The organism is uncultured Kushneria sp. (assembly GCF_947497025.1).
Taxonomy (GTDB): Bacteria; Pseudomonadota; Gammaproteobacteria; order Pseudomonadales; family Halomonadaceae; genus Kushneria.
In genome coordinates, this window is the sequence record NZ_CANMFC010000005.1 from 54,044 (window position 1) to 111,714 (window position 57,671).

The 57,671-nt window shown below is 61.3% G+C and carries 50 protein-coding genes and 1 pseudogene (2 of these 51 running past the window's edge); 28 read left to right on the top strand and 23 right to left on the bottom strand.

Features of this window, described 5'->3' with window-relative positions; genetic code table 11:
* A protein-coding gene (locus Q0931_RS10625; protein WP_299260068.1) for a peptide MFS transporter crosses the window boundary here: on the bottom strand, positions 1 to 1,092 show its 5' portion. It extends 447 nt beyond the left edge of the window; the window shows 1,092 of its 1,539 coding nt (coding positions 1-1,092); its start codon is at positions 1,090 to 1,092; the stop codon falls past the left edge of the window.
* A gap of 225 nt (positions 1,093 to 1,317) precedes the next feature.
* Here Q0931_RS10625 and Q0931_RS10630 point away from each other — a divergent pair, with 225 nt between their 5' ends.
* Positions 1,318 to 1,683 (top strand): hypothetical protein, encoded by a 366-nt coding sequence (locus Q0931_RS10630; RefSeq protein WP_299260070.1) that lies wholly within the window; start codon positions 1,318 to 1,320, stop codon positions 1,681 to 1,683.
* Between the two features lie 82 nt (positions 1,684 to 1,765).
* Positions 1,766 to 2,278 (top strand): metallophosphoesterase family protein, encoded by a 513-nt coding sequence (locus tag Q0931_RS10635; protein WP_299260072.1) that lies wholly within the window; start codon positions 1,766 to 1,768, stop codon positions 2,276 to 2,278.
* 48 nt (positions 2,279 to 2,326) lie between these two features.
* On the opposite strand, the gene Q0931_RS10640 is transcribed toward Q0931_RS10635, so the two are convergent.
* The 4 genes from Q0931_RS10640 to Q0931_RS10655 form a co-directional block, all read right to left on the bottom strand.
* Positions 2,327 to 3,154, bottom strand: a complete 828-nt coding sequence (locus tag Q0931_RS10640; RefSeq protein WP_299260074.1) for a hypothetical protein — start codon at positions 3,152 to 3,154, stop codon at positions 2,327 to 2,329.
* 136 nt (positions 3,155 to 3,290) lie between these two features.
* Positions 3,291 to 4,073: a molybdopterin-binding protein gene (locus Q0931_RS10645; protein ID WP_299260076.1), complete on the bottom strand. Its 783-nt coding sequence runs from the start codon at positions 4,071 to 4,073 to the stop codon at positions 3,291 to 3,293.
* Positions 4,070 to 4,897, bottom strand: a complete 828-nt coding sequence (locus Q0931_RS10650) for a cytochrome b/b6 domain-containing protein (RefSeq protein ID WP_299260077.1) — start codon at positions 4,895 to 4,897, stop codon at positions 4,070 to 4,072. Before Q0931_RS10650 ends, Q0931_RS10645 begins: the two co-directional genes overlap by 4 nt.
* 157 nt (positions 4,898 to 5,054) lie before the next feature.
* A complete protein-coding gene (locus tag Q0931_RS10655) occupies positions 5,055 to 5,339 on the bottom strand; it encodes a hypothetical protein (RefSeq protein ID WP_299260079.1) in 285 nt (94 codons plus the stop codon).
* Positions 5,340 to 5,580: 241 nt separating this feature from the next.
* Here Q0931_RS10655 and Q0931_RS10660 point away from each other — a divergent pair, with 241 nt between their 5' ends.
* From Q0931_RS10660 to Q0931_RS10670, 3 genes are all read left to right on the top strand, one after another.
* The gene (locus Q0931_RS10660; protein WP_299260081.1) at positions 5,581 to 5,811 is read left to right on the top strand and encodes a DUF3072 domain-containing protein; all 231 of its coding nucleotides are present in this window, start codon (positions 5,581 to 5,583) and stop codon (positions 5,809 to 5,811) included.
* A gap of 185 nt (positions 5,812 to 5,996) precedes the next feature.
* On the top strand, positions 5,997 to 7,010 hold the full coding sequence (locus Q0931_RS10665; RefSeq protein WP_299260083.1) for a bile acid:sodium symporter family protein: 1,014 nt from the start codon (positions 5,997 to 5,999) through the stop codon (positions 7,008 to 7,010).
* Between the two features lie 57 nt (positions 7,011 to 7,067).
* The gene (locus Q0931_RS10670; RefSeq protein WP_299260085.1) at positions 7,068 to 7,829 is read left to right on the top strand and encodes an SDR family NAD(P)-dependent oxidoreductase; all 762 of its coding nucleotides are present in this window, start codon (positions 7,068 to 7,070) and stop codon (positions 7,827 to 7,829) included.
* 127 nt (positions 7,830 to 7,956) lie between these two features.
* On the opposite strand, the gene nhaC is transcribed toward Q0931_RS10670, so the two are convergent.
* The 11 genes from nhaC to Q0931_RS10725 all read right to left on the bottom strand — a co-directional run bounded on the left by nhaC (position 7,957) and on the right by Q0931_RS10725 (position 22,397).
* Positions 7,957 to 9,519: a Na+/H+ antiporter NhaC gene (nhaC, locus tag Q0931_RS10675; RefSeq protein WP_299260087.1), complete on the bottom strand. Its 1,563-nt coding sequence runs from the start codon at positions 9,517 to 9,519 to the stop codon at positions 7,957 to 7,959.
* A gap of 167 nt (positions 9,520 to 9,686) precedes the next feature.
* Positions 9,687 to 11,129: an NAD(P)(+) transhydrogenase (Re/Si-specific) subunit beta gene (locus Q0931_RS10680; protein WP_299260090.1), complete on the bottom strand. Its 1,443-nt coding sequence runs from the start codon at positions 11,127 to 11,129 to the stop codon at positions 9,687 to 9,689.
* A 16-nt stretch (positions 11,130 to 11,145) separates the two neighbouring features.
* Complete coding sequence (locus Q0931_RS10685; protein ID WP_299260092.1) at positions 11,146 to 12,717, bottom strand: Re/Si-specific NAD(P)(+) transhydrogenase subunit alpha; 1,572 nt, start codon at positions 12,715 to 12,717, stop codon at positions 11,146 to 11,148.
* A 412-nt stretch (positions 12,718 to 13,129) separates the two neighbouring features.
* A complete protein-coding gene (speA, locus tag Q0931_RS10690) occupies positions 13,130 to 15,067 on the bottom strand; it encodes a biosynthetic arginine decarboxylase (RefSeq protein WP_299260094.1) in 1,938 nt (645 codons plus the stop codon).
* A gap of 140 nt (positions 15,068 to 15,207) precedes the next feature.
* Positions 15,208 to 16,209 carry an NAD-dependent epimerase/dehydratase family protein gene (locus Q0931_RS10695; protein WP_086901735.1) on the bottom strand — a complete coding sequence of 334 codons (1,002 nt, stop codon included), beginning with the start codon at positions 16,207 to 16,209 and terminating at the stop codon, positions 15,208 to 15,210.
* Positions 16,210 to 16,211: 2 nt separating this feature from the next.
* Positions 16,212 to 17,837 (bottom strand): glycosyltransferase family 39 protein, encoded by a 1,626-nt coding sequence (locus tag Q0931_RS10700; RefSeq protein WP_299260101.1) that lies wholly within the window; start codon positions 17,835 to 17,837, stop codon positions 16,212 to 16,214.
* A complete protein-coding gene (locus Q0931_RS10705) occupies positions 17,834 to 19,606 on the bottom strand; it encodes a glycosyltransferase family 39 protein (protein ID WP_086899925.1) in 1,773 nt (590 codons plus the stop codon). Before Q0931_RS10705 ends, Q0931_RS10700 begins: the two co-directional genes overlap by 4 nt.
* Positions 19,603 to 19,920 (bottom strand): lipid-A-disaccharide synthase N-terminal domain-containing protein, encoded by a 318-nt coding sequence (locus Q0931_RS10710; protein WP_299260107.1) that lies wholly within the window; start codon positions 19,918 to 19,920, stop codon positions 19,603 to 19,605. The genes Q0931_RS10705 and Q0931_RS10710 overlap by 4 nt, the downstream gene beginning before the upstream one ends.
* Positions 19,921 to 19,924: 4 nt before the next feature.
* Positions 19,925 to 20,692 carry a glycosyltransferase family 2 protein gene (locus tag Q0931_RS10715; protein WP_299260109.1) on the bottom strand — a complete coding sequence of 256 codons (768 nt, stop codon included), beginning with the start codon at positions 20,690 to 20,692 and terminating at the stop codon, positions 19,925 to 19,927.
* A gap of 271 nt (positions 20,693 to 20,963) precedes the next feature.
* Positions 20,964 to 21,908, bottom strand: coding sequence for a homoserine kinase (locus Q0931_RS10720; protein WP_299260111.1), 945 nt, complete (start codon positions 21,906 to 21,908; stop codon positions 20,964 to 20,966).
* Between the two features lie 201 nt (positions 21,909 to 22,109).
* Positions 22,110 to 22,397 (bottom strand): DUF2782 domain-containing protein, encoded by a 288-nt coding sequence (locus Q0931_RS10725; RefSeq protein WP_299260113.1) that lies wholly within the window; start codon positions 22,395 to 22,397, stop codon positions 22,110 to 22,112.
* A gap of 200 nt (positions 22,398 to 22,597) precedes the next feature.
* Between Q0931_RS10725 and polA the strand changes: the two genes are divergently transcribed.
* On the top strand, positions 22,598 to 25,378 hold the full coding sequence (gene polA / locus Q0931_RS10730; RefSeq protein WP_299260115.1) for a DNA polymerase I: 2,781 nt from the start codon (positions 22,598 to 22,600) through the stop codon (positions 25,376 to 25,378).
* A gap of 113 nt (positions 25,379 to 25,491) precedes the next feature.
* Here polA and Q0931_RS10735 read toward each other — a convergent pair whose 3' ends face one another.
* Positions 25,492 to 27,474, bottom strand: a complete 1,983-nt coding sequence (locus Q0931_RS10735; RefSeq protein WP_299260117.1) for a methyl-accepting chemotaxis protein — start codon at positions 27,472 to 27,474, stop codon at positions 25,492 to 25,494.
* Between the two features lie 99 nt (positions 27,475 to 27,573).
* On the opposite strand from Q0931_RS10735, the gene Q0931_RS10740 reads away from it, so the two are divergent.
* Positions 27,574 to 27,957, top strand: coding sequence for an META domain-containing protein (locus Q0931_RS10740; RefSeq protein ID WP_299260119.1), 384 nt, complete (start codon positions 27,574 to 27,576; stop codon positions 27,955 to 27,957).
* 18 nt (positions 27,958 to 27,975) lie between these two features.
* Here Q0931_RS10740 and Q0931_RS10745 read toward each other — a convergent pair whose 3' ends face one another.
* Positions 27,976 to 28,737 (bottom strand): Crp/Fnr family transcriptional regulator, encoded by a 762-nt coding sequence (locus Q0931_RS10745; RefSeq protein ID WP_299260121.1) that lies wholly within the window; start codon positions 28,735 to 28,737, stop codon positions 27,976 to 27,978.
* A 402-nt stretch (positions 28,738 to 29,139) separates the two neighbouring features.
* Here Q0931_RS10745 and gndA point away from each other — a divergent pair, with 402 nt between their 5' ends.
* A complete protein-coding gene (gene gndA / locus Q0931_RS10750; protein ID WP_299260123.1) occupies positions 29,140 to 30,552 on the top strand; it encodes an NADP-dependent phosphogluconate dehydrogenase in 1,413 nt (470 codons plus the stop codon).
* A 161-nt stretch (positions 30,553 to 30,713) separates the two neighbouring features.
* Positions 30,714 to 31,913: pseudogene (gene oxlT, locus Q0931_RS10755) on the top strand (oxalate/formate MFS antiporter); the annotation flags it as partial.
* 34 nt (positions 31,914 to 31,947) lie between these two features.
* Here oxlT and Q0931_RS10760 read toward each other — a convergent pair.
* Positions 31,948 to 32,877, bottom strand: coding sequence for a LysR substrate-binding domain-containing protein (locus Q0931_RS10760; RefSeq protein ID WP_299260125.1), 930 nt, complete (start codon positions 32,875 to 32,877; stop codon positions 31,948 to 31,950).
* Positions 32,878 to 33,061: 184 nt separating this feature from the next.
* Between Q0931_RS10760 and Q0931_RS10765 the strand changes: the two genes are divergently transcribed.
* The 14 genes from Q0931_RS10765 to Q0931_RS10830 all read left to right on the top strand — a co-directional run bounded on the left by Q0931_RS10765 (position 33,062) and on the right by Q0931_RS10830 (position 48,820).
* The gene (locus Q0931_RS10765) at positions 33,062 to 34,276 is read left to right on the top strand and encodes a CaiB/BaiF CoA-transferase family protein (RefSeq protein WP_299260127.1); all 1,215 of its coding nucleotides are present in this window, start codon (positions 33,062 to 33,064) and stop codon (positions 34,274 to 34,276) included.
* The gene (locus tag Q0931_RS10770) at positions 34,277 to 35,119 is read left to right on the top strand and encodes a CoA ester lyase (protein WP_299260128.1); all 843 of its coding nucleotides are present in this window, start codon (positions 34,277 to 34,279) and stop codon (positions 35,117 to 35,119) included.
* A 64-nt stretch (positions 35,120 to 35,183) separates the two neighbouring features.
* On the top strand, positions 35,184 to 36,308 hold the full coding sequence (locus Q0931_RS10775) for a hypothetical protein (protein ID WP_299260130.1): 1,125 nt from the start codon (positions 35,184 to 35,186) through the stop codon (positions 36,306 to 36,308).
* Positions 36,309 to 36,453: 145 nt separating this feature from the next.
* Positions 36,454 to 37,416, top strand: a complete 963-nt coding sequence (locus tag Q0931_RS10780; RefSeq protein WP_366941609.1) for a TRAP transporter substrate-binding protein — start codon at positions 36,454 to 36,456, stop codon at positions 37,414 to 37,416.
* A 27-nt stretch (positions 37,417 to 37,443) separates the two neighbouring features.
* Positions 37,444 to 38,094 carry a TRAP transporter small permease gene (locus Q0931_RS10785; RefSeq protein ID WP_299260132.1) on the top strand — a complete coding sequence of 217 codons (651 nt, stop codon included), beginning with the start codon at positions 37,444 to 37,446 and terminating at the stop codon, positions 38,092 to 38,094.
* Complete coding sequence (locus tag Q0931_RS10790; protein WP_299260134.1) at positions 38,091 to 39,371, top strand: TRAP transporter large permease; 1,281 nt, start codon at positions 38,091 to 38,093, stop codon at positions 39,369 to 39,371. The genes Q0931_RS10785 and Q0931_RS10790 overlap by 4 nt, the downstream gene beginning before the upstream one ends.
* A gap of 167 nt (positions 39,372 to 39,538) precedes the next feature.
* The gene (locus Q0931_RS10795; RefSeq protein ID WP_299260136.1) at positions 39,539 to 41,041 is read left to right on the top strand and encodes a fumarate hydratase; all 1,503 of its coding nucleotides are present in this window, start codon (positions 39,539 to 39,541) and stop codon (positions 41,039 to 41,041) included.
* Between the two features lie 23 nt (positions 41,042 to 41,064).
* Complete coding sequence (locus Q0931_RS10800; protein ID WP_299260138.1) at positions 41,065 to 41,634, top strand: hypothetical protein; 570 nt, start codon at positions 41,065 to 41,067, stop codon at positions 41,632 to 41,634.
* Positions 41,635 to 41,795: 161 nt separating this feature from the next.
* On the top strand, positions 41,796 to 43,154 hold the full coding sequence (locus Q0931_RS10805; RefSeq protein WP_299260140.1) for a GntP family permease: 1,359 nt from the start codon (positions 41,796 to 41,798) through the stop codon (positions 43,152 to 43,154).
* 11 nt (positions 43,155 to 43,165) lie between these two features.
* Entirely contained in the window at positions 43,166 to 43,936 is a 771-nt protein-coding gene (locus tag Q0931_RS10810; protein ID WP_299260142.1) for a glucose 1-dehydrogenase, read from the top strand.
* Positions 43,937 to 44,012: 76 nt separating this feature from the next.
* Positions 44,013 to 45,029, top strand: a complete 1,017-nt coding sequence (locus Q0931_RS10815) for an L-idonate 5-dehydrogenase (protein WP_299260144.1) — start codon at positions 44,013 to 44,015, stop codon at positions 45,027 to 45,029.
* 36 nt (positions 45,030 to 45,065) lie between these two features.
* Positions 45,066 to 46,034 (top strand): C-terminal binding protein, encoded by a 969-nt coding sequence (locus Q0931_RS10820; protein WP_299260146.1) that lies wholly within the window; start codon positions 45,066 to 45,068, stop codon positions 46,032 to 46,034.
* A gap of 190 nt (positions 46,035 to 46,224) precedes the next feature.
* Entirely contained in the window at positions 46,225 to 47,211 is a 987-nt protein-coding gene (locus Q0931_RS10825; protein ID WP_299260149.1) for an aldo/keto reductase, read from the top strand.
* 226 nt (positions 47,212 to 47,437) lie between these two features.
* Positions 47,438 to 48,820, top strand: a complete 1,383-nt coding sequence (locus tag Q0931_RS10830; RefSeq protein ID WP_299260151.1) for a GntP family permease — start codon at positions 47,438 to 47,440, stop codon at positions 48,818 to 48,820.
* A gap of 101 nt (positions 48,821 to 48,921) precedes the next feature.
* Here Q0931_RS10830 and Q0931_RS10835 read toward each other — a convergent pair whose 3' ends face one another.
* The 4 genes from Q0931_RS10835 to Q0931_RS10850 all read right to left on the bottom strand — a co-directional run bounded on the left by Q0931_RS10835 (position 48,922) and on the right by Q0931_RS10850 (position 51,977).
* Positions 48,922 to 49,989: a DUF3618 domain-containing protein gene (locus Q0931_RS10835; protein ID WP_299260153.1), complete on the bottom strand. Its 1,068-nt coding sequence runs from the start codon at positions 49,987 to 49,989 to the stop codon at positions 48,922 to 48,924.
* Positions 49,986 to 50,459 (bottom strand): phage holin family protein, encoded by a 474-nt coding sequence (locus tag Q0931_RS10840; RefSeq protein WP_299260155.1) that lies wholly within the window; start codon positions 50,457 to 50,459, stop codon positions 49,986 to 49,988. Before Q0931_RS10840 ends, Q0931_RS10835 begins: the two co-directional genes overlap by 4 nt.
* A gap of 70 nt (positions 50,460 to 50,529) precedes the next feature.
* Positions 50,530 to 50,982, bottom strand: a complete 453-nt coding sequence (locus Q0931_RS10845; protein WP_299260157.1) for a hypothetical protein — start codon at positions 50,980 to 50,982, stop codon at positions 50,530 to 50,532.
* 347 nt (positions 50,983 to 51,329) lie between these two features.
* Positions 51,330 to 51,977: a TetR family transcriptional regulator gene (locus Q0931_RS10850; protein ID WP_299260159.1), complete on the bottom strand. Its 648-nt coding sequence runs from the start codon at positions 51,975 to 51,977 to the stop codon at positions 51,330 to 51,332.
* A gap of 436 nt (positions 51,978 to 52,413) precedes the next feature.
* On the opposite strand from Q0931_RS10850, the gene Q0931_RS10855 reads away from it, so the two are divergent.
* The 5 genes from Q0931_RS10855 to Q0931_RS10875 form a co-directional block, all read left to right on the top strand.
* Positions 52,414 to 53,007: a (2Fe-2S)-binding protein gene (locus Q0931_RS10855; protein ID WP_299260161.1), complete on the top strand. Its 594-nt coding sequence runs from the start codon at positions 52,414 to 52,416 to the stop codon at positions 53,005 to 53,007.
* Between the two features lies 1 nt (position 53,008).
* Complete coding sequence (locus Q0931_RS10860) at positions 53,009 to 53,998, top strand: xanthine dehydrogenase family protein subunit M (protein ID WP_299260163.1); 990 nt, start codon at positions 53,009 to 53,011, stop codon at positions 53,996 to 53,998.
* Positions 53,999 to 54,013: 15 nt separating this feature from the next.
* On the top strand, positions 54,014 to 56,260 hold the full coding sequence (locus Q0931_RS10865) for a xanthine dehydrogenase family protein molybdopterin-binding subunit (protein ID WP_299260165.1): 2,247 nt from the start codon (positions 54,014 to 54,016) through the stop codon (positions 56,258 to 56,260).
* A gap of 320 nt (positions 56,261 to 56,580) precedes the next feature.
* Entirely contained in the window at positions 56,581 to 57,258 is a 678-nt protein-coding gene (locus Q0931_RS10870; protein WP_299260167.1) for a (2Fe-2S)-binding protein, read from the top strand.
* Positions 57,258 to 57,671, top strand: the 5' end (the start) of a protein-coding gene (locus Q0931_RS10875) for a xanthine dehydrogenase family protein subunit M (protein WP_299260169.1). The gene runs 591 nt beyond the window's last position; only the first 414 of its 1,005 coding nucleotides appear in the window; the start codon lies at positions 57,258 to 57,260; the stop codon falls past the right edge of the window. Before Q0931_RS10870 ends, Q0931_RS10875 begins: the two co-directional genes overlap by 1 nt.

The following is a 57,671-nucleotide window of genomic DNA, read 5'->3' on the forward strand; positions in this document are numbered from 1 at the left end:
TTCGAAGCCACGGCGTGCCAGTGCCGGCCACAGCCAGCCGAAAACAGGCGCGATCATGATGATAAACAGCGGGTTGAGCGACTGGAACCAGATCACCGGAATGTCAAAACCCAGCACCTGGCGGTTGGTGTAATCGGCCGCAAACAGGTTGTAGGAGGTGGGCTGCTGCTCGAACGAGGCCCAGAACAGGGCGGCGGCCACAAACAGCACCAGACAGACAATAACGCGGGCGCGGCCCATGCGGTCCAGCCCGCTGAAAAACATCAGATAAAGAAACCAGCCCAGTACGCACAGCCCCACCACATAGCTCATGGTGGTGGCAATCAGGACCGGATTGAAGGTGATCACGCCGGCCAGTCCGAGCGCGGTGATCAGTGCCAGCAGCAGCAGACACGCCGTGACGCCAGCGCCGACATGGCGGCGCCGGTTGACCGGTGCGTCCCAGCTCGAGGCGCGGTCCTGGTCCCGGTCAAAGCGTTTCATGGCCGGGATGGCGGTCAGTCTGAAAATGGTCAGCGCCACCAGCATGCCGATCCCGCCGGCGCCAAATCCCCAGTGCCAGCCGCCGCTGTCCATGGCAAGGCCGGTGATGAGCGGTGCAATGACGGCGCCCAGATTGATACCCATGTAGAAGATCGAGAAACCACCGTCGCGACGACTGTCGCCTTCCGGATAAAGCGTGCCGACCATGACCGAGATACAGGTCTTGAAGATTCCCGAGCCCAGCACGAGCAGAATCAGACCGATATAGAACATGGACGCGCCCCACAGCGCCGATAGCGCGATGGACAGGTGGCCCAGGGCAATCAGAATCGAGCCATACCAGACGGCGCGGCGCTGTCCCAGCCAGTTATCGGCCAGCCAGCCGCCGGGCAGGGCGCTTAAATAGATCATGCCGCCAAAGATGCCGACAATGGCGGCGGCCGTGTCGCGTGGAATGCCCAGCCCGCCCTCGGCAAGCGTTGCTGCCATGTAGAGCACCAGCAGCGGGCGAATGCCATAAAACGAGAAGCGCTCCCACATTTCGGTGAAAAAGAGCGGGCCCAGCGGGCGAGGGTGGCCAAAAAAGCCGCGTTCAGAGGAAGTTGCCATGACAGTATCCAGCAGGTAAGGCCCAGAATCGTAGCGGCCGGTGAGGGCCTTTGATAAACGCCATGCACCATACGAGCCGGCACGGCAGGGTGCAAACCATCCATTGGTGTCATTGCCCGAAAGGATCGAACCAGGTGCCGTGTTCAAAAGCGGTGAAATAATTGTCGGGTAAGTTGCCCCGAGTGTTCCTACACTCAACAGGAAGCCAAACTTCAGGGATGAATCATGAATGTACACAAGGGTATGTGGTGTGCCGGTGCTCTGGCGCTTGCGATGACCGGCGTCAGTCAGATGGCGCAGGCCTCGGTCGAGGAGTCTGCCGACGTGCCCCAGGCCGAGCGTGAGCTGGTCAATCAGTGCCATGATGCCGCCATGGCCAGCAAGGATGGTGACACCTTCGAAAGCTCGCAGCTGTTGATGGAGCAGCAAAACGCCGGGGACTACGAAAAGGGCGAAGAGCTGCTGCTGCACATCAACATGCTGGGCCACGGCACCACCATCTACAACGTCAGCTGCAACGTGGATGAGCAGGGCAACGTGACCTACGAGGAGTTTGAAAAGGCCGGGACGCCGGCAGGCTCCACGCGCTGATCAACGTCCAGGATATCCATGAGAAAGGCCCCATCCGGGGCCTTTCTGCTGTCAGGAGACAGTTTCATCAGGAGACAGCTTCATGGCGCTTTCGCTGTGTAATCGCACATCCTTTTCCATTGATACCCCCGTGGGCGTGATCAGCGACACGCACGGACTGCTGCGCAATGAGGCCTTGAAAGCGCTCGAAGGCTGCGCGCTGATCCTGCATCTGGGCGATGTCGGCGACCCGTCCATCCTGGATCGGCTTGCCGAAATGGCACCGCTGATTGTGGTGCGGGGCAATATTGATCGGGAAGACTGGTGCGAGATGTTGCCCATGCATCGCGACATCACGGTCAACGGCTGGCGGCTGCATCTGGTGCATGACATGGCCGATTTTGACAGCGCGACAGTTTGCGACGCCGTGTTGTTCGGGCACTCTCATAAACCGCGTCAGCAGTGGGTCGAGGAAAGCTCGGGGAAGAGGCGGCTTTACTTCAATCCGGGCAGCGCCGGCAGGCGCCGTTTCAGGCTGCCGATCACGGCCGGCAGGCTTGATGCCCGCAAGGACAGGCTGTGCAGTGGCGTGATGCATTTTGTACTGGAGGGCTGATGCCCGGCGGCGCCGGGCATCAGGGGGTGGTTGTATGAACGGATCGCGTTACATCGGAGGAACGGTGCCCTCCAGCCCGACAATCACGACCTTCGCCTGTACGGGCGAGGCGGACAGGTCGCCGGCCACAAAGACCGCTTCACCCTTTTTAATGTCGTCCATGGTGGCTTTCTGAACGGCCACGACCGGCACATCACGCGGTACCATGATCTGCTTTTGGCCATCACCGTAATCCACGGTCAGGGTCATCATGTTCTGATCACCGCTTTCCGACTGGCTGACGGTGCCATTGGTCATTGTCGAGCCACCGCCGGCGCCGCCCATCCTGCTGCTGTCGGCCTGGCTGACGGTGCCGTTGGTCATGGTCGAGCCACCGCCGGCGCCGCCCATCTTGCCGCTGTCGGCCTGGCTGACGGTGCCGTTGGTCATGCTTGAGCCACCGCCAGAGCCGCCCATCTTGCTGCCTGACGAACCGCTCTGGTCATGTCCGCGCGGGGTATCCCACGGGTAGTCGCCTTCACCGGTACCCTTCATCTCCTCAGGAAAGACGACCACTTCCAGTGCCTTTGAAGGCTGGCCATTCTCACCTGGCGCATTGGCGGTGCCGATAAAGGTGCCTTCCCTGATCTCGTCAAGGCTCGACGGCGTGACGCCTGCCACGCGTGTCTGGTCATTGATGGTCACCTCATGTGTGTCGCCACCGCTGGTGGACTCCACGGTAAAACCGTGATCGCTGACCGCACTGATGGTGCCGCGCAGGTGCTCGGGTGTCTTGCCTGATGCATCAGCCGCCAGGGCAGTACCGGCCGAGAAGGCGCAGGCCAGTGCGATGGCCGAGGCCAGCAGGGTGGGGCGAGCAGTGTTATAAAACGTCATCAAAACCTCCTGAATCTTTCGGAGAGCGGGGCCATGGCATGACGCCATCCTCCCGGGATGTCTTTCAGTTCAGCCTGGCATAAGCTTTTGTCAAATCGACATCGGTGATACACGACCAAAGCACCACAAATAGTTGCTAGATACCGGCATACCAGGTATAGCCGCGGTCTTCCCAGTAGCCGCCCCTGCCGCCCTGAATATCATCGAAGTGTTCGACCAGCGTAATGCCCTTGAGATACTTGGCCATCTTGTAGCCGAGCTGTCGTTCCACGCGCAGGCGCAGCGGCGCGCCATTGCCCACGGGCAGCGGTTCGCCGTTGAGCGAATGGGCCAGCAGGGTCTGGGGGTGGAAGGCCTCGACCATGTCGATGCTTTCGTAATAATCGTGCTCACCATCAAGCTGATCCATGCAATGAAAGACCACGTAGCGCGCCGAGGCGTGTACGCCGGCCTGCTCCAGAATGTCGCCCAGCACCGGTCCTGACCACTGCCCGATGGCGCTCCAGCCTTCCACACAATCGTGGCGAGTAATCTGGGTGCGCGAGGGCATTCCGCGAAGCGTTTCAAGCGAGAGTTCCAGCGGCGTCTGCACCAGGCCGTCTACCGTGAGGCGCCAGTCGGTGAAATCGTAGGCGGCCAGCTGTCGATACAGTGCGGTCTGTGGGTCCACCGTGCCGTTGGGCCGAAAGACCGGCGATATCATCGAGGCCGGATACTCCACGGCCAGCGACTCGCGCCCGGCCAGCAAACGCTGCGCCTTGAGATTGAGCGTCTCGGCACTGCCGATAAGCTGGATAATGGCATCGTTTTCCGACAGCCGATCGCAGCCGACCAGTCCCAGGGCTGCCGCTCCCAGAAGGGTACGCTGCAACAGGGCGCGGCGAGTCAAAGAGGGTTCTGATGGTGGGCGCCGGCTCATGACGGTGACTCCGGATCAGAAGACGAAGACTCGCGTGGCATGTGGCCGGTGATCATGCCGCGCAGCTGGCGCAGGGGGTTGGAGAGCAGCACCATCACCATGTGAACCACGGCAAACAGCACCAGTGAAAAGGCCGTGATGAAATGAAGCGAGCGGGCGCTCTGGCGCCCGCCGAACAGGTCCAGCAGCCAGGGGGCGGCGGCATTGATGGTCGGCGACATGCAAAGACCGGTCACGATCATCAGCGGCAGCGCCAGAAATACCACACTCAGATAGCTGAGCTTCTGCAGGCCGTTGTACTTATCCGCATGATCATGAAAACGCAGCTTGAGATGATGGATGACGTCCTGCCCCAGAGCGCGCCAGTCGCGACCATCAAGCCAGAAATTGCGGCGAAAGTGGCCACTCAATAGCGCATAAAGGGCAAAGAGTGCGCCGCTGATGGCAAACAGCCAGGCAAAGAAGAAGTGCCACAGCCGGCCCATGCTCAGAAACTGATAGCTCGGTAGCGTCGCCCAGGCAGGGAAGCCGCCAACGCTCTCGCCCGAGTATCCCAGTACGCCGGTGGTCGTGAACTGCCAGGGCCCCAGCGCGGTCATGCCGTTGATACTGCCATCGGCGGCCCGCATGGCGTACATCTCAAGCCAGGGGGCATCAAAGCTGGAGGCACTGCCCCAGTAAAGCGCAGGGTGGGCGTTGAAAATCTGCAGGCCGCTGAGCAGCAGCACGATCAGACACCAGAGATTGACCCAGTGCCAGACGCGCACCGGCAGGCGATGTCGCAGGCGGCGCGTGATGCTTTTATCTGAAGAGCGTCCGGGCATGCCAATGTCCCGCAGAACAGGGTGAGTTCTGGAGTATGGGCCGGAATTGCCGCCTTCTGCCAGTCATCCTGCTCCACGGCAACTTCAATAACAGGGAAGGAAAAGTGGCGCTGGTCAGAAAAATTAACGCCCGCCAGGGCGGGCGCGATATGAAACATTACTGGCCGGGATTACCGGACTGGCTGGGATTACCGGCGCGCCAGGCCATGGAGGAAATAAAGGAAGACGAGCCGCTGATCAGGGCCTCGGTGACCCCGCTTTCGGTACACCACGTCTGGCTGTCGGCCATGCCCAGGCGGGCGCTGGTCGTGCGAATGGACTGGCTGTCATTGTCGATGTAGATACACTCAAGCGGTGTATCCCGCGGCGGTGCCTGCTCTGAAGTCAGGGTGTAGCCGCCCTTGCGTACGACGTCGCGATAGTTGCTGACAATACCTTCCATGGTACTACTCCTTGAAACATGACTCGGGTTTTGCTGACCGGATCGCCTTCATTGGCAATAACGGTTATCCCCTATCCAAGCATCCAGCGCGAGCGCGCGCCATAACATAAGTTTATATTGATACAACCCTTCATTAGTCAAATCTCTTTACTGACTTATGTAGTGAGACAAACGTGCATCAAACGCATCATCGTCTATATTTTTATCCAGTATCCACATGGCCGTTCACGGAGAGAACCCTATGACCAATCGCACGGAAGATCCCAGCCATAACGAGCAGGCCAGCAATCTCGAGAAGGACCCCAACGACTGGGCCACGGGTGATGAAAGCATGACCGGTGCTCAGGCTTCCTACCTGCGCACGCTGTGCGAAGAAGCCGGTGTCGACTTCGACGATTCGCTCAACAAGGCCGACGCGTCCAAAATGATTGATGAGCTCCAGCACAAGACCGGCCGGGGCGAGAATCACTGATCCTGTTGCCACAGAAACGTCAGCAGTTGAAACGTCAAAGCGCCTGCGGGCGCTTTTTTCATGTCTGTTTGAGCATCCGGTGCCCGGCCGTGCCAAATTCGGAGGGCTGGCGTATGATCGATGAGCGGCCGGGGCGAAGGCCCGGCTGATCCAACCCTCCAGAATGCTTGAGCTTCGAGTCTGCCGTGTTCCTACCTGCCCGTCTCAATATCGACAAGTTTCTCCTTTATCTTGTCTGCACTGTCGTGCTGGCCTCGCTGCTGCCCGTTTCAGGCCGCTACGCCGAGTGGTTTTCGATCGCCACCACCATTGCCATTGGCATGCTGTTTTTTTTGCATGGCGCCCGGCTCTCGCCCAGAACCGTTGTCAAGGGCATGACCCACTGGCGCCTGCATCTGGTGATCTTTCTGACCACCTTTGGGCTATTTCCGGTACTGGGGCTGATCATCGGGCTGCTGTCACCGGCGTTGCTGTCACCGGCGCTGTATACCGGCATCCTGTTTTTGTGCGTGCTGCCCTCGACCGTGCAGTCCTCGATCGCCTTTACCTCGATCGGCGGTGGCAATGTGGCCGCGGCGATCTGCTCGGCCACGGCGTCCAATATTCTGGGCATGTTCATTACACCAGTCCTTCTGGGGCTGGTGCTCAGCGTCAATGCTGACGCCGGTGCCGGCCCATCGCCGGGAGCCATCGGCAATATCCTCATGCAGCTGCTGGCGCCCTTTCTGCTGGGACAGCTCCTGCAGCCCTGGATCGGGCAGTGGGTTCGCGAACACAAGGCACCACTCACGATCGTGGATCGCGGCTCGATTCTGATGGTGGTCTATCTGGCCTTCAGTGAGGCCATCGTGGGCGGGCTCTGGCAGCACGTCGATGGGGTCAGCATCGCGACCATGATCGTGGTGGACTGCGTATTGCTGGCGCTGGTTCTGCTGATCACCCGCACCGTCAGCCGTCTGATGGGCTTTTCGCGCGAGGATGAGGTCGCCATTGTCTTTTGCGGTTCCAAAAAGACGCTGGCCTCGGGCGTACCGATGGCCAATGTCCTGTTCCCGGCCGCTCAGGTCGGCAGTGCACTGCTACCCTTGATGCTGTTTCACCAGATTCAGCTGTTTGTGTGTGCCATGCTGGCGCGCCGCTATGCTACTCGTCGCGCGGTGGCAACCGCGCAGGCACAGACCGCTTCATCAAGTGCCTGATCGGGCGTTGGTATTTGATGATATTTAATGACTGACCATCGAGCAGGGAGAAATCACGTGAATAAAAGCGTTTTCGTTACCGGTGCGACATCAGGATTTGGCCGTGCGGCGGCGCGCCGTTTTGCCGAGGCCGGCTACTCACTGGTGCTGACCGGCCGACGCCGCGAACGCCTGGAAGCGCTTGAACAGGAGCTTTCAGGGAAGGTGGCCGTACATGTCGTCGAGCTGGATGTGCGCGATGAAACGGCCGTGAAAAAGGCCGTCGATGAGCTGCCCCAGGCGTTCGCCTCGATCCATGTGCTGCTCAATAACGCAGGCCTGGCGCTGGCGCCGGAGCCGGCTCAGGAGGTAGCACTCGAGGACTGGCACACCATGATCGATACCAACGTGAAGGGGCTGGTCAACGTCACTCACGCGCTGCTGCCCACCCTGATCAAGGTCGGTGCCGGCGCCAGCATCATCAATATCGGCTCCACCGCCGGCAAATGGCCCTACAAGGGCAGCCACGTATATGGCGCCACCAAGGCGTTCGTCGAGCAGTTCAGCTACAACCTGCGCTGTGACCTGCTGGGCACTGGCGTGCGCGTGACCGACATCGCCCCCGGCATGGCCGAAACCGAGTTCACCCTGGTGCGCACCAAAGGCGACCAGGCGGCTTCCGACCAGCTTTATGGCAACACCACGCCGATGTCGGCTGAAGACATCGCCGAGCAGATGTTTTATGTCGCCACACTGCCGGCGCATCTCAACATCAACTTCCTTGAAATCCAACCGGTGCGTCAGGTCTGGGCCGGCATGGCCGTTGATCGCGACGAGTAATTTGATCGTGTCATGATCCTGTTTTATGAGGATCGAAAAACGCCGGCCCATGGGCCGGCGTTGTCATTTGAAAAGGGTCATTTGAAAAGGGTCGTTTCAAAAAGACCCTGATTGGGGCTGCAAGGGGTCAGGCGCGTCCGGTACTGGCCTCATACTGATCATCGATGATCTGTCCGTCCGACAGGGTCGGCAGCTCGGCGTCATGATCGGGCTGCTCGTCATCGCTCATGCGCGTTACGCGAAAGCCGATCAGGGCATAGAGCACAGCAATGCCTAAATTGATCAGATTGAAAAAGGCGAAGGGCGCATAGCTCAGGGTGGCCACGCCCAGCGTCGCGGCCATGTAGGCCCCACAGCTGTTCCACGGGATCAGCGGCGAGGTGATCGTGCCGGAATCCTCCAGCGCCCGCGACAGGTTGACCGGCTTGAGCCGCCGGCGCTGGAACTCGGCCTTGTAGATGCGCCCGGGCAGGACCACGGAAAGATACTGATCGCCGGTTACGATGTTGGTGGCCAGTCCCGTCGCCAGCGTCGAGATGATCAGGGAGGAGGTACTGCGTGCTACGCGCAAAAGACCGCTGACGGCGCGCTCCAGCAGTCCCAGACGCTCGATGACGCCGCCAAAGGTCATGGCCGAGAGAATCAGCCAGACCGTGGTCAGCATGCTGGCCATGCCGCCGTTGGTGAGCAGTGCATCGATCGCGTCATTGCCGGTATGGGCGCTGTAGCCGTCATACAGGGCGATCCAGCTGCCCTTCAAAAGGGCCATGGCATGACCCAGCGAGGGCGTGTCGGCCAGACCGATCACCGCCTCGCGCTGAAAGATCAGCGCAAACACCACTCCCAGCAGGGCGCCGATGAAGATGGTCGGAAAGGCCGGCATCTGCTTCCACGCCATGATCAAAAGCGCCAGCAGCGGCAGCAACAGCCAGGCGCTGATGGTGAAGTGATCACTCAAGGTCTGCTGGATGTCGGTAATGCGCTCGGGTGTGGCCACCTGATCAGGGCCGCCCAGCCCCAGTACCAGAAAGGCGATCAGCGCCAGAATGAGACTCGGTGTGGTGGTCCAGAGCATGTGACGGATATGGGCAAAGAGCTCGGCCTCGGCCGAGGCAGGGGCCAGATTGGTGGTATCGGACAGCGGCGACATCTTGTCGCCGAAATAGCCGCCGGAAATGATCGCGCCTGCCGTAATCGCACTTGAAAGCCCCAGCCCGTTGGCAATGCCGATCAGCCCGATGCCGATGGTGCCGGCCACCGTCCAGGAGCTGCCGACCGACACCGAGACCAGCGCACACAGCAGGCAGGCGGTGGCGTAGAAGTAGTGGGGCGACAGGATTTCGAGCCCGTAGTAGATCATCGTGGGCACCACGCCGCCCATCGTCCAGGTGCCGATCATCGCACCCACCGACAGCAGGATCAGAATCGCGCCCAGTGACAGGTGAATGCCGCGATTGATGCCCTCTTCGATGGCCTGCCACTGGTGGCCGTTTTTCAGGCCCACCACGGCGGCCAGCATGGCGCCCATGATCAGGGCAATCTGGGTCGGGCCGCTGGACGAGTCGGCGCCGAACAGCGTCACACTGAGGGCCAGCATGACGATCACGGCCACAATGGGGAAAAGCGCATCCAGCATGCCGGGGGCACGGGGCGAAGAGGTGTCGGCCTCGTGACGGGAAAGGAAAGCCATTGTTTCTCTCGTTGCTGCAGCCAGAAAGGACAGCACCCCATCGATGGCTCGACGGGGTGCTGTTGTCGTAATGGGCGCGGATTATTCCAGAATCGCGAGCATTTGTCCGCGATCACGCCCCATCGGCTGGCAGCACTGTTCCGACCGAGGGTCGGGGCAGCGTTACGCTAGTCCACCATCGGCAGCAGCGCATTGAGGCTTTCACGGGCATCGCCATAGAACATTCGGCTGTTCTCCTTGTAAAACAGCGGGTTTTCGATGCCGGAGTAGCCGGTGCCCTGACCACGCTTGCTGATGAACACCTGTTTGGCTTCCCAGACCTTCAGTACCGGCATGCCGGCGATCGGGCTGTTGGGGTCTTCCTGGGCGGCCGGATTCACGATGTCGTTGGAGCCGATGACGATGACCACGTCGGTGGAAGCAAAGTCGTCATTGATCTCGTCCATTTCCAGCACGATATCGTAGGGCACGCGGGCTTCGGCCAGCAGCACGTTCATGTGGCCCGGCAGACGACCGGCCACCGGATGAATGGCAAAGCGCACTTGCTTGCCGGCCGCGCGCAGCTTGCGCACCAGATCGCTCACCGCGCTCTGGGCCTGGGCCACCGCCATGCCGTAGCCCGGGACGATGATGACGCTGTCGGCATCGTTGAGCGCACTGGCCACGCCACTGGCGTCGATCGCCACCTGCTCGCCCTCGATCTCCGCGGCCGGGCCGGTGCTGCCACCAAAGCCCCCCAGGATCACGTTGACGAAGTTGCGGTTCATCGCCTTGCACATGATGTAGGAGAGAATCGCCCCGGAGGAGCCTACCAGCGCGCCGGTCACGATCAGAAGATCGTTGGAGAGCGTAAAGCCGATGGCCGCGGCGGCCCAGCCGGAGTAGCTGTTGAGCATCGAGACCACCACCGGCATATCGGCACCGCCAATGCCCATGATCAGGTGGTAGCCGATGAAAAACGCCAGTCCTGCCAGCAGCAGCAGCGTCCAGAAGCCGGCGCCGTTGAGATACAGGATGGCCAGCAGCAGTGAAAGCACGGCAGCGCCGGCATTGAGCAGATGACCGCCGGGGAGCTGGCGCGGTTTGCCGTCGATCCTGCCGGCCAGCTTGCCAAAGGCCACCACCGAGCCGGTAAAGGTGACCGCCCCGATGAAGATGCCCAGCACCACTTCAACCTGCAAGAACATCAGCTCATCCGGCGCCTTGTGCGCCAGAAGCGCGGCAAAGGCGGAGAAGTCATGCATGGCCCCATCAACGGCACGGGCTGCCAGCACCCGGCGACGTTCCAGATCGGCACTCCAGGCCACGAACACGGCCGCCAGGCCGACAAAGCTGTGCAGCGCCGCCACCAGCTGGGGCATTTCGGTCATCTCGACCCGACGTGCCAGTCGGGTACCAATGATGGCGCCGATGATGATCATCGGAATCATCAGCCAGTAGCCGCCGATACCGGGGCCGAAGGCGGTGAAAAACACCGCCACGGCCATGCCGATGATGCCGTACCAGACAGCCCGCTTGGCCTTCTCCTGATTGCTCAGGCCACCCAGCGACAGAATAAACAGAACACTGGCCGCGATCGCCGCGGCAGATACGAACCCTTGACCCAGCATGTCGTTTCTCCGCCGCTCAGGATTTTTGGAACATGGCGAGCATTCGGCGTGTCACCAGAAAGCCCCCCACGATATTGATGGTCGCAATCAGCACTGAAATCGCCGCCAGAATGCCCACGATCACGCTGCCCGAGCCAATCTGTAGCACCGCCCCCAGAATGATGATCCCCGAGATGGCATTGGTGACCGCCATCAGCGGCGTATGCAGCGAGTGGCTGACCTTCCAGATCACCTGAAAGCCGATAAAACAGGCCAGTACAAAGACAATAAAGTGCTGCATGAACGAGACAGGTGCGACCTGACCCAGCAACAGCATCAGTGCGCCGCCCATGCCCAGCAAAATCGCCTGACGTCTGGTCTGCGACTTGAACTCGGCGGACTCAAGAGCACGCTTTTCCTCGGCGGTAGGTGCTTTCTCCTTAGCCCTGGGTCTGGCGGCGCCAATCGCTTTGGTCTTTGGCGGCGGTGGTGGGAACGTGACCTCGCCCTGATGGGTGACCGTGGCGCCACGGATCACGTCGTCTTCCATGTTGTGCTGGATGACGCCGTCCTTGTCGGGCGTCAGGTCGGTGAGCATGTGGCGGATATTGGTGGCGTACAGAAGCGAGGACTGGGTCGCCATGCGCGAGGGGTAGTCGGTATAGCCGACCACCACGACGCCGTTGTCCGAGACCACGCGCTCATCGGCCCGGGTCAGATCGCAGTTGCCGCCCTTTTCGGCGGCAAGGTCAATGACCACCGAGCCGGGCTTCATGGCCGCCACCATGTCCTCCAGCCACAGTCTGGGTGCCGGCCGGCCGGGGATCAGCGCGGTGGTGATGACGATGTCCACTTCCGGTGCCTGAGCGCGGAAACACTCGAGCTGCTTTTCGCGGAACTCGGGGCTCGAGGGCGAGGCGTAGCCACCGCTTTCCGAACCGTCCTGGGCGTTGTCGAAATCGAGAAACAGGAATTCGGCGCCCATGGACTCGATCTGCTCGGAGACTTCCGGGCGCACGTCAAAGGCGCGCACCACGGCGCCGAGGCTTGTGGCGGTGCCGATGGCGGCAAGCCCGGCCACACCGGCACCAATCACCAGCACCTTCGCCGGTGGTACCTTGCCGGCGGCGGTCACCTGACCGGTAAAGAAGCGGCCAAAGTTGTTGCCGGCCTCGATCACCGCGCGATAGCCGGCAATGTTGGCCATGGATGACAGCGCATCCATTTTCTGTGCCCGTGAAATGCGCGGCACCATGTCCATGGCGATGACGCTGGCGCCCCGGGCGCGGCACTTCTCCAGCATGGCCTCGTTCTGGGCCGGCCAGAAAAACGCGATCAGCGTCTGGCCCTCGCGCAGACGCTCGGCCTCCTGCTCGGAAGGCTCGCGAACCTTGATCACGATGTCGGCGTCATCGAACAGCGCCTGAGCGCTGTCGACGATGGTGACGCCTGCCTCGCGGTAGGCCTGGTCGTCAAAACCTGCAGCCACACCGGCGCCGGTTTCGATCAGGCACGCATGGCCGAGCTTCCGGATCTGTGTCGCGCTCTCCGGGGTCAGCGCGACACGCGCCTCTCCTCGAACACTCTCTTTTGGTGCGCCTATCTTCACTCGTGTTCCCCCTGGGTGTGGAAAGCGGGCCATTCGTCTCGATTGTTGGCTCTTGTGGAACGAGCAGCCCTTCGGACAGGGCGTGCCATGGCAGCCGCATCATTGCTCAAATTGAGCTAGGCTCGCACGGCCCCTGTCAAAAAGCCGTTCGACCTTTGATTAACAAACGAAGGGGGCGTCGTGGATCGAACGATGAAGGTCGTTCCCGCCTGAACACACCATGCACAGGCTGACTGATTCACCTGCCAGGGTAAGGGAGACTTTCTTTTCAGTGATCAGGAAAGCTTTCTTTCAAAAGGGGGAGGAGCAAGGGAGGAATCAAAGAAGAGAAGAAACGTCTCGCCCGGGACACAGGCCCGGGCGAGACGATGCGAAGTGAGACAGGAAGCCGAGTGTGGCTATTGCAGAATCACTACTCCAGGTAGGTATAGCCCTCAAGCCCGGCTTCGAGCTCTTCAAGAAACATCTCGCGTTCCTGTCCGGAAACGTCGCTGCGCAGCAGCTGGCGCTGGAAGCGGCCCTTGAGACGATCCGGATCGAAGTTTACGTAGCGCAGTACGTTGGCCACGCTATCGCCGACGATCGGGGCGCCCAGCTTCCAGTCGCCATGCTCATCAAGACTGACATCGATGGAGTCGGTGTCACCGAAGAGATTGTGCAGATCGCCCAGAATCTCCTGATAGGCGCCGACCAGGAAGAGCCCCAGCAGCTTGTCGTCACCGGATTTCCACTCCGGCAGTGGCAGCGTGCTCTCCACGCCCTGACCATCGACGTAGCGCTCGATACGCCCGTCACTGTCGCAGGTGATGTCCTGAATCACACCGCGGCGCGTCGACGGCTTGTCGAGGTTGGACAGCGGCAGCACCGGGAAGATCTGATCGATCCCCCAGACGTCCGGCAGGGACTGAAACAGCGAGAAGTTGACGAACAGCTTGTCGGCGAGCTTCTCGTCCAGCTCATCGAGGATTTCACGATGGGCGCGGTTGCGTCGATCGAGCTTGGCGCGCAGCCGCTTGCAGGCGGCGGTGTAGAGCGCCTCGCCTTCGGCACGCACGCCCAGCGTGGCGCTGCCCAGCACGAAGCGGTCCTGAATATCGATCATGGCCTGATAAAGGTCGTGATAGTACTCGACCAGCAGGCGCGGCTCGGCAGGTTCCGCCAGCCAGTCATAGGTCTGCCACAGCACGTCCAGATGCGTGTCGCCCTCATGCTGGCCACGTTCGGGTAGAGCCACCTCATGGCGCTCCTCGTCGATCACGTTGGTGATCAGTACCGCATGATGGGCCGTCAGCGCCCGGCCGGATTCCGAAATGATGTCCGGATGGGGAATATCCATGCTCTGGCACAGCTGGGAAAACGCGCCGACCACGTTATTGGCATACTCGGCCATCGAGTAGTTGGTCGAGCAGTAGCTGCGTGAGCGGGTGCCCTCATAATCCACGCCCAGGCCGCCACCGACGTCCACCACGGCGACGGGGGCGCCGACATCGCGCAGGCTCTTGTAGAACTGGGTGCATTCGCGCAGGCCACGCTGGATATCGCGGATGTTGGCGATCTGCGAGCCCAGGTGAAAGTGCACCAGTTGCAGGGACTCGAGCCGATCATGGGCGCGCAGGTGATCGACCACGTGCTGAATCTGACGCGCGGTCAGGCCAAATTTGGACTTGTCACCGCCGGTGCTTTCCCAGTTGCCCTTGCCCACCGAGGAGAGTCGCGCGCGCACGCCAATACGCGGCATGACGCCCAGGTTATCGGCCTCTTCCAGAATCAGCTCGAGCTCGGCCTGTTTTTCGACCACCAGAAAGACGCGGTGACCCAGCTTTTCGCCCATCAGCGCCAGGCGAACGTATTCGCGGTCCTTGTAGCCGTTGCAGACGATGGTCGAGGTGGTTTCCGAGGAAAGTGCCAGCACGGCCAGAAGCTCCGGTTTGCTGCCGGCTTCGAGCCCGACGCGCCCGCGGCCGCGCTCGGGGGTGGCCAGAAGTTCCTCGACCACGCGACGCTGCTGATTGACCTTGATGGGATAGACGGCCGTGTACCGGCCCCGGTACTCGAGCTCATCGATGGCACGGTCAAAGGCCTGGCACAGCTGCTCGACGCGGTCATGCAGGATATCGGTAAAGCGCACCAGCATGGGCAGGCGCAGCCCGGCGTTCTGCAGCTTTTCGACCAGCCCCTTCAGCGGCAGGGCCGGGCCGTTCTGGCCGTCGGCGTCGCCAAACGGGCGCACCACGGCCAGCCCCTGATCGTTGACATCAAAGTAGCCACTTCCCCACTGATCGATGTTGTAGGTGCGGCGGGCCTCCGACTGGGCATGGGCCTGGTCAGGTACGGATGAATCATTGGACATGGGCGGGCTCCGGACAGAATTGGCCGCAAACGACATTGTGAAGGTAAGGTAGCGACATAAGGGAAGGGCAGCAAACGGCTGCCCATGAAGTCATTTTAGCGCTTTTGCGTCATGGGGGGCAGTCAGGCCCGCAAGGGCATTCAAGCGGTTTTCGTAATGGGAACGACCTGACGGGTAGGCAGCCATTGCTGATGATCCAGACACCATTGCGCCAGATGCTGCACCCCGGTGGCCAGCGGCATGGTCGGTCGATAATCGATGACGGCCTCCAGTCGGGATGTGTCTGCCCAGGTACGGGTGACATCGCCATCCTGCATGGGCAGCCACTCGCGCGGCGCCTGCTGCCCCAGCGCGTCTTCCAGCCATGTAATAAAGTCCATCAGTGCCGTGGGCTCGCCCCGCCCGATGTTAAAGACCTGATGGCGACCGGTTTCGCCGCCGGCGCGGTGAGTATTGATCAAACGCACCACGGACTCAATGATGTCGCCGACCCAGGTGAAATCACGCGCCATCTGACCGTGGTTGAAAATCTGAAGCGGTTGATGGTTCATGATGCTGCCGGCAAACAGCATGGGCGCCATGTCCGGCCGGCCCCAGGGACCATAGACCGTGAAAAAGCGCAGGCCGGTCAGGGACATGCCATAGAGGCTGGCATAGCTGTCGGCCATGAGCTCGTTGGCTCGCTTGGTGGCGGCATATAGGGAGGCGGGGTGGTCGACCGGATCCTTTTCGCTGAAGACCTCACGACTTGAGTGCCCGTACACCGAGCTTGAGGAGGCGTAGTAGAGGTGTTGAACGCCATGCTGGCGGCAGGCTTCGAGCACGTTGAGAAAGCCGGTCAGGTTGCTCTGGCCATACACATGTGGATGCGTGACGCTATAGCGTACCCCGGCCTGAGCGGCCAGATGGATCACATGCGTGAACCCTTCGCGCCTGAAAAGGGCTTCCACCGCGTCACGGTCGCTGACGTCCAGCAATCGACAATTCCTGATGCCCAGCGCTTCAAGGCGCGCTCGCTTGTAGTCCACGCTGTAATAATCCGAAAAACTGTCAACACCGACCGTCGCCACGCCATCTTCCGTGAGTCGCTTTGTCAGCCAGGCGCCAATGAAGCCGGCGGCGCCTGTTACCAATACTTTCATGTTCATAGGGGCTCCGGACAGAGAAAGAAGGGCGTTGCGATCTGCAGTGCCGATACCGGCATGACCCTCAGCATGCGGGAACGCCACGGAAAGTCCTGTGCCAGCGCCGGTACATAAAGCGAGGGCAGTTGCCGACTGTCGCCTATTACCCAGCCATCGGGATGATCCTGTCGCCAGTGACACAGATCCGCTGGCCGGGAGTCGATGGTCTGCAGCGGCGTGGTCAACCGGCCGGCAAACTGAAAGCTGGCCTGATAGTTCCTGCCGTACCAGGCCACCGGATGGCCCTGGTGCTCGAGCTGAGACAGCAGGGCGCCCGGACGCTGAGTATCCACGCGCGGCCACAGGGGGGCCATCATGATCGTGAGGATCAGTGTCAGGCTCGCTGTGCCAATCATGGCCAGTAACGTTGCAGCCGCTGTCGTTTGAAGGCGTATCACAGCGGCGGCAGCCGCGAGTACCCATAAAAGCCAGACGCCATGGAGCGAAAGCATCGCGGCCAGTTCGGCGTTGCCGACCATTTTCACGATCAAAGCGAGGGCACCGGTGGCGAACAGGGCAATTGCCGGCACTCTCAGCGTGCGGCGCTGCGCCGGAACAGAGTGTGTCAGAACCTCGGCGATGAGCAGGGCCAGCGGTGGCAGGATGGGCATCAGATAGTGCGCCTGTTTGCCGCTGACCAGGGAAAACAGCACCAGCGGCGCCAGTGCCCAGACCCAGAGCAGCCGGCGGGCTTTGCGCGGCGTGGCAGGGCTGTTCCGACGCCAGAGCTTCAGCGCCGGCAGCCACAGTGACCAGGGCAGCAACAGTACCGGCAGCATGGGGAGATACCACCAGAAGGGGCGGGCATGATCGGCCACCTGCTCCAGCCGATCAACGCTCTGATGCCACAGGAGATTGCTGGCATAGGCATCGCCACCGATCCACGCCGAGCTCAGGGCCCAGCCAAGCAGTATCAGCAGGGCCGCGACAGTGGCCAGCCAGAACATGAGCGGACGACGCTCATCTGCCGGGCGCTCGCTCCACAATGGCAGGGTCACAAGAATCGGCAGCCAGCTCAGCATCACCGCCGGTCCCTTGGCGAGCAGCGCCAGCCCCAGCCACAGGGTGACGCCAATAACCCGCCGACGCAGCACGCCAGTGCCGGTCAGGGCGGCCACGGCGCCCAGCAAACAGGTGGTCAGAAGAATATCGAACATCAGGGTGGCGCTATAGAGCCACCACATCAGCATCGACATCAATACCAGCAGGGCCATCCGCGCCGTACGGGCTTCATAACCAAGGTTCAGAGCGATTCGTCGCAGCTGAAAAAGCCCCAGCAGAGACGCCAATGGCATGATCAGGCGTGGCCACCAGTCGTTGACGCCAAACACGCCCCAGCCAAGATTGATCAGCCAGAACAGCAGCGGTGGCTTGTCGGCGTAGGGGGCGCCGTTCATGTGCGCCACCCACCACTGACCGCTTTGCCACATCTCCCAGGCCACCGAGATATAGCGCGTCTCATCGATGGGCATGATCGGGCGCAGCTGGAAGCTCAGTACGCCGGCCAGCCAGACCAGCAGGAGTGCCCCCCACGGCAGGCCTGGATGATCGATCAGCCGATCAGGTCGCTGGCCTCTCCCGCTCATGGCGTCGTGGCTTCTCCGGGCGAGGCACTGTCCTGATGCCAGGTGGTCGGGGCCTGATAGAGCGGTGCGGCATGCTCATCACCGGGGCACTGCGCCACGCTGTCAGCGCGCAGAAGCTGCCACTCCGCGTCGCCGCGCTCCTCCACAGGCGTCAGGGTGCTGCGGTCAACGCAGGCCTTGTTCTTGAGCTCATCGTTTTGCACCAGCGCCCAGCGCGTCTCGGGAGCTTCTTCAAGCCAGGCGGTCATGCGTACAAACTGATCATCCGCCGGTGTGCCATCGCCGAACTGCACGATGGGCTGCTGCGCCTGCAGTACGTTTTCTTCATCAAAATCGATCAGTGCCAGAGGCTGGTGGTGGGTGGTCATGGCGACCTCGGCCATCAGTGCACTTCGCGAGCGATGGTCATCCATGACCCCATAACCCCAGCTGGCCCAGAGGATCCAGAACATCGCAAGCCACAGCCCGAGTCCTGCCAGGCCGCGCCGGGGCGGAAGCCGCCAGGCGATCAGGGCGGTCAGTACTCCAACGCTCAGCCACCATCCCCATGGGTTGATGATGAAGTCATCGCCAAGGGTCGTGCTGTCGAGCAGGCCGACGGCCAGGAGCAGGCCGACAATACCGATCACGCCACCCAGCGCTACGGCCAGTCCCCAGGCGAGCCGATTGATGCCGGGGCGTCGAATCAGACCCGGAAGCGCCGGCGCCAGCGCCAGCACGAACATCGACATGCCCGGCGTCATGTAGACGCCACGCTTGCCGGGGCTCATGGAGAAAAACAGTACCATCAATATGACCCAGGACAGCGGCAGCCAGAGGCGGGCATCGCCGCGCCGCAAACGGCGCCACCAGTGAGGCGCGACCCAGGGCAGGGCCAGCACGCCGGGCAGCCAGGCCCAGGGCAGCACCTCGAGCAGGTAATAATAAAAGGGCTTTAGATGGTGCCAGGCATCGGCGTAGCGCTCACCGGTCTGACGAAAGAGAATATTATCGCGATAGGCCGCCAGCGCCGGATCACCGCTGAAACTGGTGTAGAGCACCATGGGGATAACCCAGCAGGCGATGGCGGCCAGCACAAGCCCAATGCCGATCAGCAGTTGACGCAGGGTCAGCGGGACAATGCGGTGAACGCTGCCGGTATGGCGGCGCTGATACCAGAACAGTCCGAACCATGCGGGCAGCAGCAGCAGGGGCAGAAAGCCGACGCCCTTGGTAATCACCCCAAGTCCCATGGACACGCAGCCCAGGTACCACCAGCGCGGCGCTGGACCCAGCAGGGCATGGCGCAGTGCACCGTAAAGCCCCAGCGTGATGAAGCCCGTGACCAGCATGTCGATCTGGGCCGTGCGGGCCTGCAGGGTGAACTGCGCGGTCAGCATGAGCGTGAGGCCGGCCAGCCACGCAATGCGGGGGCCATAGAGACGGCGGGTCAGATCAGTGGTCAGGCCAAGGGTCGTCAGCGCGCCCAGCAGGGATGGCAGCATGAAGGCCACCTTGACGCTGCCGGTGACCAGAATGCCTAGCGCGATCATCCACATGAAGATGGGCGGCTTGTCCGGATAAAGCTCGCCGGCCCGATGAGGAATCAACCATTGATGGGTCGTGATCATCTCCTGGGCGATCAGGGCAAAGCGTGGCTCATCGGCCGGCCATGGCCAGCGCCAGCCAATCCCGAGTCCCAGAAAAACCAGTGCGATGACCAGCAGTGACAGCACTGGTGCATTGATCAAACCTCGCTGTAGCCCTCGGCCAACGCGTGTCTTCGTCATGCCTTTTCTACCTCTGAAGCCGTGGTGTCAGCAGGCGCCGCCTGTCGAGCCTGGCGCTTTTCCTTTTGAATCAGCATCAGGTTGCGTACATAGATGAAAAGACCGGAGCCCTGGCCGATGATAAAGACCGGGTCACGTCGGTAGATGGCGTACATCAGCAGGATCAGGCCGCCCCCGATACTGAGATACCAGAAAAGATGCGGCACGATACTGCGCCTGGCCCGTTCGCTGGCAAGCCATTGCACGATAAAGCGTGCCGAAAACAGGGCCTGACCGAGCAGGCCGATCGTGATCCAGAGGGCTGCACTATCCATGGGGTCAGGGCTCCTGACGAGCGTGGAGATCCTTGTCGACGTCTTTCCCGGAACGCAGATCAAGAGGTGCTGGCAATCTGGAACGATGTGCCAGCCACATGACCCCACCCAGATCCAGCAGCCCGGCCATCAGTCGGTCCAGGGTGCCGTAGTTGGAACTTCCGGCCTGGCGGGCGCGGTGATTGACCGGCCAGGAGAGGGTCGTGCCGCCCTGAGCGCGGATCAGTGCCGGCAGGAAACGGTGCATATGGTTGAAGTAGGGCAACCGCAGAAAGGCCTCGCGCTCAAATATCTTGATGCCACAGCCGGTATCAGGGGTGTCGTCCTTCAAAAGGCGCGATCGCACGGCGTTGGCGATACGCGAGGAGAGGCGCTTGATCTCGCTGTCGTTGCGCTTGTGGCGATAGCCTGCCAGCAGCGTGATGTCTCCCTTTTGAGCGCGTTCGAACATGGCAGGCAGGTCGGCTGGATCATTCTGGCCATCCCCGTCCAGCGTGGCCAGCCATGCGCCGCGAGCCTGCCATGCGGCCTGCCAGATGGAGGTGCTTTGTCCGGCACTGTGCTGATGGTGATAGACCCGAAGGCGCTCATCGCGAGCGGCATATTCTGTCAGGACCTGCAGACTGTGATCGCTTGAGCCATCATTGACGACAAGCATTTCGAATTCGATGCCGGCACCATCAAGCGCAGCGCAGACCTCATCAAGCAAATGAGGCAGGTTGTCGGCTTCATTGCGCGCCGGAATCAGGACAGACAGGGATAGATCGGTCATATGAAGGCTGGGCCAGTCTGGGTCATTTAAAGTCAAGAAATTATACGGCAGTAATTTTCAAGTTAAATTAAGCAACTATTAGTCCTGCCATCATGATGCAAGTTCAGCCATTAGCGCACAAATGTCATTGACAGCGCGGCTGGAGGCGATATCGGCGAGGATACCAAAGAAAACTCGGCCTATGAGTTCAATAGGTAAAAACTATTAAGTGCGGGGGTGCTGAAAGGTTTTGCCAGGCGCCCCTGCGTTTGACCGGGGCGCCATGGCATGATCAGGGCAGTGGCGCGGGCGGATGATCAATGCGTGCCTTCAGGATCTGGCGATACTGGACCGGGTCCTTGGGCGTCAGCGCGTGTGCCGGGGGATCGACATAGACCACCAGCAGGCGCGACAGCCAGTAGCGCAGTGCCGTCAGCTCCAGCATCGTGGGCCAGACCCGGCGCTCCTCGTCGGTGAAGGCGCGCTCACTGGCATAGGCCTCAATGATGGCCTCATAGCGCTCGGGGATCAGCTCGCCGCTGTCGTCGCTGCACCAGTCATTGATGACAATGGCCAGATCAAAGAGCAGATCACCGGTGCAGCCGTTGTAGAAATCGATCACGCCGCACAGACGGTCGCCTTCATAAAGGGTGTTGTCGCGGAAGAGATCTCCGTGGAGGGCGCCCTGGGGCAGGACTACCTTCCTCAGGCGGCTTTCCAGCGCATCGATGCGATCCCGGATCAGGGTCTGATCATCCGGGCCCAGATAGCTCATGACCCGGGAGTGCACGGCGTGCACCCAGCGCAGGTCGCGCGGGTTGGGGCGGCTGCCCTGAAACCCCTGTGAGATGCGATGCATCTGGCCCAGCACCTGGCCAATGGCGGCACACTGGATGGGACCGGGTTGCTCGGGATGGCGTCCGGGCAGGCGCGGAAACAGCAGGGCAGGGCGGTCGGCCAGACGCTGAAGGGCCACGCCGTTGCGATCAAACAGCGGCCCCGGCACCGGCAGCTGATGCTGGTCGAGCCAGGCCAGCAGGTCGACGAAAAAGGGCAGCTCTTCCTGCTCGCCCTGCTCGAACAGGGTCAGCACCAGCACTTCCCGGTCGGTGGTAACAAAAAAGGTGCTGTTTTCCGTGCCGCCTGCCACGCCCTCGAGCGCGAGCGGGGTGCCGACGTCGTAACCTTCCAGAAATTGAGCGACCTGTTCATCGCTTAGAGGGGTAAAAACCGCCATGTGGCTCCTGGCGCGCTGCGGAGGCGCTCATCGTGCTGGGTAACAAACGCCGCAATCGGTGTCGGTTGCGGCAGTGACATGTTCAGGCGCTTGATGTCGGGTCATGAAGCATCCCGGGTATGGCCTGACATCGAGCAGCGCGGAGTCTATCACCGAAACGGCATATTCTGCCCACGGCGTGTCACGCGCCAGGGCGTGAGATTACTGCGACGATTCCTGAGTCCATGACGGCGGCCTGATCTCGGCATCTTTTGGCTGGCGTCGGAAGTTGCCATCACCATCGGTGTCCAGCAGTACCGTGCGTTGATCGCCTTCAATGATCTCGATGGCGTAGAGCCTCCCCTCGAGGCGATATTCATGCACGAGGCGATCGCCCTGCTGCTGGGTGGTGACCTGACCGCGGGGCTCGGCCAGTGCGGCAGGGCTGATGGTCACAAACACCAGCAGCGCTGACGCCACCAGGGCAGGCAGACTCCGTGCATTGGTCATGATGATCTCCAGGGGCTGCATCTTGAATAGGGCTGTGTCTTGAATAAAGCTGTATCTTGAATGTTGCATAGTGTAAATCGCATGGCGCCAAATAGCAGCCGTGGTGGGTCGCTCGATCAGCGCTGAATGCTTTCGCCACTGACGTCGACGCAAGGCTTGCGTATCATGACGTCATATTCGAGTCGTTAGCTGGAGCTTCCATGGCCGCTGCCCCGATCGTCCTTGTGGACGGTTCTGCCTACCTGTACCGCGCCTTTCATGCCCTGCCGCCCCTGTCGACCTCGACCGGTGAGCCGACCGGCGCCGTTCGTGGCGTCGTCTCCATGCTCAAGAGCCTGATCCGTCAGTATCCCGAAAGCCCCATGGCGGTGGTGTTTGATGCCAAGGGCAAGACCTTTCGCGACGAGCTTTTCGAGCAGTACAAGGCCCATCGTCCGCCCATGCCCGATGAACTGCGCGCTCAGGTCGGACCGCTGCATGAATGCGTGCGGGCGCTCGGTCTGCCGCTTCTGTGCATCGAGGGCGTCGAGGCCGATGACGTGATCGGCACCCTGGCGCGCATGGCCACCGAGGCCGGGCGCGATGCGATCATCTCGACCGGCGACAAGGACATGGCGCAGCTGGTCAACGAGCACATCACCATGGTCAATACCATGAAAAACGAGACGCTCGATGTGGCCGGTGTGGAAGAGAAGTTCGGCATTCCGCCGCATCTGATCATCGACTACCTGGCCCTGATGGGGGACAGCGTCGACAACATCCCCGGCGTGCCGGGGGTGGGTCAGAAGACCGCGCTGGCGCTGTTGACCGGCATGGGCGGCGGGCTGGAGACCATCTATGGCGATCTCGAGCGGATCAGGACGCTCTCCTTCCGTGGTGCCAAAACAATGGCCAAAAAGCTCGAGGACCACCGCGAACAGGCCTTTCTCTCCTATACGCTTGCCACCATTCGTACCGACTGCGAACTGCCGGTCGGTCTGGATGGTCTGGACATTGCCCACCCGGATCGCGAGGCGCTGCTCTCGCTCTATCAGCGCCTGGAGTTCAAGGGCTGGCTCAATGAGCTGCTTGAAGGGGGCAGTACCGGCGAGCCTTCCCCCGATGTGCCTACCGGTGAAGGTGAGCTGGATGGCGGCGAGGGCAGCGATGAGACGTCTGCCATGGCCGGCGAGCAGCGCGACTATCGAGCCGTGTTCGATCAGGCGGATTTCGATCACTGGATCGAGCGTTTAAAGCAGAGCCACACCTTCTGCTTCGATCTGGAAACCACCAGCCTTAACTATATGGACGCCGAGATTGTCGGGATCGGTCTGGGCATTACACCGGGCGAGGCGGTCTATGTGCCGGTGGCGCACGACTATCTCGATGCCCCGGATCAGCTCGATCGGGGCGCCGTGCTGGCCGCGCTCAAACCGCTGCTGGAAGATCCCGCGATGGCCAAGATCGGTCAGAATCTCAAATATGATATCGAGGTGCTGGCGCGCTATGACATCGGCGTCTCTGGTGCGCTTTATGACACCATGCTCGAATCCTACGTGCTCAACTCCACCGCCACGCGCCATGACATGGACTCGCTGGCGCAGGCCTATCTCGGCCACCGGACCATCTCGTTTGAAGAGATTGCCGGCAAGGGCGCCAAACAGCTGACCTTCAATCAGGTGGCGCTCGAGCAGGCGGTGGAATATGCCTGCGAGGACATCGACGTCACCCTGCGCCTGCACGCGCACCTGCGTCCGCGCCTCGAGCAGGAGGGCCGGCTGGCCGAGGTCATCGATACCCTCGAGCTGCCGCTGATTTCAGTGCTCACGCGCATGGAGCGTACCGGCGTTGCGGTGGACACGAAGCTGTTGGGCGAGCAGAGCCGGTCGCTGGGCGAGCGCATCACCGAGCTTGAGCGCGATGCCTTCGAGCTGGCCGGACGCGAGTTCAACCTGGGGTCGCCCAAACAACTCGGCGAGATCCTGTTCGAGGAGCAGAAAATTCCGGTGATCAAGAAAACGCCCAAGGGCGCACCGTCGACGGCGGAAGCCGTGCTCGAGGAGCTGGCGCTGGATTATCCGCTGCCCAAGGTCATCATGGAGCATCGCGGGCTCTCCAAGCTCAAGTCGACCTACACCGACAAGCTGCCCCAGCTGATCAACGCCTCGACCGGGCGCATTCACACCAGCTATCACCAGGCGGTGACCGCCACCGGGCGGCTCTCCTCGAGTGACCCCAACCTGCAGAACATTCCGATTCGAAGCGACATCGGCCGGCGCATCCGCACTGCCTTTGTTGCCACACCCGGCTATCAGCTGGTAGCGGCGGACTACTCGCAGATCGAGCTGCGCATCATGGCGCACCTCTCCGGTGACGAGGGCCTGCTCACGGCCTTTGCCGAGGATCGCGATATTCATACCGCCACCGCCGCTGAAGTCTTTGGCACCTCGCTTGAGAAGGTCAGCAGCGATCAGCGCCGCAGCGCCAAGGCGATCAACTTCGGGCTGATCTACGGCATGAGCGCCTGGGGGCTGGCGCGCCAGCTCAGGGTCGAGCAGCGTGAGGCGAAAACCTATATCGAGCGCTACTTCGATCGCTATCCGGGCGTGGCACGCTACATGGAGCGCATCCGCGCCGAAGCCGCCGAACAGGGTTATGTCGAAACCGTCTTCGGACGGCGGCTATACGTGCCTGAAATCAACTCGCGCAATCACGCCCGCCGTCAAGGGGCCGAGCGCACCGCCATCAACGCGCCGATGCAGGGCACTGCGGCCGATATCATCAAGCGAGCCATGATCGATGTGGACGCCTGGCTGCGCGAAGGGGCGTTCGACGCCAAAATGGTCATGCAGGTGCATGATGAGCTGATCTTTGAAGTGCGCCGCGAGCAGGTCGAGGCGTTCAAGGCCGAGGTCGTCAGCCGCATGCAGGGCGCCGGTCAGCTCGATGTGGCGCTGATCGTCGAGGCCGGTCACGGCGACAACTGGGAAGAAGCGCATTGAAGCGTCCCGTGCTGTGACTCCGGTCTGACCGTAACGGCAGGCCCCCATGATAAAGCCGGCCCAGGGGCCGGCTTTTGTATGCAGGGAAAACAGGATGCAGGGAAAACAGGTGTTTACACCGCCCAGGCAGCGTCTTCCGGGAGCGTACGGGGCGCAGAGACATCGGTGGCGGGGGAAGACGCGCTCCCGGTGCTCTGAAAGCCTGCCATCAACTGCTCCAGCGCTCGAGCCTGCTCTTCCAGTGCCGAGGCCGCGCTTGCCACCTCTTCGACCAGGGCCGCGTTCTGCTGGGTGACACCGTCCATGTCGGCCACGGCATGATTGACGTCACCGATGCCGGCAGCCTGCTCTCTGGAGGCCAGCGCGATCTCGTTGACCAGTCCCGTGACGCGCCCTACGGCGGCGACCACTTCCTGCATGACCTCACCGGCTTCGTGGGCATGGCGGGTGCCCTCATCGATGCGGGTCAGGGAGGCCTTGATCAATGCGCCGATCTCGCTGGCAGCGGTCGCGCTGCGGGAGGCGAGATTTCGCACCTCACCGGCCACCACCGCAAAGCCGCGTCCCTGCTCGCCGGCGCGAGCGGCTTCGACTGATGCATTCAGCGCCAGCAGATTGGTCTGAAAGGCAATCCCATCGATCATGCTGACGATATCGGCCATCTTCTGTGATCCCTGGCTGATGTCCTCCATCGAGGCGATCACGCGTGTTACGCGGGTGCCCCCCTGTTCGGCCACGCTTGAAGCCTCACCGGCCAGCCGACTGGCTTCACCGGCGCTGTCGGCATTGTGTGCCACGGTCGAGGAGATCTCTTCCATGGCCGAGGCGGTTTCCTCCAGGGCGGCGGCCTGGGATTCGGTGCGCCGTGACAGGTCCATGTTGCCGGCTGAAATCTCGCGCGAGCGGCTGGCAATGGTTTCGGAGACTGCGCTGACGTCATCAAAAAGGTGGTTGAGTCGGGCCGCGTAGCGGTTGACGGCGCTTCGTAATGCGCCGATTTCATCGGGGCGGGCAATGCTCAACGCTTCGCGCTGCGTGCCGCCCTCCCCCATCCGTTCGATCTGTCGCGTGGTTTCACTGATCTGGGCCAGCAGCATGCGACTGCCCAGCCAGGCCAGACCCAGCAGGAGCGCTACCACCGGCAGGATGAAGATCAAAAGATCCCGGATCAGGGAGCTGGCCAGATGCGTGACGGTGCTCAATGGCGTGACAAGCCCGATGGTCCAGCCGGTGCCCGCCATGGTGAACTGCTTGACCATGGCCTGATCCTGCAGGGTCGGATCTTCAAGGCGTATCTCGCCTTCCGGGCGGTCTGCGGCTGTCAGCGGCGCAAGCCAGGACAGTCGTGATGCCAGCTGTGACAGGCTCTGCAGCCCGTCCTTGAAACTGGTACCCGGGAAGTACATGACGTTGCCGTCCTTATCCAGCACGTAGGCGTAGCCACCGGTGGCCTGCCCATGGGCCTTCATGAAGTCGGCAAGACCTGCAAGGCTCACATCGGTGGTGGCCACGCCTGCAAATCGACTATCTCGCTGATAGGGAATGCTGCAGGTCACCATCGGCGCCTGGGTGATCGGATCAAGATAGGCCGCTGACCAGACGCACTGGCCGCCCGGGGCACCCACGGCGGCGCGATACCAGGGTTCGCTCTGATAGGGACTGCTTTCAGTCGCGTTGTACTCCTCGGTATAGGCCAGTGCGCCACTTTCGCTGCGCCCCCAGAAAAAGCTTCTTTTTTCAACGCCGGGTGTAAAGGCCCCGGGCTCCGGCCATAGTCCGCCACCGGCAATGGCGCGATTGCCATTGGCATCGATGATGCCAGGCAGCGTTGACACGTATAAGGTCGGGTCGGCGGGGAGGATCGAGGCCATGCTGGCAACGCCTGCCGTCATGCTTTCAACGCGTCCCATTTGTGCCTGCAGGCCGTTGACCAGTGATTGTCCGGTCTGGCTGACCAGCGTATTGCTGGCCTCGATCAGGCGTGGCTTGCCCCTGAGCGTCATGACGCCGTAAATGGAAAGGCCGATCAGTGTCGTGAGCAGTATTCCGCCCAGGGTAATCTTTCCTGCAATGGTGCGCGGCAGCAGTGGCATCATGTTGTTCCCCGTTGTTTGCCCTTCGATTCTTATCGGCACACAAGGCGTACCATTGAGGGGAGCACCATCCACGTCCATCAATATCTCAGGGGCTGACGCATGAAACGTCTTTACACAGCACTTCCGATAACAGGACTTCTGGTGATGGCAGGGCTTGTCGGCTGTGCCGGAGCGGGGCATGAAAAGGGGGTGTCACCTGATCATGATAGGCTCGGGCAGGCGACGCTGAGCTTTGACGGCTATCGCGTCAGCGGGAGCGGAGGCTGTAATCGGATATTTGGTCCGGCGCAGGTCGAGCAGGGCCGGTTGATCGTTGGCACGCTGGCGTCGACCCGCATGGCCTGCCCGGGGCACGAGGAGGGTGATCAGGCCCTGATCGATTTTCTCGAAAGCCGACCCCGCCTGATTCAGGGCGACAACGATCAGTGGCGGCTTGAAAACGACACACAGCAGATGGCGATTGAGCGGGTGCTCATGCAGTAGAGTAGGCGCCCCAGGCGATCAGCCCGTGGGCGCTTCGTCGTCATTGGAGTCGACCTCGAGCATGTGACTCAGGTCCAGCTGGATATAGGTCTCATCGAACTGCGCTTCGCGATAGAGACGCTTGTAGTCGAGAATTTCCAGCGTGCGACGCTGTTTTTTCACCATGCCTTCCTGGGCCAGCTCGCCAAGCATGCGGCTGACATGCACGCTGGTCAGCCCCAGAAGACTTGCCATCAGCTTCTGGTTCAGCGGAAATTCAAAGCGAAGGCCCAGGTCGGGATGGGTGTGCTTAAGACGCAGATACATCTCGATGATAAAGTGGGCAATCTTCATGCGGGCGCTGCAGTGCATGAGACTGGTGATGCGCTCGGTCATCAGCGCCTGGTCCCGCGAGGCGGTGGCGAAAAAGGCTGCCGATAGCGCGCGTGACTGCTGACAGGCTTCCAGAATGTAGCGATAGGGGAAGGCGCATACGGTGCCATCGGTCATCATCCGTACATCGGTCAGATGGCGGCCAAAGGTGAAATCACGCAGCCCGATGATGTCGCCGGGGGTGAAGATTTCGACCACCTTCATCTCTCCCATCAGGGAGATCTTGTAGGCATAGGCCCAGCCGTCCTGCAGCGTGTAGAGGGTCTGGGTATGCTCGCGAAAATGCCACAGGCTCTCGTGGCGTCTGACCGCTCTGGCGTCCTTTTCAAAATGCGCCAGTATGTTCTTTTCGTGCTCGCTGAGTGCAATCAGATTGCTGAAGTTTTCAACGATACAGCCATGACTCATCGTCATCTCCTGCTGTGTCGGCCCTCGTGTGAATGATGCTCTGCCAGCGCCGCCTCTCGCCATTACGAAAGTAACGGGCTTATTGTTATGAGCCTGCCCGGTCATTAGGGTGTATTTATTAGCGTTTCTAATGTCAGGGCGTACCCTGAGCATGGCGCATGTCACCGGGCTTCACCACTTTCCGGGGCAGGGATGCGATGAAATGATCACCTGGGCGCAATTTTACCTGTCGCCGAACAGGGACAATCGTCGCGCGCTCTGCCAGACTGGCCTGCCACCCCATTGGCGTGGCACATTCGCCGGTCGACAGCATGCTGTCCATCCCCGTGCGGGGCATCATGGCGCGCAGGCATGTACAAACCGCGCGCCGTAGTTCAATGACTGCTGGAGTAGTGAAAGGCAATGACCAGACAACAGATTGGTGTCATGGGAATGGCAGTAATGGGGCGCAACCTGGCGCTCAACATCGAAAGCCGCGGCTATACGGTGTCGATCTATAACCGTTCCTCTGAGAAAACCGACGAAGTACTGGCTGACAACCCCGACAGCAAGCTGGTCCCGTTCTATGAGATTGAAACGTTCGTGGCGTCTCTGGAAAAGCCGCGTCGTATTCTGTTGATGGTCGCCGCCGGTGAAGCGACCGACAGGACCATCGAATCCCTGAAGCCGTATCTGGACCGTGGCGATATCCTGATTGACGGGGGCAATACCTACTATCCGGATACCATTCGCCGTAACCGCGAGCTCTCCGAAGCCGGTCTGAACTTCATCGGCACCGGCGTTTCCGGTGGCGAGGAAGGCGCTCTCAAGGGCCCCTCGATCATGCCCAGCGGTCAGCGTGAAGCCTACGACATGGTGGCGCCGATTCTCGAAAAGATCGCCGCGCGTGCCGAAGACGGCGAACCGTGCGTCAACTATGTCGGTCCCGACGGTGCCGGTCACTACGTCAAGATGGTGCACAATGGCATCGAATACGGTGACATGCAGCTCATCAGCGAAGCCTACGCCATTCTCAAGGAAGGGCTGGGGCTGTCCAACGACGAGCTGGCCGATGTCTTCACCGAGTGGAATGAAGGCGAGCTCGACAGCTACCTGATCGACATCACCGCGCGCATCTTTAGAAAGCGCGATGAAAACGGCGAGTACGTGGTCGATACGATTCTCGACTCTGCCGGTCAGAAGGGCACCGGCAAGTGGACCAGCAAGAGCGCGCTGGACCTGGGTGTGCCGCTGCCGCTGATCACCGAATCCGTCTTTGCCCGCTTTATCTCTTCTCTCAAGGAAGAGCGCGTGGCGGCCTCGAAAGTGCTCAAAGGCCCGGCTGAAAAGCCCTTTGAAGGCGATCGCGCCGAGTTCATCGAGAAGGTGCGTCAGGCGCTCTATTTCAGCAAGATCGCCTCCTACGCCCAGGGCTTTGCCCAGATGCGTGCAGCCAGCGATCACTATGACTGGAATCTCGACTACGGTCAGGTGGCCAAGCTCTTCCGCGCCGGCTGCATCATCCGCGCCCGCTTTTTGCAGAAGATCACCGATGCCTATCAGGACCAGCCGGCACTGGCGAACCTGTTGATGGCGCCGTACTTCTCCGACATCGCCGACCGCTACCAGCAGTCGCTGCGTGACGTGATCAGCCATGCGGTGCAAAACGGCATTCCGGTGCCGACCTTCTCGTCTGCCGTGGCCTACTACGACAGCTACCGCGCCGAGAAGCTGCCGGCCAACCTGGTTCAGGCTCAGCGTGACTTTTTCGGTGCCCACACCTACAAGCGTCTTGATCGCGAGGGTGTCTTCCATACCGAATGGCTCGAAAAGTAAGCACCGCTGCTTTCTGATGCACCAAAACCCCGCGCCCGCCGCGGGGTTTTTTCATGTTCGCTTTCCGTACTTCCCAGCTTGCGTCGGTACGACGCTGCTGATTGACACTGGCATGCTTGTTGCTAGCTGAAGATGACGATCCATCTTCAGGGAGCCATGTCATGAGCAGTTCTACCGTTGCGACTTCTTCCGTGGCTTCACGAGCCCTTTCCGTACGCTGGTATCAGTTGCTGGCCGCCGTGGTCTGCATGATGGCCATTTCCAGCCCGCAGTATGTCTGGACCCTGTTTACCGGACCGCTGGCCGAGCGTCTGGGTGTACCGCTGTCTCAACTTCAGATCACCTTTTCACTGCTGATCGTATTGCAGACCTTTTTCTCTCCGCTGCAGGGCTTTCTGGTAGACCGCTTCGGCGTGCGTCGACTGGTGGCCGCCGGCGCCCTGGCGACCGGGGCCAGCTGGGTGCTGGCGGCGCAGACCACCACCCTTTGGGGACTGTATCTGACCTACGGCGTACTGGGCGGACTGGGCACCGGCATTGTCTATATCGGCACGGTGGGGCTGATGGTGCGCTGGTTTCCGGACCGGCGCGGGCTGGCCGTCGGGGCGGTAGCCGCCGGTTACGGTTTCGGGGCCATGCTGACCACACTGCCGATCAGCACGCGCCTTGACGGTGCCGGGCTTGAAGCCACGCTGACCCTGTTTGGTATCGGCATTGCACTTGTCGGCATGAGTGCTGCGATGTGTCTGAAAATGCCGCCGCCCGAGCTGGCAGAACGGCGTCCGCCTGCAACAGTGCAGACCACCACGGCCCCGGAGACTCGCCCGGCCGAGATGCTTAAAAATCCGGTTTTCTGGCTGATGTTTGTGATGTTCACGATGATGTCGACCTCGGGACTCATGGTGATCTCCCAGATGTCGAGCTTTGCCGCCGATTTTGGCGTCGCCGGCGTGACCGTCATGGGCATGGCGGCTGTCCCGTTGGCGCTGACACTCGATCGCGTCTGCAACGGCGTGACTCGCCCGCTGTTTGGCTGGATTTCCGATCGCTGGGGGCGCGAAAACACCATGGCGCTGGCCTTTATTCTGGAAGGCCTTGCCATGATGGTCTGGCTGGCCACCAGCAGCAATCCGGTGCTCTTTGTGCTGCTCTCGGGCATTGTCTTTCTGGGCTGGGGGGAGATCTTTTCGCTGTTCCCGGCCACGCTGACCGATACCTTCGGCACCCGTCACGCCACGACCAACTACGGTTTCCTTTATATGGCTCAGGGCATCGGGTCGATCATTGGCGGTCCGGCCGCAGCACTACTGTATGAAACGAGCGGCAGCTGGTTGCCGGTCTTTTCGGTCGCCATCGGTTTCGACATTACCACCGGGCTGGTGGCCCTGCTGCTGCTCAAGCCCCTGCGTCAGCGCTGGCTGTCGCTGGGGCACCGGTGCGCCGTCCGTAATCCTTCAGCGCTTCGAGCAGGGCCAGGCCACCGCCGGGCAGGGCGGTGGCATCACGCACCACCACGCTGCGCTCGCGTACTGCCCATGGTGCATCGATAGGCACCACACTCAGTGCCATGAGCTGGCAGTGACGGTGTGCTGCACTCTCTGGAATGACCCCGATGCCGACGCCGGTCGCCACCAGCCGACAGATCGCCTCAAAGCTTGAGACCTGTATGCGCAGTTTCAATACCGCGCCGATATCCTGAAACCGGCTCTGTAGAAACTGCATCAAACTGCTGCTGTCGTGCAGCCCCACGTGGTAGTGATCGATCATGTCGGTCGGTGTAATGCATTGACGGTCGGCCAGTAAATGGCCGGGGGGCGTAATCAGCACCAGCCGGTCGGTGCTGAAGTGAAAACGCTCCAGTTCTCCCGTTCCCAGTGGCCCTGCCACGATCCCCATATCGGCGCTGCCCTGGGCGACGCCTTGCACGATGTCATGATTGAGCCGCTCGCGAAGGTCGATGGTCAGGCGCGGCCGGCCGGCCAGGAAATCGCTTAGCACGGCCGGCATCAGCTCGGTCACGGCGGTGGTATTGGCCAGAATGCGCAGATGGCCGGACTGATCCTCTGCCTCTGACATGTCTTCAACGAGATGGTCGACCTGGCGCAGAACGCGCCGAGCGTGGGTCAGCAGGCGCTGACCGGCGCGGGTCGTTTCCATGCCACGAGTGCTGCGATAAAAAAGCTGTTTTCCCAGCCGAGCCTCCAGCTGCTGGATGCGAGCGCTGGCGGCAGCCGTCGAGATATGGGCCCGGCGCGCGCCCTGAGTGAGGCTGGGGGCCTCAGAGATATGCACAAAAAGGCGCAGGTCGATCAGGTTCAGTGACATGGCATTCTGCCAAAAGAGAAACAGGGAGGCGCCAAAACAGCAGGCGTTCGCCTGAGCCTAACGCGGGGTCCTGCAAAGGCCAATTCTCCTTATGGTCAAAAGCGCGCAGTCTGAGGCCTGTCGATATCAAAGCCTGTCGATATCAAGGTCAAGGCCTGTCGATATCAAGGTCAAAGAGAGTGCCATGACAACACATCGAAGCGATCAGGTCGCAAGCGGTACGCTACCGCTCGAGGGCGTGCGGGTCATCAGTCTGGAGCACGCCATTGCGGCGCCGTTCTGCTCGCGTCAGCTGGCAGATCTGGGAGCGGAAGTGATCAAGATCGAGCGTCCCGGTACGGGGGATTTTGCACGTCAGTACGACAGCCGCACCCGCGGTCTGGCCTCGCACTTTGTCTGGACCAACCGCGGCAAGAAGAGCCTGACGCTGGATGTCAAGGCGCCCGAAGGCATTGAAGTGCTGTTCGATCTTCTAAGTGATGCCGATGTGCTGATCCAGAATCTGGCGCCGGGTGCCAGCGCGCGGCTCGGGCTCTCCTTTGAGGGGCTCTGTGAGCGTTTTCCGCGTCTGATCGTCTGCGATATTTCAGGCTATGGCAGTAACGGGCCTTATACGGACAAGAAGGCCTACGATCTGCTGATCCAGAGCGAGGCGGGGCTTTTGTCACAGACCGGTACATCTGACACCCCGGTCAAGGCCGGTGTGTCAATCTCTGATATCGCCGCCGGGATGTATGCCTACAGCAATATTCTCGCGGCCCTGCTGGCCCGTGGCCGCAGCGGGCAGGGCAGCCATATCGATGTGTCGATGCTCGAATCGACCATCGAGTGGATGGGCTATCCGCTCTATTATGCCTTTGATGGCGCCGAGCCACCGCCGCGTGCCGGCGCCTCGCATTCGACCATCTACCCTTATGGTCCCTTTCCGGCCGGAGACGGCCGGTCGGTGATGCTGGGGCTGCAAAACGAGCGTGAATGGACGCTTTTCTGCGAGCACGTCCTTGGGCGCCCGGCACTGATCGATGATGTGCGCTTTGCTACCAATGCTGCCCGCAGTGAGGCACGCCAGGCGCTTGACGGCGTTATTGACGAGGTCTTCTCCACATTATCTGCCGACGACATCGTGGTGCGGCTCGATCATGCCGGCATCGCCAACGCCCGCGTCAACGAGATGGCTGATGTCTGGGCTCATCCGCAGCTGACAGCCCGCGACCGATGGCGCGAGGTGGCCTCACCCGTCGGTCCGCTGCCGGCCTTGTTACCGCCTGGTCAGGGGCGAGCCTTCAACACCCCCATGGGCGCCATCCCGGCACTGGGCGAACATACTCGGGAGATTCTGGCTTCGCTGGGTCATGACGATACAACCATTGCTGGTTGGCGTGAGAAAGGAGTGGTGTAAATGACAGTCTCCATCGAGATGGCAAGTCGCATGCGGCAGGCGCGATCGGCACTTTTCGTGCCGGCCACTCGCCCCGATCGCATCACGAAGGCTTGCGACAGCGAGGCGGATCTGGTCATCGTGGATTTCGAGGACGCTGTGGCGCTGGAGGACAAGGCGCTGGCACGCGAGTTGCTGGAGCAGTATCTGGAAGAAACGCCGGAGGTGACGCTATGCGTACGTATCAACGCGCCCGGCAGCGAATATTTCGATGCCGATCTGGATCTGTGTGCCCGGCTTCCGGCCGTCTCGGGGATCATGGTGCCCAAGGCAGAGGCCACCACACCGCTTGAGCAGGCTGCAGCGCTTGGGCGCCCCCTGTGGCCACTAATCGAAAGTGCGGCAGGCCTTGACTGGATCGCCGAACTGGCGGCTGTCGAGGGCGTGGAACGCCTGAGTTTCGGAGCGCTGGATCTGGCACTTGATCTGGATCTTGAAAGCGATACTCCCGGTGCCGAGGCGGTACTGGACCAGGCGCGCTATCAGCTGGTACTGCACTCACGGCTGGCCGGGCTGGCACCCCCCATGGCCGGGGTCTCGCCGGAGCTCGACGATGACGAGGCCCTGCATGCAACAGCGTTGCGCGCGCGCCAGATGGGCTTTGGCGGCATGCTCTGTATTCACCCGCGTCAGCTGGCACCTGTCCATCGGGCGTTTACGCCTGGCATCGAGCAGCTTGAGTGGGCGCAGCGGGTGCTCACCGGCGCGCAAACGCAGGGCGGCGCCTTTCGCGTGGATGGACAGATGGTGGATGCCCCGGTCATTGAGCGGGCTCGGCGACTGCTGGCGCGGAGCGGGCACTAGCGCCTCTCCAACGGGAAAATGCCATACTGGAACTTTATGTTATCCACACCCGGTGGGCGATTAAATGACCCGGTTTTTCCTGCTTGTGCTGACGGCCGTTCTGGTCGCCGGCGCACTCTCGGCTGCGGCGACGGCGACGCCGTTTGAATCACGTTTTCTGCGCGTCTCGGCTGCTGATGCCCTGCCCGCGACGGTGGCACGTTCGTTAAATGATGAGTCACAGGCGCTCAATACCCTGTTCCTTTCCTGGTCCGATGATCAGGCGCTGGTGTTCAACGGCGCACTGGCGTTGGTGCGTCATGGCGATACCGCCCGCGAGGTACTGACCGAATACGGCTTTGAGCCCGGCTTTCAGCAGGTACTCTCGCGGTTCGGCCCCGACGCCGTGTTGCCCGTGGTCTGGTTTCATGACAATGAGGTGCCCAGCCTGAGCGCACGCCACTGGGCCTCGCAGCGCTACCGTGAGGCTCGGGGCGCCATTGCCGGCTGGTGGAATGACCCGCCGGTGGATCAGGACGATGCTTCCGGAATAGACGATCAGCCCGGCCTGACGGCGCATCAGCGTGGGCTCTACGCCGTCGCCTTTATGCAGGAGGGCGGCTACGGCTTTCTCGATCAGTTCGTGGTGGACGAACACCAGGTGGTGCACTGGCTGCAGGGTGAGCGGCTGGTATCAAACGTGAGCGATTTCTTTACCGGCGGTCTGCGCGATCTGGAGCGCACCGTGCAGGGGCCCAATGCCGCAGGGCCGGCGGACATTGCCTGGGCCGGGGTCGATGTGGTCATGATGGCAGGCACCATCAAGTGGCTGCGCGCCGGTCGGGCGATGCGCGCCGGCGCTCTGGAAAGCCGAACGGCCGCAGGCGCCAGCGGGGAGCTGCGAAGTAGCCGGGCGCTGGTCCCGGCCGGGCTTCGCTTTACCCGTCTGTCGCGGCCGGCAAAACTGGCCGCCGTTGGCGCCACGGCCTGGGTCGTGGCGCGTCATCCCTCCTTGATCAGCGGCCTTGGAGCCAATCTGGCCCACTGGCTGGGCTGGCCGGTGAAACTGGGCCAGTTTCTGCTCTGGTTTGTGATCGCGCTGCCACTTCTATGGCTTGGTCGGCAGCTCTGGATTTGGCTGATTCGACCGCTTTTCTGGATGATGCTGACCATAAAGCGCGCCAACGGTCGGGAAATAGCTAAAGTCTAATACGCTTTTCTCTCCAAACGGCCGTATATGCACTCAGGATGGCGCCTTCCTGCCCTGTGTCGGCGTCCCAATAGCCTATTGTGGAGAAATGCCCATGTTTCCTGTCTCTCTTGTCCGTGCGCTGGGTCTGGCTGGCGCGACCTGCATGCTCTCTTTCGGCACGCCCGCAATGGCCGGTGACAACGCCCCCATCGTGATCAAGTTCTCCCATGTGGTGGCGGACAGCACCCCCAAGGGGCAGGGCGCGCTGATGTTTCAAAAGCTGGTCAAGGAGCGCATGGGTGACCGTGTGAAGGTCGAGGTGTACCCGAACTCGTCGCTGTACGGCGATGGCAAGGAGATGGAAGCCCTGCTGCTGGGCGATGTGCAGATGCTGGCACCGTCGCTGGCCAAGTTCGACAAGTACAACGAGGCCATTCAGATCTTTGACCTGCCGTTTCTCTTTGATGATCTGGCCGCCGTCGACCGCTTCCAGGCCAGCGATGAAGGCAGGCAGCTGCTTAACTCGATGGAAGACAAGGGCATTCTCGGGCTGGGCTACTGGCACAACGGCATGAAGCAGCTCTCTGCCAACAAGGCGCTGCATGAGCCGAAGGACGCGCGCGGGCTCAAGTTCCGCGTGCAGGCCTCCAATGTGCTTGATGAACAGTTCAAGGAACTCAGGGCCGTTCCGCGCAAGATGAGCTTTGCCGAGGTCTATCAGGGCCTGCAGACCGGGGTGGTCAACGGCGCCGAGAACCCCTGGTCCAACATCTACAGCCAGAAATTCTATGAGGTACAGGACTACATCACCGAGTCCAACCACGGCGTGCTGGATTATATGCTGATCACCAACGCCAAATTCTGGAACGGTCTGCCGGAAGATGTTCGAGGCGAGCTGAGCGAGATTCTTGATGAGGTCACGGCTTCAGTCAACGATCAGGCGCGTGCCATCAACGACCATGACCGTCAGGCCATCATTGATGCCGGCACCAGCGAGATCATCGAACTTACCCCCGAGCAGCGTGAAGACTGGCGCGAGGCGCTGCGCCCGGTGTGGAAGAAATTTGAAGGCCAGATCGGTGCCGACCTGATCAAGGCCGCCGAAACCGCCAACAGTGCGGGCTGATACGTTAGCGCCTCGGGAATCATGGCAATGAAGACACTGCTCAATCTCTGGAACCATCTTGAAGAGGGCCTGGTGGCCCTCTTTTTAACGGCCATGACGCTGATCACGTTTGTCTACGTGATGTTCAATAACCTCTATGTGGTGTTTTATGCCGGCGCCGACGCGTTCCCGGCGCTGGAAGCGCCGCTGTTTGCCGTGGGCGACACACTCCTGGATGTCGTCCAGGCGATGACCTGGAGCTCGGCGCTGACGCGTGCCTGCTTTGGCTGGCTGATCTTTTTGGGGATCTCCTATGGCATTCGCACCGGCGCCCATATCGGCGTCGACCTGCTGGTGCGCACTTTCAGCGCACCGCTGCGACGTGTCTGTTCAATGCTTGTCCTGCTGATCGTGCTGGGCTACGCCGTGCTGATGATGGTGTCGAGCTATGACTGGGTCGCGGCGCTGCGTGGTGCGGGACTCGGGGCCGAGGATCTCGATGAGTTTCATATCATGCAGTGGCACATTGCGATGATCGTGCCGCTCGGATTTGCGCTGGTGATCGTACGCCTTGTGGAGGCGTTCGTGCTGACCCTGCGCGGTGAACAAAACGGGCTGCAGATGGCGGATGAGGCCGCTGATGCACTCAAGCTGGCGAGCGATGTCCATCCGGGCACGTCGAAGGAATCACGGCCATGACCATTGCCTTTTTGTTTATCGCCCTGTTCGTGCTGCTGTTTTTGAGCGTGCCAATCGCAATCTCGCTGGGGCTTTCGGGGGCGCTGACGATTCTGCTGTTCAGTCAGGACTCGATTCGCTCGCTGGCCATCAAGCTCTTTGAAACGTCCGAACACTACACGCTGCTGGCGATCCCGTTTTTTCTGCTCTCCGGCGCCTTCATGACCAGCGGTGGTGTGGCGCGGCGGCTGATCGATTTCGCCAACGCCTGCGTGGGCCATTTTCGCGGTGGTCTGCCGATCGCCTCGGTCATGGCCTGTGTGCTCTTTGCTGCCCTGTCGGGTTCATCACCAGCGACGGTTGCCGCGGTGGGCTCAGTGGTCATTGCCGGCATGGTGCGTTCGGGCTACACCCAGTCGTTTGCCACCGGCATTGTCTGCAACGCCGGCACGCTGGGGATTCTGATCCCGCCGTCGATCGTGATGGTGGTCTATGGCGCGGCGACCGAGACGTCGGTGGGCAAACTGTTCATGGCGGGTGTGGTGCCGGGCCTGATGCTGGGCCTGTTGTTGATGATTGCGATCTATATTATCGCGCGCATCAAAAAGATGCCGGCGCTGCCGCGGGTGCCCCTGAAAGAGACGCTGGTGCTGGCGCGCAAGTCCTTCTGGGGGCTGATGTTGATCGTGATCATTCTGGGCGGTATCTACACCGGCATGTTCACCCCCACGGAAGCGGCGGCGGTAGCAGCGGTGTATGCCGCCTTCGTGGCGCTGGTGGTCTATCGCGACATCAGCTGGCGCGAGTGCCCGAAGGTGATTCTGGAGGCGGCGAAGCTGAGCATCGTGCTGATGTTCATCATCGCCAACGCCATGCTCTTTGCCCACGTGCTCACGACCGAGCAGATTCCGCAGGCGATCACGGCCTGGGTGGTCGATCAGCAGTTCTCGCCGATTGCGTTTTTGCTGGTGGTCAACATCATCCTGCTGGTGGCGGGCAGTTTCATGGAGCCTTCAGCAATCATTCTGATTCTGGCGCCGATCCTGTTCCCGATCGCCATGCAGCTGGGCATCGACCCGGTCCATCTGGGCATCATCATGGTGGTCAACATGGAGATCGGCATGCTCACACCGCCGACCGGACTCAACCTGTTCGTGGCCTCGGCCGTGACCGGGCAGCCCCTGACGGCCGTTATTCGCGCCTCCAGCCCGTGGCTGTTGCTGCTGATCAGCTTCCTGATGCTGATTACCTACGTGCCGTTTATCTCGCTCGGGCTGCCCGAGTTGCTGGGCATGTAGGGCGTTATCGCGGTTTATTTCGATCCGTCCTCTGCCTGTCTGCCCCTGTGACGACTCGTCGCAGAGGGCAGACAGGCGTATGATGCCGGTCGCCGAGGAGCTCACTTCGACCGGATGACGCGTTCAAGGGCGCGTTGCTTGAGAATCGAAAGGAAGGAAAACGTGTCATGACCGTGATTCGCCAGAATGACCTGATCGACAGCGTCACCGACGCGCTGCAGTACATCTCCTATTACCACCCGAAGGATTTCATTGATGCCATGCATCAGGCGTATCAGCGCGAGGAAAACCCTGCCGCGCGTGATGCCATCGCTCAGATCCTGATCAACTCACGCATGTGTGCCACCGGTCATCGCCCCATCTGTCAGGATACCGGGATCGTCACCGTGTTCATCAACGTGGGCATGAACGTGCAGTGGGATGCCGACATGAGCCTGGATGACATGATCAACGAGGGGGTGCGTCGGGCCTATAACCATCCGGACAACATTCTGCGTGCCTCGATTCTGGAAGACCCGGACGGCGCGCGTCGCAACACGAAGGACAATACGCCGGCGATCATCCATCACCGGCTGGTGCCGGGTGATCAGGTCGAGATTCACGTGGCGGCCAAGGGCGGTGGCAGCGAGGCAAAATCGAAGTTCGCCATGCTTAATCCCTCCGACAGCGTGGTGGACTGGGTGCTCGACCAGGTGCCAAAAATGGGCGCCGGCTGGTGTCCGCCGGGCATGCTGGGCATCGGCATTGGTGGCACCGCCGAACAGGCGATGAAGATGGCCAAGGAGTCGCTGCTCGAGCCGATCGACATTCAGGCGCTTCAGGACCGCGGCGCCTCAAATCGGGCCGAGGAGCTGCGCCTGGAGCTTTTTGACAGGGTCAATCGCCTCGGCATCGGCGCTCAGGGGCTGGGCGGTCTGACCACGGTACTGGACATCAAGGTCAAGGACTGCCCGACCCATGCGGCCAACAAGCCCGTAGCGATTATCCCCAACTGTGCGGCCACCCGACACGTGCACTTTCATCTCGACGGCAGCGGCCCGGCGACCCTGCCGGTGCCTGAAATTGACGACTGGCCGGAGATTGCCTGGGAGGCGGGCGAGGGCGTCAAGCGCGTCAACCTGGACGCCATTACCCCCGAAGAGGTCGCCACCTGGTCACCGGGTGACACGCTGCTGCTCTCCGGCAAGCTCCTGACCGGACGTGACGCGGCGCACAAGCGTATGGTCGACATGATTTCGAAGGGCGAGCCGCTGCCGGTCGATCTCAAGGGCCGCTTTATCTACTACGTCGGGCCGGTCGACCCGATGGCTGGCGAGGTCGTGGGGCCGGCTGGTCCCACCACCGCCACGCGCATGGACAAGTTTACCCGCACCATTCTGGAAGAGACCGGGCTGCTGGGCATGGTGGGCAAGTCCGAGCGTGGTCAGATCGCCATCGAGGCGATCCGCGACAACGGCGCAGCCTATCTGATGGCGGTGGGCGGCGCGGCCTATCTGGTGGCGCAGGCGATCAAGGGATCGAAGGTGCTGGCCTTTGAAGATCTCGGCATGGAGGCGATCTACGAGTTTGACGTCAAGGACATGCCGGTGACGGTCGCGGTCGATACCCGTGGGGACAGCGTGCACACCCAGGGGCCGGCGAAATGGCAGGAGATCATCGCGCGTCGTTGAGCCCGCCACCGGTGTGATCGATCATGCCGCGCCGCTCCTTTCAGGGGCGGCGCTGTCGTATGGAAGACAACCCGGCACCTGCCTTCGTCTCGGGGATTGATCCGGCGGGCTTAACGCGTCCGGGTGACGATGGTCTAATGACGTCCTTTCCCTTTTACCATTCAAGCGAGGCAACCATGGCCGGTCATCACGGCAACAATCAGGACCCGAGTGCAGCTCTGGGGTTCATGGGACGACTCAGTGGCGCCATGGTCGCACCGGTGGCGGTCTATATGCTGTTGTGGCAGCTCGGGCTGCGGCTGGTCCACGAGTTCTCGGGCTCCGCGCAGCAGGGGACGAGAATCAGCATCCTGTCCGTCGCCATCCCGGCGCTGGGCGTGCTGGCCGCGGTGTTTATCGCCGGTCGCCGCTCCGGCGCTCTGATCGGGGGCGCGGTGATGATGCTGTTCTTTTTGTACCTCTATCTCTCCTCGGCGGCGACGCTCGAGTGGGGGCCGCCGCTTCTGACCCTGCTGGGGGTGGGGATCGCTGCTGTCCTGGCCCGTTGGTGCCCAACCATGGGCGAGGAGCTTTTCGATGCCCTGCGACGCTGAACGGGGTCTGATCTGTGCTGCGGTGACATTATCCCCTGGTCTATAGACTTAGGTCTGATTCCGGGGGGGGTCCCCTCCTGTAAGATGCCTCGGGCCATAACGTTCGTTATTGGCAGGGGTTCGTTCAAGGGGACACAAAAATGGATGGTTGGACACAGACAATGACGGCCGGCCCCCTGCTGGGGATCGCGGCGGCAGCCATCGCGGCGCTGCTGATACTGGTCATTCGTTTCAAGCTGCACGCCTTTCTGGCGCTGATTCTGGTGAGCCTGATCACGGCCTTTGCCACCGGCATTCCGGTTAACCAGATCGTGCCGACGCTGGTCAATAACTTCGGCAAGACCCTGGGCGCTGTTGCCCTGCTGGTGGGCCTCGGTGCGATGCTGGGGCGGCTGGTCGAAAACTCCGGTGGCGCACGCGTACTGGCCGATCGCATGATCGAGCTGTTCGGTGAAAAGCGTGCACCGCTGGCGCTCGGGATGGCGTCGCTTTTGATGGGCTTCCCGATCTTTTTTGATGCCGGCCTGATCGTGATGCTGCCGATCGTCTTCGCCGTGGCGCGTCGCCTGGGTGGGCCGATTCTGTTGTACGCCATTCCGACAGCTGCGGCCTTCTCCGTCATGCATGTGTTTGTCCCGCCGCATCCGGGGCCGGTCACCGCATCAGAGCTTTATGGTGCCAACCTGGGGCTTTTGATGCTGGCCGGTCTCGTGATCATCCTGCCCATGTGGTATCTCTCCGGCTATCTGTGGGGCAAATTCTGCGCCAAACACTACAGCTTTCAGCTGGCCGAGAGTTTCTTTGGCGGTGTCGACGATGACGAGGTCAAAAATCCGCCGTCGGTCGGAACCGTCATCGGAATGCTGTTGTTGCCGCTGGTGTTGATCTTCATGAATACCGGGCTGGATTTTCTGCGCGCGGCCGGCATGGCCGATGCCGACCAGACCTGGTTTCAGGTGCTGTCGACGCTGGGCAGCACGCCGATTGCGCTGCTGATTTCGGTGCTGGTGGCCGCCATCGTGCTGGGCACGCGTCGCGGCGAAAACGGCAGTGCCATCGAAAAGATTCTTGAAAGCTCGCTGGGGCCGATCTGCTCGGTGGTATTGATCACCGGTGCCGGCGGCATGTTCGGCGGGGTGCTGCGCGCCTCGGGCATTGGCGATGCGCTGGCAGACTCGCTGGGTGATCTCGGGTTGCCGGTGATTCTGGCTGCCTATGTGGTGGCAGTGGTCATGCGTCTGGCCCAGGGCTCGGCCACCGTAGCGCTGGTAACGGCAGCCGGTCTCATGGCGCCCGCTGTGGCCACGGGTGATTACAGCACCATGCAGGTCATTGCGGTAACGCTGGCCACGGCTGCCGGCTCCGTCTTTGCCGGTCACGTCAACGATTCGGGCTTCTGGCTGGTCGGACGTCTTCTGGGCATGGATGTGCGCACCACGCTCAAGACCTGGACCGTTCAGCAGACCATCGAGTCCCTGGTCGGTTTCGTGCTGGCCTACATCATGTTCATTATCTTCTAAAGGACGTTTTCATGGCGGTTAACCCGTTTGATATCAAGGGAAAGCTGGCGCTGATCACCGGCTCCTCACGTGGTCTGGGCTTTGCTCTGGCCCAGGGCCTTGCCGAGCAGGGCGCCCGCGTCATCATTCACGGGCGCAGTGAAGACACGGTTCAAAAGGCGGTGCAGGCCATTGTGGAGGCCACCGGTGCCGAGGCGTTCGGCGTGACCTTTGACGTCACTCGCAGCGACGAGGTCAAAACGGCGTTGACCGGTCTGGTCGAGACCCACGGCGTGCCGGAAATTCTGGTTAATAACGCCGGCCTTCAGCGCCGCGCGCCCTTTGCCGAGTTCGAGCCCGACGACTGGGATGCGGTGATTGCCACCAACCTGTCGAGCACGTTCTATGTGGCCAACGCACTGGCGCGTCACATGTCCGAGCGCGGTCACGGCAAGATCGTCAATATCGGGTCGGTGCAGTCGATGCTGGCTCGCCAGACGATCGCGCCCTATTCGGCGTCCAAGGGCGGTGTGGTAATGCTGACCAAGGGCATGGCGGCGGATCTGGCACGCTTTAACATCCAGGTCAACTGCATCTCGCCGGGCTATTTCAAGACCGACATGAATACGGCGCTGTGGCAGGACGAAGCCTTCAACAGCTGGGTCGAATCACGTACGCCGGCTCAGCGCTGGGGCAACGTCCAGGAGCTGGTCGGCACGCTGCTCTATCTCTGCTCGGATGCCTCAAGCTTTGTCTCGGGGCAGAACATTTTCGTGGATGGCGGCATGACCTCGGTGGTCTGAGCCTTTTGAACAGGGGCCGCGGGGCCCTTGCGCTGTCTGCGTCTTCCCATTTTTGGGCATGCAACGGAGCATGACAATGAAAGCACTGGTCATTCATGGCAAACAGGACCTGCGCGAGCAGGAGTGGGCCACGCCCGAGCCGCAGGACGGGCAGGTGCGGGTACGCATTGCCTGGGGCGGTATCTGTGGCTCCGATCTGCACTACTACTTTGAGGGGGCCAACGGCGCCTTTGTTGTCCGCGAGCCGCTGATCCCGGGTCACGAACTCTCGGGCACCGTCGATCTGGACCCTTCCGGTGAGCTGGCCCCGGGCACGCCGGTGACCTTCCACCCGGCGACCTTTGGCGAGTGCCAGCCGGGCCTTGAAGAGTTGCCGCATCTGTGGCCAAAGGGTGCCTATCTGGGTTCGGCATCCACCACGCCCCATACCCAGGGCGGCATGAGTGAATATCTGGTGGTGACGCGAGGCATGATTCGCGTGCTGCCCGAAGGCCTCTCGCTCAAGCGTGCCGCGCTGACCGAGCCGCTGGCCGTGGCCCTGCACGGTATTAACGTGGCCGGCGGTGTGGAAGGCAAACGGGTGCTGGTCTGTGGCTCCGGCCCGATCGGACTTTTGACGGCCGCGGCAGCACTGGCAAAGGGCGCGCGCGAAGTCACCGCCACGGACGTGTTTGAGGGCCCGCTTGAGCGCGCTCGCGCACTGGGTGTGCATCACACCATTCGCATCGGTGAGCAGACGCCCGACGCTGAAGCCTATGATGTGGCGCTGGAGTGCTCCGGCGTGCCGGCTTCGATCGACACCGCCATTCGCGCCGTGCGTCGGGCCGGTGTCATCGCCCAGATCGGCATGATGGGTGCCGGTGCCCAGCCGCTGGAGCTTGCCATGCTGATTTCAAAAGAGATCCAGCTGCGCGGCTGCTTCCGTTTCAACCAGGAAGTGGATGAGGCCATCGAGCTGCTGACCCGTGATGAGCGCTTTGACCAGGTCATCACCCACGAAGTGCCGGCCGACCAGGCCGTGGAAGCCTTTGCCACGGCGAAGGATGCTCAGGTCTCCGGCAAGGTGCTGGTGCGTCTCTGGCCGCAGGACTGAGGCACTGACGAATGTCCGTTGCGCAGGAGGCAAGAAATGCACATTGTCATTACCGATTGTGATCATGAAAGCGTCGAGATTGAGCGCGAGTGTGTTGATGCTGCCGGCGGTCGTCTGACGCTGTGTCAGGACGCAACACCCGAGGGCATCATCAAAAATGCCCGTGATGCCCAGGGGCTGATCGTGCAGTACGGACAGATTACCGCCGAGGTGCTGGCGGCGCTGCCTGAGCTGCGCGTGGTGTCACGCTACGGGGTCGGGGTAGATACCGTGGATGTCGAGGCGGCCACCCGCCATGGTGTGGCAGTGTGCAACGTGCCGGACTATGGCACCGAGGCGGTGTCTGACCACGCCATCATGCTCTCGCTTGCCGTGCTGCGTGACGTGACAGGTCTTGATCGGCGTCTGCGTCAGGGGCAGCCTTCTCTGGCGCCGGCGCAGCCGATCTTTCAGCTGCGCGGGCGGCGTTTCGGCGTCATCGGCGCAGGGGCCATCGGCATGGCCACAGCGCGCAAGGCCGCAGGTCTGGGCTTTGAGGTCGTGCTGTGCGATCCGCGTCTGAGCCCGGGGGAGACCACGGGTGATGGCTGGGCGGTGGTGTCATTCGAGGAGCTGCTGGCCTCGTCGCAGGTGGTATCGCTGCATCTGCCGCTGATCGAGCAGACGCATCACCTGATCAATGCCGATGCGCTTGCCACGATGCGCCCGGATGCCATCCTGATCAACACCGCGCGCGGTGGGGTGGTGGATACCGACGCGCTGGTCGAGGCGCTAAAGGCGGGTCGGATCTTCGGCGCCGGGCTTGATGTGCTCGAAGAGGAGCCGCTGGCCGCAGGACATCCGTTGACCCGATTCGAGCGCGTGATTCTCACCCCGCACGCCGGATTTTATACCGAGGAGTCCTACGCCGAGCTCAAGGCGCGCACGGCGCAAAACGCCGTGGATGTCGTGGCCGGCAGACGCCCGCGCAATATTCTGAACCCTGAGGTACTGGCGCAACCCTGACGTGCCGGCTCGATGGTTCTCCCCTGGGTTGTTGATCGCGGAGAAGCGCCTGGCGCTTCTCCGCTTTTTTATGTTCCTCACCAATCACATCGATAACTTGCCAGATGCTCAATCCTTGCCATGCTGTTAGCCGGCTAATTGAAAGGATGGCCGAGTGAATCAGTCGTAATCGAGTTGAGGAGGGCGCTTCATGGACTATCGCAATCTGGGTCGTACCGGGCTCAAGGTATCACCGCTGTGTCTGGGCACCATGACCTATGGCACGCCGCAGTGGCGTGACTGGGTGCTGGATGATCGACAGAGTCGACCCTTTATCGAGCAGGCGCTCAATGCCGGCATCAATTTTTTCGATACCGCTGACATGTACTCCGACGGTGCCTCCGAAGAGGTCGTGGGGCGGGCGCTGAGAGACTTTGCCCGCCGTGAAGAGGTGGTGCTGGCCACCAAGGTCTATAACCCGACCGGCAACAGGACGCCCAACGAGCAGGGACTGTCGCGCAAGCACATCCATCACGCCATCGATGCTTCGCTCACGCGGCTGGGGATGGACTATGTCGATCTCTATCAGACCCACCGCTGGGATTACGACACGCCCATCGAGGAGACGATGGAAGCCCTGCATGAGGTGGTGAAGTCCGGCAAGGCGCGCTATATCGGCGCTTCCAGCATGCACGCCTGGCAGTTTGCCAAGGCGCAGCACATTGCCGAGAAAAACGGCTGGACGAAATTTTCGACCATGCAGCCGATGGTCAATCTCATCTATCGCGAGGAAGAGCGCGAGATGATCCCGCAGTGCATCGATCAGGGCGTGGGCGTGATTCCCTGGAGCCCGCTGGCGCGCGGCATTCTGGCCGGCAGCAAGCCGGTGGGCGGTGAAGGCCAGACCACGCGCGCCAAAAGCGACGAGCAGATGCGGGCCTGGAAACTGGGCCTTGAGCGCGACACGCCCGTGATTGAAGCGCTGCATGAGGTGGCTGAGGCTCGTGGCGTGTCACCGGCGCAGATCGCGCTGGCCTGGCTTCTGCAAAAGCCGGGGATCACGGCGCCGATCGTGGGGGCCAGCAAATCCCATCACATGGATCAGGCCCTTGGGGCCCTCGAGATCACGCTGAGCGAGACCGAAATCGAACAGCTCGAGGCGCCCTACGTGCCCCATGAGGTAGTCGGTTTCGTGTAAATCACGCCCCGATAATGCGTCGTGTTAACCAAAAGCCTCGGCAGATGCCGGGGCTTTTGCGTGAAAATCATTTTGAATCAACGAAATGGGCAAAAGGGTTTGGCAGCGGCCCCAGGGATCCCTAGACTTTTGGCCGATTGAAGGGCCAGGGCATGCGCTGATGCCTTGATCATCAAAACATTGAAAAACACCCGCGCCCCGACCGGGCAGCCATCAGGGAGAGAGGATGGAAAACTGGAGTCAGACCATGTCGGCAGGGCCACTGTTGGGTATCGCGGCGGCCGCGATTGCAGTGCTATTGCTCATGGTGATCAAGTTCAGGGTGCATGCCTTTGTCACCCTGATTCTCGTTAGTCTGTTAACCGCCTTTGCCGCCGGTATCCCCGTCGATCAGATTGTGCCGACACTGGTGAACAACTTCGGCAGCACACTGGGCTCGGTGGCCCTTTTGATCGGGCTGGGGGCAATGCTGGGCAAGCTGGTGGAGTCTTCCGGCGGGGCCAGGGTGCTGGCCGATCGCATGATTGCGCTTTTTGGCGAAAAGCGCGCCCCCTTTGCCCTCGGCGTGGCGTCCCTGCTGATGGGCTTTCCCATCTTCATGGATGCCGGCCTGATCGTCATGCTGCCGGTCATCTTTGCCATCGCCAGACGCCTCAATGGCCCCATCATCCCGTTCGCACTACCGGCGGCAGCGGCCTTTTCGGTCATGCACGTGTTTGTGCCGCCGCATCCGGGCCCGGTGGCGGCCTCCGAGCTGTACGGCGCCAATCTGGGGCTGGTGATGCTGACCGGGGTACTGATCGCCTTTCCGCTGTGGTATCTGTCGGGCTACCTGTGGAGCCGCTTTGCCGCCTCGCGTATCACGCTTGAGCAGGTGGCGGGTGGCATGTTCGGTGCCAGCAATGAAGAGGAGATCACCAATCCGCCGTCGATTGGCGCTGTGCTGTCCATGCTGCTGCTGCCGATGGCACTGATCTTCATGAACACCGGGCTGGATTTCCTGCGTGCCGCCGGCATGGCCGACAGCGATGCCGGCTGGTTCAAGCTGTGCTCGGCACTGGGCGAGACGCCGATTGCGCTTTTGCTCTCGGTGCTGGTCGCGCTGTGGGTACTGGGCGGTCGCCGTGGGCAATCGGGGACGGCCCTTGAAAAGGTGCTGGATTCCTCGCTGGGGCCGATCTGTTCGGTGGTGTTGATTACCGGCGCCGGCGGCATGTTTGGTGGGGTGCTGCGTGCTTCGGGTATCGGTGATGCGTTGTCGGGCTCGCTCGAAAACCTCGGGCTGTCGGTCATCATGGCCGCCTATGTGGTGGCGGTATTAATGCGCGTGGCGCAGGGCTCGGCGACGGTGGCGCTGGTGACGGCGGCCGGGCTGATGGCCCCCGCCGTTGAAGCCGGTGATTTCTCGACCATGCAGGTGGTGGCCATTACGCTGGCCACGGCGGCAGGCTCGGTGTTTGCCAGCCATGTCAACGATTCGGGTTTCTGGCTGGTCGGGCGGCTGATGGGCATGGATGTGAAAACCACGCTCAAGGTATGGACCACCCAACAGACACTGGAATCCCTGCTGGGCTTTGTGCTGGCCTATATCGTTTTCGTGCTGTTCTAGTCCATGCGCTGTGCTGCTACAGGCGTTGTCCTGGTACAGGCAGTATGGATCAAAAAAACGACGCCCTCGGGCGTCGTTTTTGATGGGGTCACACCAGGGTTTTAGCTGCCAGGACGCGTATTGCCCGGAACATGATCCGTTGAGGTGCTGGTGGTGGTTGATGTGCTGCTGCCAAAGCGCGGCTCGCTGTCGCTGCTATCGGAGGACGGCTGATGGCTGCTGCCCGAGGACGATGGATTACGATGGTCTGACGACTTCTGATCGCGATCGTTCGAATCCTTGTCATCGGAGGCATGCTGGTCAGCGGCTTCGCGAGCCTTGTCGCTGGCACGTTCCATCTGCTCGGAGCCTATCTCGCTGGCGCGATCAACCAGATGGTCACGAGTATCGCCCATGGCACGCTGCTCGGCGCGCGAGGTGGGAAGCAGCGAGCCGAGCAGGGCGCCTGCCGCCAGACCCAGTGCGCCTGCCGCGACCGGGTTGTCATGCGCCATGTCGCTTAGCCATGAGCCGGTGTCACGCGCCTTTGAAGAGGCGTTGTGAAGACGGTCGCTGGAACCCTGTCTCATACGCTGCATGCGGTCACTGGCACCGCTTTTCATGTTGTGTGCGCGCTCGCCGGCGCCACTTTTCATATTGCGCGCACGATCACCGGCCCCATGCAGGGCGCCCTTGGCGCGCTGGCCCAGGCCACCGCTGTCGCTCGAGGATTGCCCCTGACGATACTGGTCGATGGAGGCGCCTTCGCTATAAAGCGGCTCATCAAAGAGCGGCTCGTCATAGAGCTCATCATATTCATGCGTCTGCGGCTCCGTTTCTGCCGCTGCATGACGAGCACGCTTCTGGCGCTTGTCGTTGAAATGGTTCGGCACACTGCCACGACTTGAGTCTGAATTGCTGGAGTAGATCAGCCAGCCAATGCCCACACCGATCAGAGCAGCAGGCATCGGATTGTCCCGCACCGAGCGCCCCAGATTGGAAAAATAATCCCTGGCGGAATCGCTTTTCACGTATTCCATGGCGCTGTGCATCATGTGATCGGAGGAGAAGCGTTCCTGAAAATCGCTGAGCGTGTCATCAAGGTGCGAGCGAGTCTTGTTGATGTCCGCTTCAATCTCTTCAGGGCTGCGAGTATCCTGTTGGTCCTGATTCTGGTCTTGATCACTCATTGCTTGTTCTCCTCTTCCTTGTGGCTGCTGGCATGTTCCTTGAGCATGGACTGATCACGCTGCAGGCTGTCGACGGTACGATCCGGCGTCATGGCCTGGGTGCTCAGCGTATCGCGCGCCTTTTTCATCATGCTCATGCCGATGATGACGACGATGGCGCCCACGATCAGGGCCGAAAGCCAGGGGTCAAGTACGTGGCTCAGGCCCAGCACGGCTGCTGCCAGAAGGACCAGCAGGCCTGCATTCAGCACGGCACCTGCTACCACGATGGAGGCAATGGCGGCGCCGGCGCGCTTGATGTTCTGCTGCATCTCGGCCTTGCCAAGTGCAATTTCCTGGCGAACCAGCGAAGTAACATCGTTGAGCAGCGAAGAGAGCATGCCTACCATGCCGCGAGGCTCGTCGCCGCTTTCTTCGGCTTGTCGGCGCTCTTCAATGCTGGGGTCTTTATGACCTGAAGGTTGTGTCATGATCAAACTCTCCCTGTTGATCCGAACAATACAAAATGGTTTTCCTGTCGGACGTACCGGTCAGGGACGTTCAGTGATTGGAGCTTTTGAGAAAACGCGACAGCAAAAAGCCGCCAGCAACCATGCCACCAATGAACAGGGCCGGCTCACGGCGAGAAAAGTCCTGTGCCTGTTTCAGCAGTGACTCGCTGTTTTCATCACGCAGTCGATCCGCCAGAGTGTCGGTTCTGTCGGCCAGGCGATAGGTGTAATCGGCCAGCGATACCTGATCCTGGTCCTTGAACTGCATGGCCATGCTGCGCACGGCTTCCGAAAAGTTCGAGATATAGTCGGCAACAAAACCCTTTTGGCTGTCAGCGCGGCGCAGGGCTTCCTCGCGGGCCTGGTCGGCCGTTTCCCGAGCCTTTTGCCGCGCCTGTTCCCTGTTCTGGTGAGCCTTGTCGTTGCCCTGTGAACCGCCATTGTCTTTACTGCCCTGCTGGCGGTTATCGCCATGCATGAAACGTTCGTCCGTGTCGCTCATGATGTGCACCTTAAAGCCAATAAATTAATCTGGATCAATAATGCCTTTATGAACAGAACATTGTGATGGTCTGCTCGGCATCTACCTAGAAACAGTAGATTGAACGGGCCAAACGTCAAGGAAATGGTGGGATTATAAAGTCAGGGAAAAAGCCGGGTTTTTGTTATAAAGGGTTTAAATATGATCCATGTTAATAAAGAGATTTAAATGGATTTTTGAATGCCAATATCTTCGGCACTGCGGGCCTGAGGATGAAAAAGGCGATCGAAATTGCTGATGCAGAGCGGGGGCGGAAATCGTTGTCACCGGAAGGAAGAAAGAGAGTTGAAAGGCAGGGCAGGGCCCCGTCAGGAAACAGGGCCGTGCTGCCAGGTAACGACGCTGTCAAGCAGCGTGCTGACCACCTTTTCACTATCATGGGCCAGTTCAAAAAGTGTCTGCTTCAGCAGCCAGTCCGTGATCACCCCCTTGAGACAGGACAGCAGCATCGAGGCTGCCATGGCAGGCGTCAAGCCGTTGCGAAGGACGATCTCGCCGCAGTCCATGCCGCGACGAAAGGTCTGGCTGATCATGTCGCGACACTCATGCATGTGCAGATCAAGCTGGTCGTTGACCCAGGCAAATTCGCCGATGAACTCGTTGCGCGATGAGGTCAGCAGCAAAATGCGTTGGAGCCGGCCATCCCGTGATAGCGATTCAAGGTCCTGTACCAGCGTCAGGCGCATGATGCTCACCGGGGCGTGGGCAAGCTGCTCGCACTGTGCCAGGTGAGCGGCCAGACGCTCGGTCATCTGGCGTTTGCGCTCTAAAAGCGCGGCCAGAATACTGGTCTTGCCTTCCGGGAAATGCCAGTTCAGCGCACCGCGCGTGACGCCGGCACGCGTGGCGATGTCGTTATGTGTGGTACGGCTGAGTCCCTTTTCGATGAAAAGATGCTCGGCGGCATTCATCAGCGACTGACGCGTCAGTTCCGCTTCTTCCTTGGTCTTTCTCATGGACGTCTTCTTGACGTTAAACCTGTCATGAAATGGCCTGGCTGCGTGGACAGGGCGTTTCACGCAGGCGGGTGCACAATAATGCATACATGCGCGATTGTATATTTGCGCACGGCGTTCATGAATAGATCATTGGTCTTTTCCATGAATTTCAGCGTTTGAGCATGATGCTCAACGGCGCCTGTAATGTCGGATAACTGCAACCTCGGGTTGCTGGCATGACATTCGTTACCTACCTTATAGACTCCTTGCTGCACGTATAAGGCGCATGGCAACTCACCATGACGCCCTTTTGACAGCGCCAGGCAAGGACTGTCTCAAGCATGAACCGTGGATTCGATACTTATAAAACGTGATCCGATGCCTGCCCTGTCGGGTGCTTCGATGATCACAATAATGTAATGACCGTACAAGACGACTGATGAGGATCTGACTCATGGCACCTGTTATCCGTCCTTCAACGGGCGTGGGGTTTTGTACCCCCGGCGCCCAGGCAGAGATCGCTGAACGCCCCAATGCCGCTTCCGGCGAGCATTCCGACACCCGCCGCATCACCCTGACCGTTAACGGTGAGCAGCATGATCTACATGTGGCGCCCAACGCTGTGCTGCTGGATGTGCTGCGCGAACAGCTGGGTCTTTTCGGCACCAAAAAGGGCTGTGACCATGGCCAGTGCGGCGCCTGCACCGTTCATGTCAACGGTCGCAGTGTCAACAGCTGCCTGATGCTGGCCTGTCTGCAGGAAGGCGCCGAGATCGTCACCATCGAAGGTCTGGCCGAAAGCGCCGGCTTCGAACAGGGTCATCACCCGGTGCAGGCAGCCTTTCTCGAACATGATGCCTACCAGTGCGGCTACTGCACGGCCGGACAGATGATGACCGCCGCTGCCGTCATCAGTGACGACAGCATCGATGGCGATGAAACCTCGCTGCGCGAAGCGCTCAGCGGCAACATCTGCCGCTGCGGTGCCTACAAGAACATTCTCGATGCGGTGCAGAGTGCCCGCGGCAAGATGCGGGGGGGGCAATAACATGCGAGCGTTTGAACTCGAAAGTGTCGAGGCCATCGATCAGGCCGTGAGCCATCGCCGTGTCCATGATGGCGAGGCCTTTATTGCCGGTGGCACCACGCTGCTGGATCTGGTCAAGCTGGATGTCATGCAGCCCGAGAAGGTCGTCGACGTGAGCCGACTGCCACTCAAGCGCATCGAGACACTGGAAGATGGCCGTCTCAAGGTGGGCGCGCTGGTCTCCAATACCGAGCTTGCCAAACACGAGATCGTGATGCGCGACTATCCGGTGCTCAGCGAGGCGCTGCTCTCCGGTGCCTCGACCGGTCTGCGCAACATGGCCTCCACTGGTGGCAATGTCATGCAGCGCACCCGCTGCCCCTACTTCCGTGATCCGGCCATGCCGTGCAACAAGCGCGAACCGGGCACGGGCTGTTCGGCCATCGAGGGCATCAACCGCAATCACGCGGTACTGGGTACCAGCGAGCATTGCATCGCTACGCACCCCTCCGACATGTGTGTTGGCATGGTCGCCGCCGGCGCCACGCTGGTACTGGAGGGCCCCGATGGTCAGCGCGAGGTGGCCTTTGAAGACTATCACCTGCTGCCGGGCGACAGCCCCGAGCGTGAGCATGATCTGAAGCCGGGCGAGCTGATCACCCACGTGATACTTGATGCCCCGCGCAGTGGCGGCCAGCACTATCTAAAGCTGCGTGATCGCGCCTCCTACGAGTTTGCGCTGGCTTCCTGCGCCGCGATCGTCAACCTGGACGGTGACAACATCAGCGAGGTGCGCCTGGCACTGGGCGGTGTGGCCACCAAACCATGGCGTGCTGATGCTGCCGAGGCCGTGCTCAAGGGCCAGCCGGCCACGCAGGAGAATTTCGAGCAGGCCGCAGAGGCTGCCTTCAATGATGCCGTCGCCTATAGCCATAACGGCTTCAAGATCACGCTGGGCAAGCAGGCCATCGTGCGTGCGCTCAGAGACGCTACCGCTGCCGCCCGCGGCTGATCACGGAGAGATCACATGACCACCGAAACACAAAAGCCGCAGCGCGTTGACGGCACGTTGACCAGCATCGGTCAGAAAAAGCCGCGCATTGATGGCACGCTCAAGCTGACCGGCGGTGCCGACTATGCCGCCGACCGCAATCTGCCCAACCAGACCTGGGGCTATCCGGTCTCCAGCACCATCGCCAAGGGGCGACTGGTCGCGCTGGAGCTGGATGAGGCGCTGGCAATGCCAGGCGTGCTGGATATTTTCCACCACGACAACTTCGATAAGCTCAGCCGCTCACCCAACGATTTCGCCGCGGCCAACAAGGTCGGTGAGTCGCGTCTGCCGTTTGAAGACAACGAGATCTACTATCACGGCCAGTACATTGCGCTGGTCGTGGCCGACACCTTTGAGCATGCCCGCGCGGCGGCCAGAAAGGTCAGGGCGCAGTACGAGAAAAGCGATGATCAGCTCACTGACATCCTCGCTCTCGACAGCGGTCAGGGTGATCTGCCGGGCGAGGACGTCCCGGGAGACGCCAGCAGCCGCGGGGATGCCGACTCGGCGTTTGAATCAGCCAGTATTCAACTCGATCAGCGTTACTCGATCGCCCACGAAAACCACAGCGTCATGGAAATGCACGCCTCGGTGGCGCAGTGGGAAAACGACATGCTGACCGTGTACGAATCCTCCCAGGGCGTGGTCTTTCAGCGCAATGCGCTGGCAAAGATCTTCGGCATCCCGCAGGAGAAGGTCACGGTCATCTCGCACTTTATCGGCTCGGGCTTTGGCAGCAAGCTCTTCATGTGGCCACACGCCGTCATGACGTCCGTGGCTGCCCGTCGCCTGGGTCGTCCGGTCAAGACGGTCGTGCCGCGCGAGCTTGAATATCTCAACACCGGCTATCGCCCGACCTCGCTGCAGCGTGTTCGTCTGGGCGCCGATGACAGCGGCAAGCTGCTGTCCATCCATCACGACGGCTGCAACGAGACGTCGCCGGCCGGTCTGCACGATGACACCGTCAGCGGTGCCACCCCCAGCATGTATGACTGTGACAACGTGGCCGTGACCAATCGGCTGGTGACGGTCAACAAGGGTGCGCCGACGTCCATGCGGGCACCGGGTGAAGCGTCAGGCGCCTTCGCACTGGAAACGGCGCTGGATGAGCTGGCCGTCAAGCTCGAGATGGATCCGCTTGAGCTTCGCAAGAAGAACTTCGCGGAGAAAGACCCGGCCGCCGATCTGCCCTGGTCGAGCAACCACCTCAAGGAGTGCTGGGACAACGCGGCCCAGCGCTTTGGCTGGAACAAGCGCAACCCGACGCCCGGGGCGATGAAGGACGGTGACGAAATCATCGGCTACGGCATGGCGACCCAGAGCTGGGAAGCGATGCGTCAGCACTGCAGCGCACGCTTTGGCTTTCGCGATGACGGCACACTGCTGGTCGCCTGCGGCACGCAGGATATCGGTACCGGCACCTATACGATCGTGGCGCAGACTGCTAGTGAGATGACCGGCGTGCCCATCGAGATGATCGATGTGCGCCTCGGGGATTCCTCGCTGCCGTCGGGCCCGCTTTCCGGGGGCTCGTTTGCCACGGCGACCGTGCTGCCGGCAGTCTCCGCGGCCATGAAGGAAGCACTTGCCGAGCTCAAAACGCTGGCCACGGCTGAAGGCGGCGTGTTTGAAAACGTCGATCAGGACAGTATCACCCTCCGTGACGGCCGGCTGGTCAGCGGTGACAACAGCATCGAGATTGCCGAGCTGCTGCGCCAGAACCGGATCGGATTGGTCGATGGCGAGGCGAGCACGAAGCCCGGCGACGAGCAGGATCAGTACAGCTTCCGCTCCTTTGGCGCCGTGTTCGTGGAGGTGCGTTGGGATCCGGGCATTTCGCGCCTGCGCGTGGCGCGCGTCTGTTCGACCATCGATATCGGCCGCGCCATCAACCCGCTCACGGCAACCAACCAGGTCGAAGGCAGCATCGTGATGGGCATGGGCATGGGGCTGTTCGAGCAGATCGAATACGACGCTCATGGCTATCCCTACAACAACAGTCTGGCGGACTACGTCGTGCCGGTAAATGCCGACATGCCGCAGATTGAAGTGGAGCTGCTCGACTATCCCGACTACCTGCGCAACGAGTTTGGTGCGCGCGGCGTGGGCGAGGTCGGCCTGACCGGCGTGGCGGCCGCCATTTCCAACGCGGTCTACAACGCCACCGGCAAGCGCATTCGCGATATGCCGATCTCGATCGAGAAACTGCTGGCCTCCTGAGTCCTACGCGGTAACTCGTGACCAACGGGCCGGCTCCTGCAGAGGAGCCGGCCCTTTTATCAAATGCCATCTTCCCGGGATGAGTCGGCCTGAACAGGGTCTGAAAGCCCCTCGCCTGTCGCTGGCAATCTTGCTGCTGCCGGTCCAGGCTTGAATCGTTCGCCAGCAAACGAGTTGCCCGGCCACTACTGATGTTCCACACCATTTCAGAGCGCCCGAAGGCGCCATTACTGGCAGCCGACACTGCCAGAACTCATATCGACCGTGACGAGACAGGGTGCGATACAACACCAATGCCCTGATGCAATGAGGAGTGACACATGAGTGATCACCACAACAATGAAGGATTGGGCGTCGAGACCTTTGATGCCCGTTCTCCCTCCAGGCGACGTTTTCTCAAGACCATGGGCGCCTCCAGTCTGGCGGCCGCTACGGCGCCGGCCTGGGCGCAGATTGCCCAGGCCGGGCAGCAGCAGAAGGAGCCCGTCGAGCCGCGCGATGATGGCGCCCCTGCCGAGGGCGAGCAGCAGATCCAGCTCACTGTCAACGGCGTGGCACATACCCTGAACGTTAAACCCAACGCCGTACTGCTCGATGTGCTGCGCGACCGTTTGATGCTGACCGGGACCAAAAAGGGCTGTGATCAGGGCCAGTGCGGCGCCTGTACGCTGCTGGTCAATGACACGGCGATCAACTCGTGCCTGTCGCTGGCGGTTTCTCACGATGGGGATGAAATCACCACCATCGAGGGGCTCTCACAGGGCGATGAGCTGCATCCGGTACAGGTCGCCTTCTGGGCCCACGATGCCTATCAATGCGGCTACTGCACCTCGGGGCAGATCATGAGCGCCGTCGCCATTCTCAACGATGACAACATCGGCAGTGATGATGCCTCGGTGCGTGAGGCAATGAGCGGCAATATCTGTCGCTGTGGCGCCTACAAGAACATTCTGGCCGCCGTGCAGGACGCCCGCGGCAAGATGGAAGGAGCGAGCTGATGCGCGAATTCGACTATGCGCGGGCCGACAGTCCCCGTCAGGCGGTATCGACCCATGGCCGCAGCGAGCAGGCCGCCTATCTGGCCGGTGGCACCACGCTGCTGGACCTGGTCAAGATCGACATCATGCGCCCGGATCAGGTGGTTGACATCAACCGGCTCGATCTCAACCAGATCGAAACGCTCAATGATGGTCGTACCCGCATCGGCGCGCTGGTAACCAATACGGCGCTTGCCCGCGATGACCGGATCAAAAATGAGTACGCCGTGCTCAGCGAGGCACTCTTGTCAGGTGCCACCACGCAGCTGCGCAACAAGGCCACCACCGCCGGCAACGTCATGCAGCGTGTGCGCTGTCCGTACTTCCGGGATGGTGTCTCGAGCTGCAACAAGCGCGAGCCGGGCTCGGGCTGT

Coding starts and splice junctions, on each gene's coding strand:
- Q0931_RS10630 (WP_299260070.1), top strand. CDS start 1,318: ATGAATGTACACAAGGGTATGTGGTGTGCCGGTGCTCTGGCGCTTGCG.
- Q0931_RS10635 (WP_299260072.1), top strand. CDS start 1,766: ATGGCGCTTTCGCTGTGTAATCGCACATCCTTTTCCATTGATACCCCC.
- Q0931_RS10640 (WP_299260074.1), bottom strand. CDS start 3,154: ATGACGTTTTATAACACTGCTCGCCCCACCCTGCTGGCCTCGGCCATC.
- Q0931_RS10645 (WP_299260076.1), bottom strand. CDS start 4,073: ATGAGCCGGCGCCCACCATCAGAACCCTCTTTGACTCGCCGCGCCCTG.
- Q0931_RS10650 (WP_299260077.1), bottom strand. CDS start 4,897: ATGCCCGGACGCTCTTCAGATAAAAGCATCACGCGCCGCCTGCGACAT.
- Q0931_RS10655 (WP_299260079.1), bottom strand. CDS start 5,339: ATGGAAGGTATTGTCAGCAACTATCGCGACGTCGTACGCAAGGGCGGC.
- Q0931_RS10660 (WP_299260081.1), top strand. CDS start 5,581: ATGACCAATCGCACGGAAGATCCCAGCCATAACGAGCAGGCCAGCAAT.
- nhaC (WP_299260087.1), bottom strand. CDS start 9,519: ATGGCTTTCCTTTCCCGTCACGAGGCCGACACCTCTTCGCCCCGTGCC.
- Q0931_RS10680 (WP_299260090.1), bottom strand. CDS start 11,129: ATGCTGGGTCAAGGGTTCGTATCTGCCGCGGCGATCGCGGCCAGTGTT.
- speA (WP_299260094.1), bottom strand. CDS start 15,067: ATGTCCAATGATTCATCCGTACCTGACCAGGCCCATGCCCAGTCGGAG.
- Q0931_RS10695 (WP_086901735.1), bottom strand. CDS start 16,209: ATGAAAGTATTGGTAACAGGCGCCGCCGGCTTCATTGGCGCCTGGCTG.
- Q0931_RS10700 (WP_299260101.1), bottom strand. CDS start 17,837: ATGAGCGGGAGAGGCCAGCGACCTGATCGGCTGATCGATCATCCAGGC.
- Q0931_RS10705 (WP_086899925.1), bottom strand. CDS start 19,606: ATGACGAAGACACGCGTTGGCCGAGGGCTACAGCGAGGTTTGATCAAT.
- Q0931_RS10710 (WP_299260107.1), bottom strand. CDS start 19,920: ATGGATAGTGCAGCCCTCTGGATCACGATCGGCCTGCTCGGTCAGGCC.
- Q0931_RS10715 (WP_299260109.1), bottom strand. CDS start 20,692: ATGACCGATCTATCCCTGTCTGTCCTGATTCCGGCGCGCAATGAAGCC.
- Q0931_RS10720 (WP_299260111.1), bottom strand. CDS start 21,908: ATGGCGGTTTTTACCCCTCTAAGCGATGAACAGGTCGCTCAATTTCTG.
- Q0931_RS10725 (WP_299260113.1), bottom strand. CDS start 22,397: ATGACCAATGCACGGAGTCTGCCTGCCCTGGTGGCGTCAGCGCTGCTG.
- polA (WP_299260115.1), top strand. CDS start 22,598: ATGGCCGCTGCCCCGATCGTCCTTGTGGACGGTTCTGCCTACCTGTAC.
- Q0931_RS10735 (WP_299260117.1), bottom strand. CDS start 27,474: ATGATGCCACTGCTGCCGCGCACCATTGCAGGAAAGATTACCCTGGGC.
- Q0931_RS10740 (WP_299260119.1), top strand. CDS start 27,574: ATGAAACGTCTTTACACAGCACTTCCGATAACAGGACTTCTGGTGATG.
- Q0931_RS10745 (WP_299260121.1), bottom strand. CDS start 28,737: ATGAGTCATGGCTGTATCGTTGAAAACTTCAGCAATCTGATTGCACTC.
- gndA (WP_299260123.1), top strand. CDS start 29,140: ATGACCAGACAACAGATTGGTGTCATGGGAATGGCAGTAATGGGGCGC.
- Q0931_RS10760 (WP_299260125.1), bottom strand. CDS start 32,877: ATGTCACTGAACCTGATCGACCTGCGCCTTTTTGTGCATATCTCTGAG.
- Q0931_RS10765 (WP_299260127.1), top strand. CDS start 33,062: ATGACAACACATCGAAGCGATCAGGTCGCAAGCGGTACGCTACCGCTC.
- Q0931_RS10770 (WP_299260128.1), top strand. CDS start 34,277: ATGACAGTCTCCATCGAGATGGCAAGTCGCATGCGGCAGGCGCGATCG.
- Q0931_RS10775 (WP_299260130.1), top strand. CDS start 35,184: ATGACCCGGTTTTTCCTGCTTGTGCTGACGGCCGTTCTGGTCGCCGGC.
- Q0931_RS10780 (WP_366941609.1), top strand. CDS start 36,454: ATGCTCTCTTTCGGCACGCCCGCAATGGCCGGTGACAACGCCCCCATC.
- Q0931_RS10785 (WP_299260132.1), top strand. CDS start 37,444: ATGAAGACACTGCTCAATCTCTGGAACCATCTTGAAGAGGGCCTGGTG.
- Q0931_RS10790 (WP_299260134.1), top strand. CDS start 38,091: ATGACCATTGCCTTTTTGTTTATCGCCCTGTTCGTGCTGCTGTTTTTG.
- Q0931_RS10795 (WP_299260136.1), top strand. CDS start 39,539: ATGACCGTGATTCGCCAGAATGACCTGATCGACAGCGTCACCGACGCG.
- Q0931_RS10800 (WP_299260138.1), top strand. CDS start 41,065: ATGCCGCGCCGCTCCTTTCAGGGGCGGCGCTGTCGTATGGAAGACAAC.
- Q0931_RS10805 (WP_299260140.1), top strand. CDS start 41,796: ATGACGGCCGGCCCCCTGCTGGGGATCGCGGCGGCAGCCATCGCGGCG.
- Q0931_RS10810 (WP_299260142.1), top strand. CDS start 43,166: ATGGCGGTTAACCCGTTTGATATCAAGGGAAAGCTGGCGCTGATCACC.
- Q0931_RS10815 (WP_299260144.1), top strand. CDS start 44,013: ATGAAAGCACTGGTCATTCATGGCAAACAGGACCTGCGCGAGCAGGAG.
- Q0931_RS10820 (WP_299260146.1), top strand. CDS start 45,066: ATGCACATTGTCATTACCGATTGTGATCATGAAAGCGTCGAGATTGAG.
- Q0931_RS10825 (WP_299260149.1), top strand. CDS start 46,225: ATGGACTATCGCAATCTGGGTCGTACCGGGCTCAAGGTATCACCGCTG.
- Q0931_RS10830 (WP_299260151.1), top strand. CDS start 47,438: ATGGAAAACTGGAGTCAGACCATGTCGGCAGGGCCACTGTTGGGTATC.
- Q0931_RS10835 (WP_299260153.1), bottom strand. CDS start 49,989: ATGAGTGATCAAGACCAGAATCAGGACCAACAGGATACTCGCAGCCCT.
- Q0931_RS10840 (WP_299260155.1), bottom strand. CDS start 50,459: ATGACACAACCTTCAGGTCATAAAGACCCCAGCATTGAAGAGCGCCGA.
- Q0931_RS10845 (WP_299260157.1), bottom strand. CDS start 50,982: ATGAGCGACACGGACGAACGTTTCATGCATGGCGATAACCGCCAGCAG.
- Q0931_RS10850 (WP_299260159.1), bottom strand. CDS start 51,977: ATGAGAAAGACCAAGGAAGAAGCGGAACTGACGCGTCAGTCGCTGATG.
- Q0931_RS10855 (WP_299260161.1), top strand. CDS start 52,414: ATGGCACCTGTTATCCGTCCTTCAACGGGCGTGGGGTTTTGTACCCCC.
- Q0931_RS10860 (WP_299260163.1), top strand. CDS start 53,009: ATGCGAGCGTTTGAACTCGAAAGTGTCGAGGCCATCGATCAGGCCGTG.
- Q0931_RS10865 (WP_299260165.1), top strand. CDS start 54,014: ATGACCACCGAAACACAAAAGCCGCAGCGCGTTGACGGCACGTTGACC.
- Q0931_RS10870 (WP_299260167.1), top strand. CDS start 56,581: ATGAGTGATCACCACAACAATGAAGGATTGGGCGTCGAGACCTTTGAT.